Here is a 54,975-nt window from a genome sequence, read left to right as displayed (position 1 = left end):
ACCGCGACGGCGACGACGACGGCGGGCGTCCTCGTCCTCGTCGCCGAACTCGGCGCGGTCGTCGGCGTCTTCCTCGTCGCCTTCGGCTTCGCCGTCGACTTCGACGTCCGTCTCACGGTCGTCGCGACGGCCGCGACGGCGGTCGCGACGGCGGCGGCCCTTGCGGTCGCCACGGTCGTCATCGCGCGCCTGCTTGCGGGCCGAGGCCTCGTCGTCGTCGGTGTCTTCGCGCTCGATGTCTTCCTCGTCCTCGAGGATTTCCTCGTCGTCCTCGGCTTCGTCCTCGTAGGCCGCGTCGTCGAAGTCATCGTCCTCGTCGACATAGGGCGCCGGCGCGACGGCGATACGCTCGCCAAGCTCGGTGCGCTCGATCTCCTGGTCGCCGGCGCGCAGGCTGTCGTCGACCGTCACGGTCACGAACAGGCCGTGCGTCTCCAGCAGGCGCTGCAGGTAGGCGCGCTTTTCGTTCAGGATATAGAGGCCGACCGCGCGCGAGACCTTCAGGATCACGCTGCCCGACCCCTTCAGAGCCTCGGCCTCGACCGCGCGCAGAGCGGCCAGGGCGCTGGACTCGACCGAGCGGACGCGGCCGGTGCCTTCGCAGTGTTCGCACACGTGGGTGGTGCCTTCCAGCACGCCGGTGCGGCGGCGCTGACGGCTGATCTCCATCAGGCCAAAGCCCGAGATCTTGCCCATCTGGATGCGCGCGCGGTCGTCCTTCAGAGCGTCCTTCAGGACCTTCTCGACCGTGCGGTTATTCTTGGCTTCATCCATGTCGATGAAGTCGATGACGATCAGGCCGGCCAGGTCGCGCAGGCGCAGCTGGCGCGCGGCTTCCTCGGCGGCTTCGCAGTTCGTCTTGAGCGCGGTGGCCTCGATGTTGCGCTCGCGCGTGGCCTTGCCCGAGTTGACGTCGATGGCGACCAGGGCCTCGGTCTGGTTGATCACCAGATAGCCGCCGGACTTCAGCGGCACGACCGGCGAATAGATCTGGGCCAGGTGGTCCTCGATCTTGTTCTTGACGAACAGCGGGGTCGGGTCGCGGTAGTTGAAGACCTTCTTGGCCTGGCTCGGCATCAGCATGCGCATGAAGTCACGCGCTTCCTTGTAGCCGGCGTCGCCCTCGACCCAGATGCCGTCCAGGTCCTTGTCGTACATATCGCGGATGGCGCGTTTGACGAGGTCTTCTTCCTCGTAGATCAGCGCCGGCGCGACCGAGTGCAGCGTGTTGTCGCGGATGTTTTCCCACAAACGCAGCAGATATTCGTAGTCGCGCTTGATCTCGGCCTTGGTGCGCTTGGCGCCGGCCGTGCGGACAATCAGGCCCATGCCCTGCGGCACGTCCAGGCTCTGGACGACGCTCTTCAGGCGCTTGCGGTCGGTGACCGCCGTGATCTTGCGGCTGATGCCGCCGCCGCGGGCGGTGTTGGGCATCAGGACGCCGTAGCGGCCGGCTAGCGAGAGGTAGGTGGTCAGGGCCGCCCCCTTGTTGCCGCGCTCTTCCTTGACGACCTGGACCAGCATGATCTGCCGGCGGCGGATCACTTCCTGGATCTTGTACTTGCGCATCAGCCGGCGCTTGCGGCGCGCCAGCTCTTCTTCGACGTCGTCTTCGTCGTCGTCGATCGCGGTGTCTTCGCCGTTGACGTCGTCCTCGTCATCGCCGCCCGTGGCGCGACGCGAGATCGGCGTGTCGTCCTCGTCGTCACCAGAGTCGTCGCGCATCAGCGCTTCGCGGTCGGCGACGGGGATCTGGTAGTAGTCCGGGTGGATTTCGTTGAACGCCAGGAAGCCGTGACGATTGCCGCCGTACTCGACGAACGCAGCCTGCAGGCTGGGTTCGACGCGGGTCACCTTGGCGAGATAGATATTTCCACGAAGCTGTTTGCGGGTCTGGCTCTCGAAATCGAACTCTTCAACCCGGGTTCCGTCCACGACGACCACACGCGTCTCTTCGGCGTGTGCTGCGTCGATCAGCATCTTCTTCGACATTAAGGAAGTCTCCACGGCGCGCGGCGGGCGCGAGGCCCGGTCGCCGATATGAATGAAGGACGCGCGCGTCGCCGACCGTCGCCCCGCCAGCGCGGTTGCGAAGGGTCGGGTGCCAAAGGCGGTCGGGTGCGGCGCAGCCCATTGGGGTTTCGTTTTGTCCCTACCGCGCGAGGCGCGGATTGGATGTTTCGTATGTCGCGCCAGGTGGCGCGGATCGGATGGCGCGTCGTCGCCAGGAGGCGTTTGAGCCCGACGCGGGCCCCGCGATACGGCGTCTCGGTAGGCGTCTTGCCCCCACGGTCTGCCGGATCTCGAACCATGTAGTCTGCTGACCCGGCGACGGAAGGGGTTCAGGACCTCTTTCGAAACCAGAGCAGCCCGCACGCAGTCGTGACGATCACGGAACTTCGCACGCGGCGCGACTGTAGCCACATTGGCGCGGAAAAGAAAAGCTTTCCACGTCGATCAGGACTTAACCCTTTGGCTACCCCCTCGGGCCGATATTGACGATCGGTTCACCAAATCCGGCTAACGCGGGCGGGTATGCGTAAGGTTCTCATCAGTCTGGCCCGTATGGGTTGGTTCAGGGCGGCCCTGATCGTCGGCGGCATGACCGTCGCCGGCGTCGCCGTCGCGACCGCCCAGGGGCCCGCCGCGCCTTCGGGCGTGCAGAAGGTCCGCTTCGGCGGCGACCGGACTGAGACCCGCGTCGTGATCGACCTGGACCGCGCCGCCGCTGGCAAGCTGCTGTCGGACGGCGCCAGCGACCAGCGCCTCGTGCTGGCGCTGCCGAACATCACCATTTCCGGCGACCTGCAGGGCTCCGGCCAAGGTCTGGTCAAGCACTGGCTGATCGACGAGGCCGCCGGCGGCGCCCGTCTGCGCCTGGAACTGGCCGGAAAGGTCGAGGTCCGCCGCCGCTTCCTGCTGCCGCCAGGCGACGGCGCCACCGCCTATCGTTATGTCATCGACCTCAAGGCCGTCGACGGCGGGGCGGCTCCCGCCACGTCCCAGGCCGCGCCGCGCCTCTCGATGGTCAGCGCGCCGATCAAGGCCGCGCCGCTGCGTCTGAAGAAGGTGATCGTCATCGACGCCGGTCACGGCGGCAAGGACTCGGGCGCCCTGGGCGCGAACGCCTTTGAAAAGGACGTCACCCTGGCCACGGCCAAGGCTCTGAAGGCGCGTCTGGAGAAGACCGGCCGCTATCAGGTTGTCCTGACGCGCGAGACCGACACCTTCGTGCCGCTGGAAGGCCGCGTGCAGATCGCTCGTCGCGCCGACGCAGACCTCTTCATCTCGCTGCACGCCGATTCCGGGCCCGACGTCACCACGCGGGGCGCCTCGGTCTACACCCTGTCCGAGAAGGGCGCCGACCGGGTCGGCCTGGTGCTCGACAAGAACGACTGGCTGATGAAGGCCAATCTGCCGGGCCGCGATCGCGCGGTCAGCCAGATCCTGCTCGACCTGTCGCAACGCGCGACCAAGAATCGCTCGGCCACCTTCGCCCAGCTGCTGCTGGCCAATGTCGGCGAGGAGACGGCGCTGCTGCGTCGCAGCCACCGCGACGCCGGCTTCTTCGTGCTGCTGGCGCCGGATGTGCCGGCCGTGCTGCTGGAGATGGGCTTCATCACCAATCCCGAGGATGAGGCGTTCCTGACCAACAAGGCCAGCCGCGCCCGCCTGGTCGATGCTGTCGGCGACTCCATCGAGGCCTATTTCTCGTCGGACGTCCGCAAGTCCTGACCGAAAGGTCCGCTTCCCCTTTCGCGCGCCGCGCTCTAATCACTGGAGCGAACGTTCGCGCCGTGCGCCGGACGATCGAAGTCTAGGTGTGCGGCGGGCGAGGGCGTCCGCCTCGACGGAGGTCGCGTGGATCTGAAACCCAGCGAACGATGGATGGCCATCGCGGGCGTGGCGGTGCTGTCGCTCATCGCCGTCGCGGGATTCGCGATCGCGATCTACGCGGCCTGGCTGTTCCACGACATGCCCGACGCCGGCGAGCTGCAGGACTACCGTCCGCCCACCGCCACGCGCGTCTACGCCTGGGACGGCACCCTGATCGGCGAGTACTCCAAGGAACGCCGGATCTTCATCCCCTACGACCAGATTCCGCCGCAGCTGGCCCAGGCCTTCCTGGCGGCCGAGGATCGCAACTTCTTCACCCATGGCGGCGTCGATGTCGGCGGCCTGTCGCGGGCGATGATCAAGAATGTCGGCAACGCCATCCGCGGCAAGCGGTTGGAGGGCGGCTCGACCATCACCCAGCAGGTCGCCAAGAACGTCCTTCTGACCAGCGACGCCACGGTCGGGCGCAAGTTCAAGGAAGCGATCCTGGCCAGCCGGCTGGAGCAATCACTGACCAAGCAGCAGATCCTCGAGCTCTATCTGAACGAGATCTGGCTGGGCTATCGCTCGTTCGGCGTCGGCGCGGCCGCCTACAACTACTTCGGCAAGTCGCTGCCGGACCTGACCCTGGCCCAGTGCGCCTATCTGGCCTCGCTGCCCAAGGGGCCGGACAACTATCACCCGATCCGCAACAAGGCCAAGGCCATGGCCCGTCGCAACTGGGTGCTGGGCCAGATGGCCGAGCAAGGCTGGATCACGAAGGTTCAAGCCCAGCAGGCCATGGCCGAAGACCTCGTCGTCCAGGCCGCGCCCAAGCGCGCCGCCTATCGCGACGCCGACTACTTCGTCGAGGAAGTTCGCCAGCGCGGCATGGCCACGCTCGGCCCCCGCCTGAACGAGGGTGGCTACTACATGCGCACCACGCTCGATCCGCGGCTGCAGACCGCCGCGCGCGCGTCGCTGATGGACGGCCTGGAACGCTACGACCGTCGCCACGGCTGGCGCGGGGCCTGGGGTCATGTGGAATCCACCGATCTCAACTGGGAAAAGACCGCCCTGGCCAAGCCGATCCCGTCCGAGCGCAGCGCCTGGCGTCCCGCCCTGGTCACCTCGAACGGCGGCCAGGTGCGCCTGGTCAAGGGCGAGGGCGAAGGCCAGATCGTCGGCGAGGACATGACTTGGGCCAAGGCCGGCAAGGGCCTGAAGGCCGGCGACCTCGTCTTCGTCGAGAAGGCCGCCAGCGGCGGCGGCTACCGCCTGCGCCAGGTGCCGGCGGTCAACGGCGCCCTGGTGGCGATGGAGCCCTATACCGGCCGGATCGTGGCCCTGGTCGGCGGCTACAGCTATTCGCTCTCGAACTTCAACCGCGCCACCCAGGCCCAGCGCCAACCCGGCTCGTCGTTCAAGCCTTTCGTCTACGCCACGGCCCTGGAGAACGGCTATACGCCGGCCAGCGTGGTGGTCGACGCGCCGATCACCCTGAAGGGCGCCAACGGCCAGGACTGGAGCCCGGAGAACTATCACAAGGAGTTCTACGGCGCGCAGCCGCTGCGCAAGGGCCTGGAGCAGTCGATCAACGCCATGACCGTGCGGCTGGCCCAGAGCGTCGGCATGAAGAAGATCGTCGACTTCGCCAAGCGGGCCGGCGTCGTCAAGGACATGGACCCGGTGCTGGCCATGGCGCTGGGGGCGGGGGAGACCACGCCCTTCAAGCTGACCGCCGCCTACGCGCCGTTCGTCAATGGCGGCCGCCGGATCGACCCGCATCTGATCGAGCTGGTCCAGGACCGCGAGGGCAAGGTCATCTTCCGCGCCGACAAGCGCGACTGCGAGCGCTGCAACGCCGGCTTCAATGGCGACGAGAGCCCGCGCTTCGCCGCGCCGGGGGACCAGATCATGGATCCGGTCACGGCCTACCAGATCACCTCGATGCTGCAGGGCGTGGTCCAGCGCGGCACCGCCGCCGCCGTCAGCTCGTTGGGTCGCCCTCTGGCCGGCAAGACCGGCACCACCAACGAGTACCGCAGCGCCTGGTTCGTCGGCTACTCGCCCAACCTGATCGTCGGCGTGTTCTTCGGCTTCGACGACAACCGCTCGCTGGGCGAGGGCGAAACCGGCGCGGCCGGTCCCGTGCCGGTGTTCATGGACTTCATGAAGGTCGCGCTGGAAGGCCAGCCGGTCGTTGACTTCAAGCCGCCGAAGAACGCCAAGTTCGCCCTGGTGCGTGGCGTCCGCGAGGCCTTCCGCCCGGGCACCGAGCCCAAGGTGGAGGTCGCCCCCATCGGCCCGATCCCCTACAACGAGCTGACGCCCGGTTTGCCGCCGGTTCCACAGCCTCAAGCCCAACCGGGCAAGCCGCCGCAAAAGGTCGATCCCTTGAGCGGCCTCTATTGATGTCATTGCGCGCGCGGGCGACGCAGGCTATCTCCCGCGCCCTTCAACACTGTCACGGAGTAACGTGATGCGACCGGATGTCGAGGCCGCCGCGGCCGACATCGAGCAGTCCGTGGGACTGCTCAGGAGGCGTCTTTGACTGGGACGTCGCTCTCCGAAAGCTCGATGAGCTGAACGCCCGGGTCGAGGACCCGACCCTGTGGGACCGTCCGTCCGAGGCGCAAGCCGTCTCGCGCGAGCGCGCCAACCTCGCCGCCAAGGTCGAGGCCGTGCAGTCGATCGAGCGCGACCTGAAGGACGCCGTCGAGTACGCCGAGCTGGCGGACATGGAAGGCGACGAGGAGTCGCTGAACGACGCCCGCGCCCAGCTGAAGGCCCTGAAGGACCGCGCCGGTCGCGCCGAGCTCGAAGCCCTGCTGTCTGGCGAGGCCGACGGCAACGACGCCTATATCGAAATCAATTCCGGCGCCGGCGGCACCGAGTCCTGCGACTGGGCCGGCATCCTGCTGCGCATGTACACCCGCTGGGCCAACGCCCACGGCATGACGACCGAGCTGATCGAAGAGACCGACGGCGACCAGGCCGGCATCAAGTCGGCCACGCTGCTGGTCAAGGGCCCTAACGCCTATGGCTGGCTGAAGACCGAGGCGGGCGTGCACCGCCTGGTGCGCATCAGCCCCTATGACAGCAGCGCCCGTCGCCACACCTCGTTCGCCTCGGCCTGGGTCTATCCGGTCATCGACGACACCATCGAGATCGAGATCAACCCAGCCGACGTGCGCACCGACACCTACCGCGCCTCGGGCGCCGGCGGTCAGCACATCAACAAGACCGACTCGGCCGTGCGCCTGACGCACATCCCGACCGGCATCGCGGTGGCCTGCCAAGCCGGCCGCTCGCAGCACCAGAACCGCGAAGAGGCCTGGAAGATGCTGCGCGCGCGCCTCTACGAGGCCGAGCTGCAAAAGCGCGAAGCCGCTCAACAGGCGCTGGAAGACCAGAAGACCGACATTGGCTGGGGTCACCAGATCCGTAGCTACGTCCTGCAGCCCTACCAGATGGTCAAGGACCTGCGGACCAACGTGGAGACGTCCGACACCCAAGGGGTGCTGGACGGCGACCTCGACGCGTTCATGGGCGCGGCCCTGGCCCAGCGGGTCGGCGCCACGCGCGACGCGACCGAGGCCTAACGCCTAAGGCTCCCGCTGGCGTCGCCAAGGCGTCAGCGGGACATAGGTCGCCGGCTCGGTCGGGCCCTGGCGGCTCACCGAGATCAAACCTCGTCTTTTCAAGGTTTCGACGGCGTTCTGGACAGTCCGTCGCGACTGGCCCGTGCGCTCGGCCAGTTCCGCGTGGCTGAAGCTTGCGCGGCCGTCGGCATGCGCGGCGACGATCGCCAGATAGGCCAGGAAGGCCGACGGCTGATGGTCGTGACCGACCAGATCGGCCATCAGCGTATCCAGCACATAGCGGTCCAGCCTGTAGCTCTGCGCATCCATGGCTATAGCAGTAGTTGCACGTCTTCACCGGCGCAAGGTCGCCGCGCTACGCCCATCTCACCGAAGACCTAGAGGAGAGGGCGGGTCGTGAGCGTGATCAGCAAGGTGAAGTTCGTCGGCGTCCCGGTCAGCGACCAGGATCGGGCCTTGGCGTTCTGGACGGAGAAGGTCGGGCTGCGCGTGGCGACCGACCAGCCGATGGGTGCCCAGCGCTGGATCGAGCTGTCGATTCCCGGCGCGGAGACGGGTCTCGTCCTGTTTACGCCCGAAGGGCACGAGGACCGGATCGGGACCTTCTTCAACGGCTCTCTGGCCTGCGACGACGTCGAGCACGCCTATCGCAAGCTGACCGAGAAGGGCGTCGAGTTCGAAGGTCCGCCGCAGAAGCAACCCTGGGGGACCTTCGCCAAGTTCAAGGATCCGGACGGCAACACCTTCGTGCTGAGCAGCCGCTAGGATCGAAGCGGCTAGCCGACCGTTTCGGCCGCCGCCAGGGCCAGGACTTCTGGTTCCGGCGTCGGCTGGATCGGAGCGGGCGGGCGCTGGAACTTCAGGCTGCGGCCCTGGAAGTAGGCGCCGGACTCCATCGACAGCTGCTCGTGGGTGATGTCGCCATCGACATAGGCCGTGCCGTAGAGGCGGACCTGCTTGGCGGTGATCGTGCCGACGATGCGGCCGCGCACCTCGACGAGGTCGGCCTGGACCGCGCCCTCGACATGGCCGGTCTCGCCGACGCTGAGGCGCGCCACGCGGACATCGCCGCGCAAGATCCCGTCCAACTGCAGCTCGCCTTCGCCCTCGATGGAGCCCTCGATCGTGAGGTCGGCGGAGAGCAGCGAGGCCACTTTCGGCGTCGCGCGACGCGTGGGGTCGGCGGGGTTGCTGGACGGCAGGCTGGCCGGCGCCTCGGCGCGACCGGCGGCCTTGGGGCCCGACTTAGCTTGTTTGCTGAACATACTCACCAGCCCTCAAGAAGCGGTTGGGGTTCTGGGCCTTGCCATTGACCCAGACTTCGTAATGCAGGTGCGGACCGGTCGAGCGGCCGGTCGATCCCATCGCGCCGACGCGCGAGCCGATCGCCACCCGCTGGCCGACGCGGACGCCGATCGAGGACAGGTGCGCATAGCGGGTCTTGAAGCCGCCGCCGTGGTCGATCTCGACCGTGTTGCCATAGCCGGCGCGGACGCCGGTGAACGACACGACGCCGGGCGCTGTGGCCATGATCGGCGTGCGCATGGCGCCGGGGAAGTCGAGGCCCGAGTGGAAGGCCGGGCGGTGCGTGAACGGATCGAAGCGGACGCCATAGCTGGACGACAGCGCCGGATTGTCGGTCGGCCTGTAAAAGGGCAGCTTCTTCACCGCCGCGCCCAGGCTGCGCATGTCCGACATGTCGTTGGCGGCGTGCTGGATGCGGCTGGCGAACTCCTCGTCGACGTCGAGGACGGCGGCGAGGGCGCGGGGATCCTTGGCCTCGATCAGCGGGCCGCCCAGCGAGACGCCGCGGCCGGTGAACGAGCTGGCGTCGAGACCCGCCATCCGCATGGCCAGGCGCAGGCGCTCGGCGCGGCTCTTGGCGAAGCCTTCGGCGGCGTCGATCAGGCGCTCCTGGTCCATACGCGTGGCCTGGATGCGCTCGACGGGGCTGGCGGCCAGCAGGCGCGGCTTGGCGACCTTCAGCGCGTCGGCGGCGCCGGGCACGCCTCGGAAGTCGGAGACCAGCAAGGCGAGGGCGGCGTGACGCTTCTCGACCGAGGTCGCCAGCTCATCCAGAGAGCCATTGGTGGCGGAGAGCTGGGCCACGGCGCTGTTCAAACGCGCCTGGCGGTCGGCGTTCAGGCGCTCGTAATAGGCCTTCTGCTTGATCACCTGCTGGTCGGTCGAGCTGACCGACAGAGCGTTGATCAGCATGGCGGCGGTGCAGACCCCCATCCACAGGGCGCCGGCGCCGACGCAGGCCGCGCCGATCAGCTGTTTATTCGTGGACAGAACATAGCCGCGCATCTCGCCGCCGGAGCGGACGTAGACATGCCGTTCTGGGAACAGAGCTTCGAGAGATTGCCGCAGCCGCCTAAAGCGCTTGATCGCCATCGTCCCAGGAAACCCCCCGTTTCAGGTCCGGGGGATATGGAACGATAAAACGCTAACGTGCAAGACTCTTCGCGCCGCTAAACGGCGTGACTCGCGAAAAGTAATTTTGCGCTCAGATCCTTAACGTTTCCTGATCGGTCCGACTACGCGTTAACCGGATTGGGGATTCAGAAACGCCACAGGTTGCGGCAAACATACAACACGCGCGGGGCGCAAGCGTTCCCCAACTGTCGGACTTACTTAATGGCCTTGGCGGCGTTCATGACCGCTTTGATGTGGCCGGGCACCTTGACCTTGCGCCAGACCTCGCGGACGACGCCTTCGCGGTCGATCAGGAAGGTCGAGCGGTCGATGCCCATGTACTTGCGGCCGTACATGCTTTTCTCGACCCAGGCGCCGTAGGCCTCGACCACATCGCCCATCGGGTCGGCGGCCAGCTCGATGGTCAGGTCGTGCTTGGCGCGGAACTTGGCGTGCGAGGCGACGCTGTCCTTGGAGACGCCGATGATCACGGCGCCCAGCTTCTGGAACTCTTCGACTTCCGACGAGAACTGCAGCGCCTCGGAGGTGCAGCCGGCCGTGTCGTCCTTCGGATAGAAATAGAGGACGATGTTCTTGCCTTTCAGCGCCGACAGGCTGACGCGACCGGTGTCGGTCGGGAGGTCGAAATCAGGGGCCTTGTCGCCGGGTTGCAGCATCGGTCTCTTCCTCGATCACTCAAAACAGGTGAGCGGCCCGGACGGGCCGGTCAAGTCCGTCCGGGCATACGATAACTAAACGGGCTTCACCAACACGATCTTCTTCTTGCCGGCGGCCAGCTTGACCACGCCCTCGACGAGATCGGCGGCGGTGATCGTCCGGTTGGCGTCGGCCTCGGCCTTGTCGTTGACCTTCAGACCGCCGCCCTGGGCTAGGCGACGGGCCTCGCCGCGCGAACCGGCCAGGCCCGCGTCGGCGAACAGGGCCGCCAGTACGATGCCCGCTTCCAGGTCGGCCGCCGGCACCTCGAAGGTCGGCAGGTCGGCCGACAGCGCGCCTTGCTCGAAAGCCTTCTCGGCGGCGTCGCGAGCCTTGCGGGCCTCTTCCTCGCCGTGGGCCATGCGGGTGGCCTCGTCGGCCAGCACCTTCTTGGCCTCGTTGATCTGGGCGCCTTCCAGGGCTTCCAGCTCGGCGATCCTGTCCAGCGGCAGGTCGGTGAACAGCTTCAGGAAGCGGCCGACATCGGCGTCCTCGGTGTTGCGCCAGAACTGCCAGTAGTCGTATGGGCTCAGCTGCTCGGCGTTCAGCCACACCGCGCCGGCCGCCGTCTTGCCCATCTTGGCGCCCGAGGCGGTGGCCAAGAGCGGCGTCGTCAGGCCAAAGGCGCTCTTCTGATCGACGCGGCGGGTCAGCTCGACGCCGTTCAGGATGTTGCCCCACTGGTCCGAACCGCCCATCTGCAGCACGCAGCCGTGAGCGCGGTTCAGCTCCAGGAAGTCCACCGCCTGCATCAGCATGTAGTTGAACTCGAGGAATGTCATCGGCTGCTCGCGCTCCAGGCGCAGCTTGACCGAGTCGAAGGCCAGCATCCGGTTGACGGTGAAGTGGACGCCGTATTCGCGCAGGAACTGGACGTAGCCGAACTTCGACAGCCAGGCGTCATTGTCGACCATGATGGCGTCGGTCGGGCCGTCGCCGAAGGTCAGGAACTTGGCGAAGACCTGCTTGATGCCGGCGATATTGGCTTGGATGTCGGCGTCCGACAGCAGCTTGCGGCTCTCGTCCTTGCCGGTCGGATCGCCGACCTTGGTCGTGCCGCCGCCCATCAGGACGATCGGCTTGTGGCCGGCCTGCTGCAGGCGGCGCAGCAGCATGATCTGGATAAGGCTGCCCACGTGCAGGGACGGCGCGGTGGCGTCGAAACCGATGTAGGCGGTGACGATCCCGCCAGCCGCCGCCGCATCCAGCTCCTCCGGATGGGTGATCTGGTGGATATAGCCGCGCGCCTCCAGGGTTCGCAGGAACTCTGACTTGAAGGACGACGCGGCGGACATGGATCGACTCTCTATTTGACTTGGCGGGCCGTCTAGCACGGCTTGGTCGGTGTGTGAGGGGTTCATTTCGGACTCCGGGAAGGATGCCGGAGCGCATGATCGACTAGCAAGAAAGCGACCCCGGCGAGGCGGGGGCTAAGCGACGTGTCTGGTCGGCCTCCCGCTATGGCAGCGGGCGGTAATAGGGACGGGCCAGGACGAAAGCGTCGATCATGGGGCCTAGCTACCGTTTCGCGGGCGTGGCAGTCAACGATCCCATGAAAATCCTGGGATTCATGACCGGCACCTCGCTGGACGCGGTCGACATGGCGGTGCTGGAGACGGACGGCCACGACATCCAAGCCTTTGGCCCCGCCGGCGAGCGCAAGCTGCGCGAGGAGACCCGCGACCTGCTGCTGGTCGCCACCGAGGTCGCCCGCGGCTGGCCGCGCGACAAGCCCGCGCCTGACATCTTCGCCGAGGCCGCCCAGGCCGTCGCCGACGAACACCTCCACGCGGCGGAAAGCTTTCTGGCCGAGCACGGCCTGTCCTGGAGCGCTTTCGACCTGTTGGGCGTGCACGGCCAGACCGTGCTGCACGAGCGCCCGACGCCCGAGCGGATCGGTCGGACGGTCCAGTTGCTGGACGCGGAGCGCCTCGCCAAGGCCTGCGGCCGCCCGGTGGCCTTCGACTTCCGCACCGCCGACGTCGCGGCGGGCGGGCAGGGCGCGCCGCTGGCGCCGATCTATCACGCCGCCCGCGCCCGGGCCTCGGGCCTAGCCGCGCCAGTGGCGGCGCTGAACATCGGCGGGGTGGCGAACATCACGCTGATCAACGGCGAAGAAGACCTGCTGGCCTTCGACACCGGCCCGGGCAACGGCATGATCGACCTGATGCTGCAGGCGCGGGGCCTGGGGCGCTTCGACGAGAACGGCCGCCTGGCCGCCGCCGGCAAGGTCGACCAGGCGATCCTCGACGCCTTCCTGGCCAGCGACTACTTCGCCGGTCCCGCGCCCAAGTCGCTGGACCGCTACGACTTCCCGCTGGACCTGGTCGAGCCTCTGTCGGCCGAGGACGCCGCCGCCACGCTGGTCGCCTTCACGGCCGAGGCGGTGATCAAGGCCTTCGACCACGGCGCGCGACCCAGCGCCCTGATCGTCTGCGGCGGTGGGCGCCACAACCCGCAGATCATGAAGGCGCTCATCGAGCGCGCCCCCGTGCCGGTCAAGACCGCCGAGGCCTTCGGCTGGCGCGGCGACAGCATCGAGGCCGAAGCCTTCGCCTATCTCGCCGCCCGCGCGGCCAAGGGGTTGCCGATCAGCTTCCCGGGCACCACGGGCGTTCCGGCGCCGATGACCGGCGGGCGAATCGTCGAGCCCTGAAACCAAAAAGGCCTCCCCGGAGGGAGGCCTTTGAAGCGTTCGGACCTGACGTCCTAGATCGGATTTTCCGCCAGGCGCTTGTCGAGATAGTCGCTGACGCTCTTCTCGACGCTGGGCAGGTGCTCGGTCCAGAAGTGGCTGGCCTTGTCGATGACCTCGTAGTCGATCGTGATGCCCTTCTGGGTGCGCAGCTTGGTGACCACGCGCTCCACCTCGACCGGCGGGGTGATGGTGTCGGCCGAGCCCGTCAGGAACAGGCCCGAGGCCGGGCAGGGGGCCAGGAAGCTGAAGTCGTACATGTTGGTCGGCGGCGAGACCGAGATGAAGCCGTCCGTCTCGGGGCGGCGCATCAGGAGCTGCATGCCGATATAGGCGCCGAAGTCGAAGCCGGCGACCCAGGTCTGGCTGGCGGCGGGGTTGGACGTTTGCAGCCAGTCCAGCGCCGTCGCGGCGTCGGCCAGCTCGCCGATGCCGGCGTCGAACTCGCCCTGGCTGCGGCCCACGCCGCGGAAGTTGAAGCGCAGGGTCGCGAAACCACGCTTCATGAACAGGTGGTACAGCTGCACCGAGACCGGATGGTTCATGTGACCGCCGGCCTTGGGGTGCGGGTGCAGGATCAGGGCGATCGGCGCCGTCTCGGTCTTGCCGGGAGAATAGCGACCCTCGATTCGTCCAGACGCGCCGGTCAAAATCACATCAGGCATGTCATCCCCTTCAGCTCGACAGCGGTCCGATTTCCGACGATTGGCCCGCCAGAATACTTGACCACTGCGCTTGGTCTTCCTAAATCGCAGCCAGCAAGCGGACCGACGGCCCGCGCGCGAAGTCGCGGCTTGTAGCACACGCAAAAGCCGATGCGCGCGGAATCTGCAAGGGGTAAGGCTGATGCGCCTGAGCACCAAAGGGCGATACGCGGTCATGGCGATGACCGACCTGGCCAAGCGCCAGGACGAAGGCGAGGGCCGCGCGGTGGCCCTGGCCGAGATCGCCGCGCGCCAACAGATCTCGCTTTCTTATCTGGAGCAGCTCTTCGCGCGCCTGCGCCGCAAGGGTCTGGTGATCAGCGCTCGCGGCCCTGGCGGCGGTTATCGCCTGGCCAAGGCCTCGGCCGAGACCTTCATCGCCGACATCGTGCTGGCGGTCGACGAGCCGCTGCGCGCCACCCGCTGCAACTTCACCAAAGGCCAGGCCAAGGGCTGCATGGCCGGCGGCGAGCGCTGCATGACGCATGATCTCTGGGAAGAGATGGGCCGCCAGATCCACGGCTACCTGGCCAGCGTCTCGGTCGCCGACGTGCTGAAGGGCGAACTGCGTCCCGCCCGTCCGCTGGAGATCGCGGCCGAGTGAACGCCTCCCGACCCTCCGTCTATCTCGACTACAACGCCACCGCCCCGCTGAGGCCGGAAGCGCGTGAGGCGCTGCTGCGCGCCTTGGAAAGCCCAGCCAATCCCTCGTCGGTCCACGCCGCCGGCCGCGCCGCCCGTGACGTGGTCGAGCGCGCCCGCGCCCAGGTCGGGGCTCTGGTCGGCGTGCCGGCCGGCTCGGTGACCTTCGTTAGCGGGGGCACCGAGGCCAACGCCCTGGCCATCGAGAGCGCCAAGGTCGCCGGCGTCGAACGCATCATCATTTCCGCGATCGAGCATGACGCCGTCGCCGAGACCGCCAAGGTCTCCGGCCTGCCGGTCGAAGTCATGCCTGTGGATAACAACGGCGTCGCCGATCTTGGCTGGCTAGCGAAAGCGCTTGAAAAGCCGGGTAAGGCCCTGGTGTGCCTGATGCTGGCCAACAATGAAACCGGCGTCATCCAGCCTGTGGATAAGGCCTCCTCCCTGGTCCGCGCCCACGACGGCTGGCTGCACGTCGACGCCGTCCAGGCCGCCGGCAAGATCGCGATCGACTTCTCCGGCCTCGGCGCCGACACCATGGCGCTGTCCGCTCACAAGCTGGGCGGGCCGCAAGGCGTCGGCGCGCTCGTGGCTGGGACCCGAGCCACCGTCACCCGTCGTCTGCACGGCGGCGGCCAGGAGCGCGGCCGCCGGGCCGGCACCGAGAACGTCGCCGGGATCGCCGCCTTCGGCGCGGCGGCCCAGGCGGCCCAGGAAGGCCTTGCCTCGATGGCCGAACAGGCCCAATGGCGCGACGCCTTGGCCGACCGGCTCAAGGCGAATGGCGCTGTGGTCCTGGGCGAAGGCGCGGACCGGCTGCCGCAAACCCTGTGTTTCGCCGGCGAAGGCTTCGGCTCCGAGGTCCAGGTCATGAACATGGACCTGGCCGGCGTGATGGTCAGCGCCGGCAGCGCCTGCTCTTCGGGCAAGGTCAAGGCCAGCCGCGTGGTGGAAGCCATGGGCCGCGCTGATCTCGCCCCGTTCGCCCTGCGTATCAGTGGCGGCTGGGCGAGTACGGAAGACGATTGGAACAAATGCGGCGACGCCTGGCTCGCCGCCTGGAAGCGTATCGGCGCCCGGCGCCGGGAGGTGGCTTAGTGGCCGCGGTTAAAGAGACTGTTGAAACCGTCGCCGCGCTCGAGAAGTACGAGCACGGCTTCACGACCGAAATCGATCAGGAGTTCGCCCCCAAAGGCCTCTCCGAGGACATCGTGCGCTTCATCTCGGCCAAGAAGGACGAGCCGGAATGGATGCTGGAGTGGCGGCTTGACGCCTATCGCCGCTGGCTGGCGATGGACGAGCCCGACTGGGCCAAGGTCAGCTATCCGCCGATCGACTACCAGGACACCTATTACTACGCCGCGCCCAAGACCAAGGAAGGCCCCAAGAGCCTGGACGAGGTCGATCCGGAGCTGCTGGCCGTCTACGAAAAGCTCGGCATCCCCTTGAAGGAGCAAGCGGTTCTAGCCGGCGTAGAAGGCGCGCCGCGCTACGCCGTGGACGCGGTGTTCGACAGCGTCAGCGTCGTGACCACCTTCAAAAAGGAGCTGGCCCAGGCCGGCGTCATCTTCTGCTCGATGAGCGAGGCGATCCGCGAGCATCCGGAGCTGGTCCGCCAGTACCTGGGTAGCGTGGTGCCGACCTCGGACAACTATTTCGCCTGCCTCAACAGCGCAGTCTTCTCGGACGGCTCCTTCGTCTACGTGCCGCCGGGCGTGCGCTGCCCGATGGAGTTGTCGACCTATTTCCGGATCAACGCCAAGGATTCCGGCCAGTTCGAGCGCACCCTGATCATCGCCGACAAGGGCGCCTACGTCTCGTACCTGGAAGGCTGCACGGCCCCGATGCGCGACGAGAACCAGCTGCACGCGGCGGTGGTCGAGCTCGTCCTGCTGGACGACGCCGAGATCAAATATTCGACCGTCCAGAACTGGTACCCGGGCGATCCCGAGACCGGGAAGGGCGGCATCTACAACTTCGTGACCAAGCGCGCCGACTGCCGCGGCGACCGCTCCAAGGTCTCCTGGACCCAGGTCGAGACCGGCTCGGCCATCACCTGGAAGTACCCGTCCTGCGTGCTGCGCGGCGAGGGGAGCTCGGGCGAGTTCTATTCGATCGCGGTGACCAACGGCCACCAGCAGGCCGACACCGGCACCAAGATGATCCACTTGGGCGCCAACACCCGCTCGCGGATCGTCGCCAAGGGCATCAGCGCCGGCAAGTCGACCTCGACCTATCGCGGCCTCGTCTCGGCCCATCCCAAGGCCAAGGGGGCGCGCAACTTCACCCAATGCGACAGCCTGCTGATCGGCAAGGACTGCGCGGCCCACACCGTGCCCTATATCGAGGCCCGCAACGGCCAGTCGGTGTTTGAGCACGAGGCCACCACCACCCGGCTGTCGGACGACCAGCTGTTCTACTGCCAGCAGCGCGGCCTGAACCAAGAGGAGGCCGTGGCCCTGCTGGTCAACGGCTTCGTCAAGGACGTGCTGCAGCAACTGCCCATGGAATTCGCCGTCGAGGCCCAGAAGCTCGTGGCGATTTCTCTCGAAGGATCCGTCGGTTAAATGCTCTCCATCAAGAACCTTCACGCCCGCGTCGAGGACAAGCCGATCCTGAAGGGCGTCACGCTGGACGTGCCGGCAGGCGAGGTCCACGCGATCATGGGCCCCAACGGCGCCGGCAAGTCGACCCTGTCCTACGTGCTGACTGGCCGCGACGGCTATGAGGTCACCGAGGGCTCGGCGACGCTCAATGGCGAAGACCTCCTGGCGCTGGAGCCCAACGAGCGGGCGGCCAAGGGCCTGTTCCTGTCGTTCCAATATCCGCTGGAAATTCCGGGCGTTCCAGCCCTGACCTTCATCCGCACCGCCCTCAACGCCCAGCGCCGCGCGCGGGGCGAGGACGAGATCGCCGCCCCGGCCTTCCTGAAGCTGGCCAAGGAGAAGGCCGCCTCGCTGAAGATCGACTTCGAGATGCTCAAGCGCGGCCTGAACGTCGGCTTCTCGGGCGGTGAGAAGAAGCGGATGGAAATCTTCCAAATGTCCATGCTTTCGCCGAAGTTCCTCATCCTCGACGAGACCGACAGCGGCCTGGATATCGACGCTCTGAAGATCGTCTCCGAGGGCGTCAACGCCCTGCGTAGCCCTGAGCGCGGCATGCTGGTCATCACCCACTACCAGCGCCTGCTGGACCACATCAAACCCGACAAGGTCCATGTGCTGGCCGCCGGCCGTATCGTCGCCTCGGGCGGTCCGGAACTGGCGCTGCAGCTGGAAGCCGAGGGCTATGACCGCATCGTGGGAGCGGCGGCTTGACCCTTTCGACCGCCCTCAAGACCGGCGACCTCTCGGCGCTGCCGTCGCGGCGTGACGAGGACTGGCGCTGGACGGACCTGCGGGGCCTCTTGAAGGTCCTGCCGCCGGTCGCGCCGGCGCACGGCGGCGAGGTTCCGGCCGGCCCGTTCGCGGGCCTGGCCGACGCGGAAACCGTGTTCGTCAACGGCCGCCGCGTGGCCCCGTCCGACGTCGCTTCGGGTGTCGTCGCCCTGCGCTTCGTCGCCCTTGCCGACAAGGCCGCGCAAGGCGCGAGCCACGCTCTGGTCGTGAAGCCCGGCGAGCACCTCGTCCTGCTGGAAAGCCACGAAGGCCGCGCCGCGGCTTACGTCTCCGACGTCGTGCTCGACATCGCCGTGGGTGAGGGCGCTTCGGTGGAGCGCATCGTGCTGGTCGAGGACGAGGCCGAGGCGGTTAATGTCGTCACCGCCGAGGTCGCCCTAGCCCCCGGCGCCAAGTTCGCCCAGACCGTCCTGACCTGCGGCGCGCGTCGCCAGCGGATCGAGACCCGCGTCCGTCACCCCGGCGCCCATGCCGAGGTTCGCCTCGACGGCGCCTATCTGCTGGACGCCCAGCGCCACGCCGACCTGACCAGCGTCGTCACCCATGGCGGCCTCGACGGCGTCACCAGCCAGCTGACCAAGGGCATGGTGACCGACCAGGCGCGCGGCGTCTTCCAGGGGCGGATCGTCGTGGAGAAGGGCGCCGACCAGACCGACGCGCGGATGGGCCACCACGCCCTGATCCTGTCGGACAAGGCCGAGATCGACGCCAAGCCGGAACTGCTGATCTTCGCCGACGACGTCTCCTGCGCCCACGGCAACACGATCGGCGCCCTGGACGACGAGGTGCTGTTCTACGCCGAGCAGCGCGGTATCCCCGAGGCCGAGGCCAAGGCCATGCTGACCGTCGCCTTCGTCGGCGAGGTCGTCGAGCGGATCGAGCACGAGGGCGCGCGCGCGGTCGCCGCCGCCTGGGTCGCCCGCAAGCTGGGGAGCGAAGCATGACCAGCGCCGTGCTGACACCCCCATCCCCAACCCCTTCCCCGCAAGGGGGAAGGGGCTTTGACGTGCAGGCGATCCGCGCCCAGTTCCCGATCCTGGCGCGAGAAGTTCACGGCAAGCCATTGATTTACCTCGACAGCGCCGCCAGCGCGCAGAAGCCCGACGCGGTGCTGGACGCGATGGTGGGCCTGGCGCGGACCTCCTACGCCAACGTCCATCGCGGCCTGCATACCCTCGCGAACGAAACCACAGAAGCCTATGAAAAGGCGCGGGAAACCGTCGCGCGCTTCATCAACGCCGATCGCGACGAGGTCGTCTGGACCAAGAGCGCGACCGAGGCGGTGAACCTCGTCGCGTCGTCGTTCGGCCTGTCGCTGAACGCCGGCGACGAGATCGTGCTCTCGGAGATGGAGCACCACGCCAACATCGTGCCCTGGCACTTCCTGCGCGAGCGCAAGGGCGTGGTTTTGAAGTTCATCCCGGTGCTGGATGACGGGCGCCTGGACATGGAGGCCTACAAGGGCCTGCTGTCGGACAAGACCAAGATGGTCGCCGTCACCCACATGTCGAACGTGCTGGGCACGGTCAACGACGTGGCCGAGATCGTCCGTCTTGCCCACGCGGCCGGCGCGCCGGTGCTGCTGGACGGCTGCCAGGGCGTGGTCCACACCAAGGTCGACGTGAAGGCTCTGGACGTCGATTTCTACGTCTTCTCCGGCCACAAGCTGTACGGCCCGACCGGGATTGGCGTGCTTTACGGCAAGGCCGACCGCCTGGCGGCCCTGCCGCCTTACCAAGGCGGCGGCGAGATGATCGCTTCGGTGGCGCTGGACAAGATCACCTATGCCGACCCGCCGCACCGTTTCGAGGCGGGCACCCCCGCGATCCTGGAGGCCGTCGGCCTGGGCGCGGCGATCGAGTGGCTGAACGGCCTGGACCGCGACGCGATCTTCGCCCACGAGCACGCCCTCTACGAACGCGTCGCCGAGCGTCTGCGCGGCGTCAACGGCGTGCGGATCCTGGGCGAGGCTCCCGGCAAGGGCGCGGTGCTGTCGTTCACGGTCGAGGGCGCCCACGCCCACGACATCGCCCAGGTGCTGGATCGCTATGGCGTCGCCGTGCGCGCAGGCACCCACTGCGCCGAGCCCTTGATGCGCCGTTTCGGGGTGACGTCGAGCGCGCGCGCGTCCTTCGCCCTATATAACACCGAGGCCGAGGCCGACGCGTTCGTCGACGCGCTGGCCAAGGCCCGCAGTTTCTTCAGTTGAGCCGCTTCATGACCGACGCCGCCGCCGCTCCCGAACCCGCTTCCGCTCTCTCGCAAGACGAGCTGAACCGGCTGACCGACCAGCTGATCGAGAAGCTGAAGACGGTCTATGACCCGGAAATTCCGGTCGACATCTATGAGCTGGGCTTGATCTACAAGGTCGACGTTTCCGACGACAAGGACGTGGCCATCGAGATGACCCTGACCGCTCCGGGCTGCCCGGTGGCCGGCGAGATGCCGGGCTGGGTCAAGGACGCGGTCATGGAGATCCCGGGCCTGAAGTCGTGCGCGGTCGACCTCGTCTTCGATCCGCCGTGGGACTCCTCGCGCATGAGCGACGAGGCCAAGCTGCAACTGAACATGTTCTGATCGGTTCGAACGCCATGGAAACCGCGATCACCGCACGTCCCCGCCGCCCGCGCCCCAAGGTCGTCACCCTGACCGACGCCGCGGCCGCGCGCGTGAAGGAGATCATGGACAAGGCCGACAAGCCGTATGTCGGCTTGCGGGTGGGCGTGAAGAACGGCGGCTGCGCCGGCCAGGAATACGTCTTCGAATACGCCGAGACGAAGGGCCCGATCGACGAGGTCGTCGAGGACAAGGGTGTTACGATCCTGATCGAGCCCAAGGCGGTGCTCTTTTTGATTGGCACCGAGATCGACTACGAGGTCAGCAAGCTGTCCTCGAAGTTCGTGTTCCATAACCCGAACGAGACCGACGCCTGCGGCTGCGGCGAGAGCGTCACGATCCAGCCCGCCGCCGAGGTTCAGGACTGATGCTGGCCAAGACCCCGTCCTGCGTCGAATGCGGCCTGCCGTGGGGCGCGCCCAGCTTCAAGCACGAGGACGAGGCGCCGCTCTACTGGTCGGACACCGGCCTCCTGTGCTCGGGCGGCTGCGCCCAGAAGCATTTCGAGAAGCGCCGCGCCGAGGGGACGTTCGTGGCGATCCCGGCGGAGTGTCCGGTCGCGGTTTGATCGCGCATTGACCACGGCGCGCTAGGCGGCCTAAGCCCGGCTATGGTCCAGACGGTTCTGATCTATTCGATGGGCGAGGTGATCGGCGACGGGCTGATCAAGCTGCCCTTCATCGCCGGCCTGCGCGCGGCGTTTCCCGACGCGCGGATCAGCTGGTGCGCGGCCAAGGGCGAGACCGTCTACACGGGGCCGCTGAAGGCCGTGGTCGCGGGCTATATCGACGAGGTGATCCTCGACGGTGCGAACGGCGCCAAGGCGCTGGACAGTTTGCCGTGGTCCAAGCCGTTCGGCGGTCGGACGTTCGACCTCGTCATCGACACCCAGGAAAATCTGCGCCGCAGCGGCGTCGCCCGGCGCGGGGCGGCGGGACGTTTCGTATCAGCCGCTCGGCAGGCGCGGAGCCAGGATTGGCCGGTGGCCGTCACCGACCGCCTGGCGCGGCTGCTGGACCTGGCGACGGACGGGCAGGGCGCGCCGAAGCCCTTGGCTCTCACCAATCCCGACGCGCTCAAGGCCGCCGAGATCCTACTGCCGTCCGGCCCGACCTATGTGGGCCTCGCGCCCGGCGCGGGCGGGCAGGACAAGCGCTGGCCGCTGGAGAACTATCTCGACCTGGCCCGCCGGGTCGCCGCCAAGGGCTGGACGCCGGTGTTCTTCTTCGGGCCCGACGAGGCCGAGGACGCCGCGATCGCCGCGCGCGAGGTCCCACAGGCTCCGCAGCCCGAGCGCAACCGGACCGACGGCCTTCCCGTGAAGGGCCCGCTGCTGGTCATCGCCCTGGCCGGACGGCTCGCCGCGGGCGTCGCCAACGACGCCGGCCCCGGCCACATGCTGGCGGCCGGCGGCGCGCCCTTGCTCTCGCTGCAGCAGGACCGCCGCAAGGCCGTGAAGTTCCGCCCCGCCGCCGCGCGGCTTGAGATGCTGGTCGCGGAGGACTACGGAAGCGGCATGGACGCCCTGCCGGTCGACGCGGTCTGGGCGGCCCTCGAGAAGCTGGTGTCCGGAGTTTCCTGAATGTCCATCCTCGCGCCGATCTCGGCGGGCGAACTGGTCGACAAGATCACCATCCTGCGGGTCAAGGCCGAGCGGATCGGCGATCCGGCCAAGGAAGCCAATGTCCGCAAGGAGCTGGCCCTGCTGGAGGCCACCGCGCGCGACCATCTGCCGGACACCGCCGAGATCGCTCGCCTGACCGACGAGCTGACCGCCGTCAACGCCGCCCTCTGGGACATCGAGGACGGCAAGCGCGATTGCGAGCGCCGCCAGGACTTCGGCGAGGGCTTCGTGGCCCTGGCCCGCCGCGTCTATATCGACAACGATCGCCGCGCCGCCATCAAGCGAGCGATCAACGAGGCGGCCGGCTCGGAGATCGTCGAGGAGAAGAGCTACAAGCCTTATCTGGCTGGCTAGCGTCCCTTGAACGCCGCCGCGCGCTTCTGGAGGAAGGCGGTGACGCCTTCGATGAAGTCCTCGGTCTTGCCGGCGACCCTCTGGGCTTTCCGCTCGGCGTGCAGCTGGCCGGTCCAGTCGGCGTCGAGGCTGTCCCACACGAGCTTGCGGATCGCGCCCAGCGCCGCCGGGCCCCGCGCCAGCTCCTGGGCGATCGCGGTGGCCGCGCCGATCAGCTCGTCGTCCGGCACGCAGCGATTGACCAGGCCCCACTGGAGCGCGGTCGCGGCCGAGATCTTGTCGCCCAGCAGCATCATCTCCATGGCCCGGGCCTTGCCGACCAGGCGCGGCAGCAGGTAGGTCGAGCCGCCGTCGGGCACCAGGCCGATGCGGCGGAAGGCCTGCAGGAAATAGGCGCTCTCGGCCGCCACGATGATGTCGCCCATCAGGGCGATCGAGCAGCCGACCCCAGCCGCCGGACCGTTCACCGCCGTCACGATCGGCAGCGGGAAATCCTTCAGCAGGGTCATCAGCGGGTTGTAGATCGTTTCCAGCGCCGAGCCGGCGTCCGGCTTGCCGTCGACGTCCAGCTCGCGTCCCGCGGCGCCGCCGCCGGACAGGTTGGCGCCCGAGCAGAAGCCGCGCCCTTCGCCGGTCAGGATCACCGCCCGCGCCTCCACCTTGCCCGCCGCGATCGACGAGAAGGCGTGGGTCAGCTCGCGGGCGACTTCCAGGCTGGCGGCGTTCAGCGAGGCCGGATCGGCGATCGTGACGGTGGCGACGCCGTCCTGCGTCGAGACACGGATCTTCTGATAGTCCACGACCTTGAACCTCCCTTGATCTCTTTGGCGGGAGTCTAGGCGCCTTTGCCCCTTGGGAAGGCTAGCGGAATCTTCAACGAAAAACGCCGCCGATGCGGGATCGGCGGCGTGTTCGTCGGATCGGACTTCGAAGTCTAGGCCGCGTTGGCCGAGGCGGCCATGCCTTCAGCCGCCGTCACGCGGTTGCGGCCGCCGCGCTTGGAGGCGTAAAGCGCCGCGTCGGCGCGCTCCATGATCGAGTGACCGCTTTCGCCCGGACGGCGCTCGGCGAAGCCCGACGAGATGGTGATCGCGCCCAGATCCTCGTTGGTCGAGCGGCGCTTGAGCATGCGCGAAGACACCTCGACGCGGATCTCCTCCAGCGACTCGGCGATGACCGCCGAGCTCTCGCGCGGGAAGATCATGGCGAATTCCTCGCCGCCGTAGCGGGCGGCGAAGCGCGGCGGAGCGGCGACGCGGCCGATCACCGAGGCGACGTAGCGGATGACCTGGTCGCCGGTCTGGTGGCCCCAGGTGTCGTTGAAACCCTTGAAGTGGTCGATGTCGAGCACGGCCAGGCACAGCGGCGTGCCTTGGCGGTCGGCTTCGGCGCAGGCGCGATCCAGCTCTTCGTCGAAGGCCTTGCGGTTGGCCAGGTTGGTGAGGCCGTCGGTGGTGGCTTCGCGGCGGACCTGCTCCAGGTGCTCGCGCAGACGCTCGACCTCGGAGGTCGATTCCGCCAGACGCGATTCCAGCGACTGGTTCTCGCGATGCACGCGGCGGGTGGCGTCGGCCAGGTTCGAGACGACGACCTTGATGGCTTCGACGTCGGTGGACTTGTCGAGGTTCTTGGTCGCGCCGGCCAGTTCCTTGCCGAAGGCGGCGTTCGACTTCTGGGCGTTCTGGATGGCCTTGGCGACGGCCTCCAGTTCCTTGGACAGGATGTCGCCGGCGTCGCGGATTTGGTCGTTCAGGCGCGCCTTGGGCAGGTAGGTGGCGGCCAGCTCTTCGCTGACCAGTTCGGTCATCGGCTCGCCGATCGAGATCAGACGAGTCAGTTCGCGAGCGAGGGCGCCGTCCGGATCGGCGACATAGTGCGTCCAAAGCTCGAAATTCAGCGCGGTCGGCCACACCTGGTGGCGTTCCATCAGCTCCAGCGCGCGCGTCGCGATCTTATAGGCTTCAGGGCCCCGCAGCGTGGTCTCGACGTCCGACATCTCTCATCCCCCGTCCGGCGCTTCCGTTGGGGAAAGGCCGATCGCATGGACCGAGAGACTAGACGGCAGAGTTCTTACGACCCGTTAAGAACGAACAACGTTCGCTTGCGCGCGAACGCACGCTCGCGCATGGTGATCGATGATAAGATGAGCGACGGGCCACGGGCGCCGCGCCAGCCACGGGAGGCGAGACATGAACGCTCCAATGAATTCCCTGGACGCTCACAAGGCGACCATGAACGACGTGCTCAGCCGCCAGAAGGCCGCGCATCTGCGTGACGGGCCGCCCAGCGCCGAGAAGCGGATCGATTGGCTGAACCGCTCGATCGACCTGCTGATCGGCCACCAGGCCGAGATCGCCAAGGCGGTGAACGCGGACTTCGGCTCTCGCTCGCCCGAGGCCACGGCGCTGACCGATGTCGCCGGCTCCATTGGTCCCTTGAAGTTCGCCCGCGAGCATGTCGCCAAGTGGATGCGCCCGCAGAAGCGCAAGACCACCCCCGCGATCCTGGGCCTGTTCGGTGCCAAGGCCACGGTGCAGTACCAGCCCAAGGGGGTGGTCGGGGTGATCAGCCCCTGGAACTTCCCCGTCAACCTGACCTTCGCGCCGCTGGCCGGGATCTTCGCCGCCGGTAACCGCGCGATGATCAAGCCGTCGGAATATACGCCCGCCACCTCCGACCTCTTGAAGGCTATGTTCGCCAAGGCCTTCGACGAGGAGGAGGTCGCCGTGTTCGTGGGCGGCCCTGAAGTCGGGCAGGCGTTCTCAGGGCTGGCCTTCGATCACCTGGTCTTCACCGGAGCGACCTCGGTGGCGCGACACGTGATGCGCGCCGCGGCCGAGAACCTGGTTCCGGTCACCCTGGAGCTGGGCGGCAAGAGCCCGGTGATCCTGTCGCGCGGCGCCGACATCGCCACCGCCGCCGCCCGGATCATGAATGGCAAGACGCTGAACGCCGGCCAGATCTGCCTGGCGCCCGACTATGTCCTGGCGCCGCAGGAGGACGTCGAGACCTTCGTCGCCGAGGCGAAGGCGGCCGTCGGTCGCTATTTCCCGACGCTGAAGGACAATCCTGATTACACGGCGCTGGTGGCTCAACGCCACTACGACCGTGTGAAGGGCTATGTCGACGACGCCAAGGCCAAGGGCGCGCGGGTGGTCGAGATCAATCCGGGCGGCGAGGACCTGTCGCAGCAGGAGCACCGCAAGATCGCTCCGACCCTGATCATCGACCCCAGCGACGACATGAAGGTGATGCAGGAGGAGATCTTTGGTCCGGTCCTGCCGGTGAAGAGCTATCGCACGATCGACGAGGCCGTGGACTATGTGAACGCCCACGACCGGCCGCTGGCGCTCTACTGGTTCGGGACCGACGAGGCCGAGAAGGACCACGTGCTGGCCCGCACCACCAGCGGCGGGGTCACGGTCAACGACGTGATCTTCCACGTCGCCCAGGAGGAACTGCCGTTCGGCGGCGTCGGCCCCGCCGGCATGGGCGCCTATCACGGCCATGACGGCTTCCTGGAGTTCAGTCACAAGAAGGCGGTGTTCCAGCAGCTGAAGAAGGACATCGCGCCGATGCTGGGCCTGCGGCCGCCCTACGGCGAAGGCATCCGCAAGTACCTGGCGAGCCAGATCAAGAAGTGATCGCCTCGGCCGTGTGAGCGGGAAGGGTTTTCACTGGGCGCGCGTCATGCTCCAAGCGGGGCATGACCGCGTCGCTGCCCGTGCGCCCCATTGTCGAAGCCCAGGACATGCCGCGCCTGCTGTCCTTCGACCTGGCGAAGCGGTTGGCGCGCGGCGAGCCTGGCGTCGCCTGGGCGCCCGAGCATGACGCGTCCGCCGGCGCGCCGATGGGGCAGGTGGGCGGGCCTCAAGCGGCCGCTTGGCCCTATGCGATCGAGACGTCGCCTCCGGTCAATGTCCCGGCGCTGTGCGTAGTCGGCGAGGCCTGGTGGGCGCCGCGCTTTGGGGCTCTGATCGGAACCGACGGCGCCGTCTACAACGCCACGATCGGCGAAGCGCGGCACGGCTCGCCGGACCTGTCGGCCATTCCGGGGCTGAGCGACAACGCCGCCCGCTTCACGCCGCCGTCCTCCGCGCCGGTGCTTGAGGGGGGCGCGGTGTTCCTGCCCTGGGGCGCGACGTTCAACTACGGCCACTTCGTCATCGACGCCCTGCCGTCGCTGTTGGCGCTGGAACAGGCGGGCTTGCTCGAGACCTTGCCGATCCTGGCCCCCAAGCTGGCCGTCTGGCAGCGCGACCTGATCGCCCTAGCGTCGCCCGGTCGCGCGGTGACCGAGATCGACGCGCCCCTGGTTCGGCTGAAGCGCGCGGCCTTCGCCACCAGCATGGACCACTTCCTGCATCATCCGAACGGGCTGCTGTCGGATCTGGCGGCCCGGGTCCTGGCGCGCGCGCCAGCCGGCGCGGGGCATCGGCGCGTCTATCTTTCACGTCGCGGCCAGTCGATGCGGGTCATGGTGGGAGAGGCGGCGTTCGAGAAGGCGCTCGCGGCGCGCGGCTTCACGATCGTGCGGCCCGAGACGCTCGACGCGGCGCAGCAGGTCGCCTTGATGCGCGACGCCGAGGTGGTGGTCGGCGCCAGCGGCGCGGCCCTCGCCAACGCCGTCTTCCTGTCGCGGGGCGCGCGGGTCGTTGAGATCCAGCCGCTGAACTTCACCAGCCAGTGGGTGAGGGCGGCTTGCCGCCAAGTGGGCGTGGACTGGCGCGGCTATGTCTGCGCCTCGCCCTGTTCGACGCGCGAGGCGCCGCTGATCGCCCGCCTTCGACGGGGCTTCAAGTTCGCGTTCAAGCCGCCGCTGGACGACCTGCTGCGCTTCGTCGACGCGGCGCTATAGAATACCCTTGCGGCCCTCGACCCACAGGTCAAGCGGCTGCTTCTCCTCACGGCGGACCATGCCGTAGTAGCCGGCGACAAAGACGAGGATGCCGGTGGCGAGGCCGCCGAAGAAGCCGGCTGGCGTAGCGAACCACACCGTCAGGGCGCTGATCACCACAGCCGTGTGCAACATGGCCCATCGCACAAGGACGGCGAAGGCGTGGTAGGTTCGCTCGTGGGCGATTAGGATCGCCTCGCGTTCGGCGTCGTGTTCGAAGGCGTCAGGCTGGGTGGCGGCCATGGCGCGGTCCTCCCTTTTCTCGTGCGGGCGTCACGCGCCGCGCATCGAAAACGTCCGCCAGGATAACCGCGTTCCGCGACGACCGCTATCGAAGCCGATCACGCTTGAGCTTACGATCACGTGATTCCTCGGCCGCCTCGGAGCAGGGACGATGCGCAATCCGCTGCAGTTGCTGCTGCCGGCCCTGATCCCGTCCTGGAACTTCTTCGACGTCATCGCGCCGTCGCCGCGCATCGAGTACGCCGTGACGGGGTCGGCTGACGCCACGCCCGAGGCTTGGCGGGAGTTCCGGCCTCGGCCGCAGGACGTCTCTCCCGGAACCATGGCGGCGCGGATGCTCTGGAACCCGCGCTGGAACGAGAGCCTGTTCCTGGTCAGCTGCGCCGAACGGCTGATCGACAATCCGACGCGGCATAGCGAGGACGAGATCTTCAAGCGCATCGCCGCCGATCTGGCGCGGGGGCCCGACGCGGTCGAAGGCTGGCTGGCGTTCCGGCTGGTGTTTGTCGCTCGCGAGGACGAGGCGATCATGCGGGAGGTGCTGTTCGAGGCTTCGCCGCGCGCTGTGGCCGAGATCGACGTCCGATGACCCTGCCCGACGCCATGCGCCTGACGCAGACGCTGCTGGCCCTGGCGCTGCTGCAGCAGAGCCTGGAGCACCTGCGCGGCTTTCGCGACGAGCGCGCCCTGTTCCTGGCGCGCGCGGCGCTCTGCGTCCTGGTTCTGCTGGGCGTGGCCTCGCCCTGGCCGCTGGTCGCCATGGCGGCGCTGTCGCTGCTGATCCTTCACCGGTTCCAGGGCCCCTATAACGGCGGCAGCGACCGGATGGGCCTGCTGTCGCTGTGGTGCCTGACCCTGGCGAGTCTGGCGCCCAGCCAGCCGCTGAAGGAGCTGTTCTTCGGCTATCTCGGCGCGCAGCTGGTCCTGTCCTACTTCATTTCGGGCTGGGTGAAGGTCGTGAACCCGGAGTGGCGGTCGGGCAGGGCGCTGCGCGACGTTTTCCAGTTCTCCGCCTATCCGGTCGCGGAGTCTCTGCGCGCCTTGGCGGACAGGCAAAGGCTGCTGACGGCGATGTCGTGGGCGGTGATGGGGTTCGAGCTGGCGTTTCCGCTGGCGATGCTGACCCAGCCGACCCTGATCGCGGCCCTGGTCGTGGCCGGGACCTTCCACCTCGCCAACGCCTGCCTGTTCGGCCTGAACCGGTTCTTCTGGACCTGGCTGTCGGTCTATCCCGCGATCCTGTGGCTGCAGGCGCGGCTGATCCATTAGCCCAAGCAAAAAAGGGCGCCGGACGATGCCGTCCGACGCCCTCTGACTGTCTAGTCTTACCCTAAAGCGCTATTTGCGCGGCGGCTTGGCCAGGAAGGCGGGGATGTCGGCGCCGAAGCCGACAACGCGACGGTCGTCGTCGTCGCGGTCGCGGACGGGCTGGACGCCGCGCACCGGGCGCTCGGGGCGCTCCGGACGTTCGGCGCGCGCGGGGCGTTCGGCCTCGACCACCGGGGCGGCGGCCGCCTTGGGTTCGCGCGGTTCGCGTTCGCGGCGCGGCTTGCGTTCGCGGGCGGGACGTTCTTCGGCCACGGCTTCCGGCGCGTCGGCGACGATCTCGGCCGGCGCCTCGGCGGCGGTTTCTTCCGAACGGCCACGGCCGCGGCCGCGAGCCGGACGGTCGCCGCGATCACGGTCGCGGTCACGGCCGCCGCGCTTGCGGTCGCGGTCGCCCTCGCGCTTGACGGTGACGGCGTTCGAGTAGTCGAGCTCGAGCTTCTCTTCGTCGGGCGTCGAGCCGATCAGCTTGATGACCTTGTCGAAGCCCTTGTCGTCGGCCGGGGTCACCAGCATGTAGGTGATGCCCGAGCGCCCGGCGCGGCCGGTGCGGCCGATGCGGTGGACGTAGTCGTCGGCGTGGTGCGGGACGTCGTAGTTGAAGACGTGGCTGACGGCCGGGATATCCAGGCCGCGCGCGGCGACGTCCGAGGCCACCAGGATTTTCAGCGCGCCCGAGCGGAAGTCCGCCAGGGTCTTCATCCGCTGGGTCTGGTCGAGGTCGCCGTGGATCGGGGCGGCGTCGTAGCCGTGCACCTTCAGCGACTTGGCGACGATGTCGACCTCGGTCTTGCGGTTGCAGAAGACGATGCCGGTCTCGATCTGAGCCTTCTCGATCAGCGCGCGGAGCGCCAGGCGCTTGGCCTTGGGATCGGAGGTGGGGACCTTGACCAGCAGCTGGGTGATGTTGGCGTTGGTCGTCGCCGGACGCGCCACCTCGATCCGAACCGGATCGCGCAGGAACTGCTTGGTCAGGCGGGTGATTTCCGGCGGCATGGTCGCCGAGAAGAACAGGGTCTGCTTCTTGGGCGGCGTCATCTTGAAGATGCGCTCGATGTCCGGGATGAAGCCCATGTCCAGCATGCGGTCGGCTTCGTCGACGACCAGGAACTGGACGCCGGTCATCAGAAGCTTGCCGCGCTCGAAGTGGTCCAGCAGGCGGCCGGGCGTGGCGATCAGGACGTCGACGCCGCGATCCAGCTTCTTTTCCTGGTCGCCGAACGAAACGCCGCCGATCAAGAGCGCCCACGAGAGCTTGGTGCCCTTGGCGTACTTCTCGAAGCTGGCGGCCACCTGGTCGGCCAGCTCGCGGGTCGGGGCGATGACCAGGGCGCGCGGCATGCGGGCCTTGGCGCGACCCGACTGCAGCCGGTCGATCAGCGGCAGGGTGAAGGCGGCGGTCTTGCCGGTGCCTGTCTGGGCGATGCCGAGGACGTCCTGGCCGGCGAGGGCCACCGGAATGGCCTGGGCCTGGATGGGCGTCGCGGTGGTATAGCCGGTGTCGGCGACCGCCTGCAGGGTCGTGGGCGAGAGCCCGAGGTCGGAGAATTCAGTCATTACACGCTGGTCTGCTCGGAGCCGCCCGTGCTTGGGCGAGCGGGCGGCGCGGATTCGCCAGACCTGCTCCGAAGGTGGGGATAAATAGGCCGAACGTCGCCAAAGTCAATCGCCACAAGGCGCGAGTGGGTATTGCCGGGGCGGGCGGAGGCCATGCCGCTGGCGTCCGGGCGACCGCCGCTCTATATCCGGCGGCGCATGACCATCGACCAAGACTCCCGCCTTCGCCGCCTTCGTTTCCGCGCCTGGCATCGCGGTTTCCGGGAAGCGGACCTGATCCTGGGCCCGTTCGCGGACATCCATGGCCCGAACCTGACGCCAGAGCAGTTCGACACGCTGGAAACCCTGCTCGAACAGTCCGACCGCGAGATCTACGCCTGGATCGTCGGCCAGGAGCCGACGCCGGAAAGGTTCGAGACGGACGTCATGGCGATGATCCGCGCGTTCAGGTTCGAGGCGCACGCATCGCGCCCCGCCGGCGACGGCGCCTGACCCTTTAGATCAAGAGACCCGATGGCCTACGACGCCAAACAGATCGCCAAGGCCGCCGGCGGCCTGACCCTGGCCGGCGCGCCCGAAGGCTTCGACGCGCTGGTGATGGCCGACATCGCCCGGGCGCGCGGCGGCCTGACGGCCTTTGTCGCCCGCGACACCGCCCGCGCGGGCGCCTTCGTCGACAGCCTGAAGTTCTTCGCCCCCGAGATCGAGGCGGTGATCCTGCCCTCGTGGGATTGCTTGCCCTACGACCGTATCGGTCCCTCGGCCGGCGTTTCAGCCACGCGGATGTCGACGCTGTCGCGCCTGGCCCGGGGGCTGGGCGAGAGCAAGTCGGCCATCCTGGTCATCGCCGCGCACGCCCTCCTGCAGCGCGTACCGGCCAAGGACGTCCTGCTGCGCGCCAGCTACAGCGCCAAGGTTGGCGGCGTCGTCGACATCAAGGACCTCGAGACCTATTTCGCGGTCAACGGCTACGCCCGCGCCTCCACCGTGTCCGAGCGCGGCGAGTTCGCGATCCGCGGCGGCGTCATCGACGTCTATCCGCCCGCCGCCGAGGAGCCGGTGCGCCTCGACCTGTTCGGCGACACCCTGGAGAGCATCCGCGCCTTCGATCCCGAGACCCAGCGCTCGACGAAGCAGCTGAAGGAGATCGACCTGCTGCCGGTCAGCGAGGCTCTGCTGGACGCCGACGCCATCTCGCGCTTCCGCAAGGGCTATGTCGCCGAGTTCGGCGCGCCGGGCGATGATCCGCTGTACGCCACGGTCAGCGAGGGCGGTCGTCGCGCCGGCCTCGAGCACTGGCTGCCGCTGCTGTACGAGCGCATGGCGACGCTGTTCGACTACCTGCCGGCGGGCGCCCTGATCGGCGTCGATCATCAGGCGGCCGAGGCCCGCGACGAGCGCCTGTCCATGATCCAGGACGCCTACGAGTCCCGCGCCAGCGCCGACCGCAAGTCGGCCTATCGCCCGCTGCCGCCGCAGGCTCTGTACCTGACCGCCGACGAGTGGGATCGTGAGCTGTCGGACCGCACGCACCGCCAGTTCACGCCGTTCCAGCCGCAGGGCCTGGACGTCGTCGATCTGGGCGCGAAGCTTGGCCGCACCTTCGCCGCCGAGCGCGCCCAGGACAGCGTCAACCTGTTCGAGGCCACCGCCGACCACGCCAAGAAACTGGCGGCCGAGGGCAAGCGAGTCCTGTTCGCCTCGTGGTCCGAGGGCTCGTCCGAGCGCCTGGGGACCATGCTGGCCGATCATGGCCTCAAGAAGATCCCGTTCGCCGGCTACTGGCAGGCGGCGAAAGCCAATGACCCCAAGGTCCCGCAGCGCGTCGTGCTGCCGCTGGACCATGGCTTCGAGACCGAGGCCCTGGCGGTCATCTCCGAGACCGACATCCTGGGCGACCGCTTGGCCCGTCCGCGCAAGAAGCGCCGCGCCGCCAACTTCCTGGCCGAGGCCAGCGCCCTGACGCCGGGCGACCTCGTCGTGCACATCGACCACGGTATCGGCCGCTACGAGGGCCTGAAGACCCTCGACGTCCAGGGCGCGCCGCACGATTGCCTGGACCTGCTCTACGGGGGCGAGGCCAAGCTCTATCTGCCGGTCGAGAACATCGACCTGCTCACCCGCTACGGCGCGGCGGACGCCGACAATGTCCAGCTGGACAAGCTGGGCGGCGCGGCGTGGCAAGGCCGTAAGGCGAAAGCCAAGGAGCGCTTGCGGGTCATGGCCGAGGGCCTGATCCAGATCGCCGCCGCCCGCCAGCTCAAGCACGTCGAAGAGACCGACCCGCCGCACGGCGTGTTCGACGAGTTCTGCGCCCGCTTCCCGTATGAAGAGACGGACGACCAGCTCAGCGCCATCCACGACGTCCTGGAGGACCTGTCCTCCGGCAAGCCGATGGACCGCCTGATCTGCGGTGACGTCGGCTTTGGCAAGACCGAGGTCGCCCTGCGCGCGGCCTTCGTTGTGGCGATGAGCGGCAAGCAGGTGGCGATCGTCTGCCCGACGACGCTCTTGGCCCGCCAGCACTACAAGACCTTCAAGGACCGCTTCCAGGGTTGGCCGGTCAAGGTCACGCGCCTGTCGCGCCTGGTCACCGGCAAGGAAGCCGCCGAGACCCGCGAGGGCCTGGCCAACGGCCAGTTCGAGATCGTGGTCGGCACGCACGCCATCCTGTCCAAGCAGGTGTCGTTCAAGGACCTGGGCCTCGTGATCGTCGACGAGGAGCAGCACTTTGGGGTCAAGCACAAGGAGAAGCTGAAAGAGCTTCGCGCCGACGTACACATGCTGACCCTGACCGCCACGCCGATCCCGCGCACGCTGCAGATGGCGCTGTCGGGCATCCGGGAGATGTCGATCATCGCCACCCCGCCGGTCGATCGCCTGGCGGTGCGCACCTACATCAGCCCGTTCGATCCGGTGACCCTGCGCGAGGCCCTGCTGCGCGAGAAGTATCGCGGCGGCCAGTCCTATTACGTCGTGCCGCGCATCAAGGACCTTGAGGACATCGAGAAGTTCCTCCGCACCCAGGTCCCCGAGGTGAAGTACGTCGTCGGCCACGGTCAGATGTCGGCCACCCAGCTGGAAGACGTGATGACGGCCTTCTACGAGGGCCAGTACGACGTGCTCCTGGCCACGACGATCGTGGAAAGCGGTCTCGACATTCCGTCCGCCAACACCCTGATCGTCCACCGCGCCGACATGTTCGGCCTGGCTCAGCTCTATCAGATCCGGGGCCGCGTCGGCCGCTCCAAGGCCCGCGCCTACGCCTATCTGACCACGCCGGTCGAGAAGTCCCTGACCCTGTCGGCCGAGAAGCGCCTGCAGGTGCTGCAGTCGCTGGACAGCCTGGGCGCCGGCTTCCAGCTGGCCAGCCACGACCTCGACCAGCGCGGGGGCGGCAACCTGCTCGGCGACGAGCAGAGCGGCCACATCAAGGAAATCGGCGTCGAGCTCTACCAGCAGATGCTGGAGGACGCCGTCGCCGAGCTGAAGCAGCGCCAAGGCCAGGAGGCGCTTCTGGAAGACCGGGGGTGGTCGCCGCAGATCAACACCGGCGCGGCCGTGATGATCCCGGACGACTATGTGCCGGACCTGAACGTGCGCCTGTCGCTGTACCGGCGCCTGTCCGAGGCCGAGAAGGCCAACGACCGCGAGGCCCTGGCCGCCGAGATGATCGACCGCTTCGGCCCGCTGCCGCCCGAGACCGACAGCTTGCTCAAGGTCGTCGCGATCAAGGGGCTGTGCCGCGAGGCCAATGTCGCCAAGATCGACGTCGGCCCCAAGGGCGCGGTCGCCAGCTTCCGCAACGACGAGTTCGCCAACCCGCTGGGGCTGATGCAGTACGTCGCCAAGAACAACCTGATCTGGAAGGTGCGCCCCGACCAGAAGGTGGTGGTGAAGGGCGAGTGGGAGACGCCTGCCCAGCGCCTCGACGCGGCGGAGAAGATCCTGACCCAGCTGGCCAAGCTGGCGAAGGGGTAGGGGATTTAGAATCCCTCTCTCTTAGAGAGAGGGAGGGGCCCGCCGCCGTAGGCGGTGGGAGGGTGAGTGGTTACGAAGCGTGCCGTCGTCGCCTCCACCCTTCAGCGGCTTTTGGTCACTGCGTTGTCCGGGGAGGGCGTACGCACTCACCCTCCCACGCTGCGCGTGGGCCCCTCCCTCTCTCCACGAGAGAGGGAATTGGCGTGGCTGGACGCTCGGCGTATCCGGAATTGACCTCAACGATTCCAACCGCTTCCCACTTTTGCACGCCGCTGCATCATCCGCGTTGAAACCGCCCTTATGCTTGACCCACCTCGTCGCGAGGAAAGGGCGCATGGCCAGCGACCATTTGCGGCGGCGGGGGGCGATCGAGCGGGGACAGGTTCGAGGGGGATACTCGGACGGTCCGGGGCTGAGCTTGCTGGGCTCACCCGCCCGCCGTTGGCGTGGTTGAAGGCAAAAGGGCGTGTCTGGCTGGAAGCCCGTCCTCTTCGACCGCTGGGTCTTCTGGAAACGGAAGCGCCCAGGTCCCGGTAAGGCCTGAACAGGGCCACCTGACGGGACGCTGGCGGATAACGGTCGCGCGGAGCGTCGGGCTTCGTCGAAACGGTATTTATCAACTTCTTCCGGACGGATGTCCGGCGCTCCGCGTCCCTTTCCATTCCTTCAGCGGCTCGCCGCGTGAAGCGGCGGAGTCGTGAGCCTAGGCGGCCAGCGCCTGGTCGATCGCCTCGGCGATCCGCTCAGGCGTCTCGGCGCCGACCACGGCGACCTTGCCGGCGAAGATGGCGAACGGCACGCCGGTCACGCCGCCCTGGACGGCCATGGCGTGTTCGCGGGCCACGGCTTCCTTGTCGGCGCCTTCGGAGAGCAGTTGCAGCACCACCAGACGCTCCATGCCCGCGGCCTCGGCGATGTCGGCCAGGACGACCGGGTCGCCGATATCGAGGCCCTGCTCGAAATAGGCCTTGAACAGGGCTTCGACGACCTGGTCCTGCACGCCGGCCGTCAGGGCCCAGCGGATCAGGCGATGGGCGGCGTTGGTGTTGGGCGAGAGCTGGATGGCGTCGAAGTCGAACGTGATGCCTTCCTCGGCGCCGCCTTCCATCAGGGCGGCGTGGACGGCCTTCAATCGCTCGGAGTCCTTGAACTTCTGGGCCATGTAGGCCTTACGGTCGACGCCTTCCTCGGGAAGCGACGGGTCCAGCTGATAGGGCCGCCAGACCAATTGGGCGTCCAGGGCGGGCCGCAGAGCCAGGGCGGACTTCAGGCGTCGCCAGCCGAGAAAGCACCAGGGGCAGACGACGTCGGCGACGACATCGATGATCATGGGCTGGGACTGGGCCACGGCGTGCTCCTGGAGAAACTCTGTCCGAGACAGGACGGACTCCATATAGGCCGGCGACGCTACGCGCCCAAGCGCCGCCGGTCAGCCGACCTCGCGCTTCATGGCGGCGGCGGCCGCGCGCTCCAGGGCCTTGACCGCGCCTTCGCCGGGCTGGACCTCGGCCACGCCGATGTCGAACTCGCAGACGAACGGCGCTCGGTCCTCGCCGGCGTCGAAGGCGGTGCAGCCGATCACGGCGGCGATCCGCTCGGCCGCGGCGCGGGCGGCGTTCTGGTTGGTCGCCGGCAAGGCGAGGGCGAAAACCTCGGTCGAGAGGCGGGCGGGCGTGTCCTCCACGCGGACCAGGCGGCCGATCATCGAGCCGATCTGCGGAATGGCCCGGTCCAGCCAGCCGTTCTGTCGCGCCCACGCTGTGTCGGGCTTGTCGGCCACGCGCAACACGCAGATCGACAGCGGCCGGGCCCGCTCGCGGGCCGCCGTGGCCAGCCGCGCCAGGTGGGCGGCGAACAGGTCGCGGGTGAAGAGGCCGGTGGCGGCGTCCATCAGACCGGAGCTGCGGGCCTTCTCCAGAGCGCCTCGGATCGCCTCGCCGCGCCGGAAGTTGCGGGCCAGCTCCATCACGCGCAGGGCGGTTTCGGTCTCGGGCGTCTCGGGCGAGGCCACGTCCGACACGCCGCGATGGAAGGCGTCGGACATGGTCACATAGCTCTCGGCCTTCAGATAGAGCAGGGCCGGGATGTGATAGAGGCGCGTGTTGCGGCGCATGCCCGCCGCGATCGACAGCGCCTCCTGCTGACTGTCGCCGGCCCACAGCACCACCGCGTCGAACGGGCGCTCGTGCAGATAGTCGAAGGCCGTATAGGCGGTGAAGGCGCCAACCACCTCGGCCCCGCTGCGCTGCAGGGCGTTCGACAGGGCCAGGAACTGCGGCGCGGGCTCGCCAACCGCCAGCACGCGGAACGGCGCGTCCGACTGCTCGGGCAGATCCAGGCGGCGGCCGCGATCGCCGAAGGTCTCGAGCCGCAGCTCGAACTCCTCCTCGGCGATGGCCGTGCGGACCAGGGTCTCCAGACGCAGGGCCGCCTGGGACGGATGCAGCGGCGGCGACAGGGTCAGGTCGAAAGTCTGGTCGCGATAGTCGGCCTCCGGGTCGCCTATGGCGATCACCGGCAGGCGGCGCGGCGCGACGGCGGCCTTCAGGCGCTTGGAAAGCGTCTGGACGTCCGGGCCGGCCGTGGCCAAGTCGACGATCACCGCCTCGATCGGCAGGTCGCCCAGGGCGGCGACGGCCGCGTAGGGACCGCGGGCGGTGATGGTGCGCCAGCCAAGCCGATCCAGCCCCTCGGCCAGCGGTCCGGCGCGAACATCGTCGCGCGCCACGATCAGGATCCGGGCGTCTGCCGCCAAACCAACCTCCGCCCGAATGCTCGCCAGGCCGACCGGGCGGCGCGCTTCGAGATTCGTCGCCGCAACATAGCAGACCAAGGGGCTGGTCAAAGCCGCGCAACGCCGCAGGCTGGGGGTGAATCGAAGATCGTCGGGGGCGTGAGCGCGAGGGCTTGCCTGACCGAACGTCAGGCCCGCTCTAGTATGGCTGACCGGCCGCTGGGTGAGAGCCGGAAGGGAGACGACGTCATGGGCCAGGGGCCGCTTTCGGGACTGAAGATTGTCGAGTTCGCCGGCATCGGTCCGGGGCCGTTCTGCGGCATGCTGTTGTCGGATCTGGGCGCCGACGTCGTCCGGATCGACCGCAAGGGGCAGGGGCGCGGCTCACCGGCCGACGTCACGGCGCGGGGGCGGCGCTCGGTGGCGCTGGACCTGAAGAATCCTGAATCGATCGAGACTTGCCTGAAACTCCTGGAGCAGGCCGATGGTCTGATCGAGGGGTTCCGACCGGGGGTCATGGAGCGCCTGGGCCTTGGGCCCGACGTGGCCCTGGCCCGCAATCCCAAGCTCGTCTACGGCCGCATGACCGGCTGGGGCCAGACGGGGCCGTACGCCAAGGCGGCCGGCCACGACATGAACTATATCGCCATCACCGGCGCGCTGCACGCGATCGGGACGCAGGACAAGCCGGTTCCGCCGCTGAACCTGGTGGGCGACTTCGGGGGCGGCGCGCTCTATCTGGCGTTCGGCCTTCTGGCCGGCGTGATCCACGCCCGCGCCACGGGGCAGGGGCAGGTGATCGACTGCGCCATGAGCGACGGCGCGGCCTCGCTGATGGCGATGTTCTACGGTTTCAAGGCTGGCGGCATGTGGAACGAGGGGCGGCGGACGAACCTGCTCGACGGCGGCGCGCACTTCTACGACACCTACGAATGCGCTGACGGCAAGTGGATCTCGATCGGCTCGATCGAACCGCAGTTCTATCTGCTTCTGCTGGAAAAGACGGGGATTTCCGACCCGCAGTTCCAGCACCAGATGAGCCGCGAGGAGTGGCCGGAGCTGCGCGACAAGCTCGCCGCCGTGATCAAGACCAAGACGCGCGACGACTGGTGCGCGATCATGGACGCCACCGACGTCTGCTTCGCGCCGGTGCTGACCATGGACGAGGCGCCCAAGCACGCCCACAACGCCGCCCGCCAGACCTTCGTCGAGGTCGAGGGCGTGACCCAGCCGGCGCCCGCGCCGCGGTTCTCGGCGACGCCTGGCGTGATCCAGGGGCCGCCGCCCAAGATTGGCGCCCACAACGACCAGGCCCTGGCCGACTGGGGTTTCTCGGCCGACGCGATCGCCGGACTGAAGGCGTCCGGAGCGCTCTGATTCCGTTCAGCTCCGGTTCAGCCGGGCGGTCCTAGCGTGCGTATGTCGATCGGTCTCCGCGCCATCCGTCCCTCGATGCGGCGATCGGTTCCAGGCAAGGCCTTGAAAGACGCGTCGTCCTTTATGGCGGCGCGTCTTTGACTTCCGGGGGCCGCGCCGCCATGGTCCGGCGGATGAAAGATCCGCTCCACCAGATCCGCTGGCGCGACCTCGACCTCGATCCAATCCACTGGGCCCGTGAAATCCTGCGCGTGCTGGGGCTGGCGCTCTCCAGACTCTGGGGGCGCGATGTCATGCTCTATGTCGGCGGGGTGTCGTTCTTCGCCCTGCTGGCGGTGTTTCCGGGGCTGGCGATTCTGATCGGGCTCTACAGCCTGTTCCTGACCCCCGAGACAGCGGCTCGCCAGGCGGTCAAGCTGGCCGAGCTGATGCCGCCTGGGGCGCGGGGCATCTTCCAGGACGAGTTCGGGCAGCTGGCCCATGCGCCCGGCGGCGCGGTCTCGCTGCAGAGCGGCGTCGTGCTGATCGTCGGCGCCTACGCCGCCCATCGCGGCTTCAAGGCCCTGCTGGCCGGCCTGTCCTTCATCCACGACGAGGAAAACCAGCGCGGCTTTTTCGGGTTCAACCTGATGGCCCTGCTCGTGCTGATCGCCGCCTTCGGGCTACTTTTCTTCATGTCGGGCATTTTCCTGATCCTGCGGCTGCTGGGTTCGGCCCTCAATCTCCGTCCCCTGGCTGGCGTCTCGTGGATCCAGAGCGAGTGGACCTGGGCCAGCTTTGGCATCGTGGTCGGCATGACGCTGGTCTATCGCTACGCCATGTCCCGCGAGCCGGTCGGCTGGCGCGCTTCGACCTCCGGCGGCGTCGCGGCGGCGGCGCTGTGCGTCTTCATGTCCTGGGCCAGCGCCTTCTACGTCGAGAAGATCGTCCACCTGGGCGCGACCTACGGCTCGATCTCTGCCGTGATCATCTTCCTGATCTGGCTGTCGTGGAGCGTGAACGCCATCTTCTTCGGCGGGGCCTTGGCCACCGAGGTCGAGATCGCGCTGGACGAGCGGCCCCGAGCCTTGCTCGAGGGACCGAAGGCGATCCCGCTCAAGCCGCCTTCAGAATACGAAACCTGATCACGCCGCCGTCCTGCTCGGCGATCTCAAGCACCGTGGCGCCGATCTGCCCCGCGAAGTGCGGCACGTCGATCCGGGCCATCGGATCGGTGGCCAGCAGGATCAGTTCCGCACCGGGGGCGGCGGCTTCGTGCGCCTTGCGCAGCTTGAGGGTCGGCACCGGGCAGTGGTGGCCTCGAGCGTCGACGAGGATCGGCTCAGCCATCCGCGAACACCGTCTCGGCCTCCGCGGCCGGCAGGATGCGATGCTGGCCGGGCGCCAAGTCCTCGGGCAGCACGATGCCGCCAATGCGTTCACGATGCAGGTCGACCACGTGATTGCCGACAGCGGCGAACATCCGTCGGACCTGGTGGTAGCGGCCCTCGGTGATCGTCAGCCGCGCCGTGATCTGGTCGACGACCTCCAGCTTAGCCGGCAGCAGCGGCTTCTCTTCGCCCTCCAGCATGAGCGTCCCGGCGGCGAAGGTCTCGGCTTCGGAACCGTCCAGCGGACGGTCGAGCTTGGCCAGATAGGTCTTGGGCACGTGGCGCTTGGGCGAGATCACCCGGTGCAGGAAGTCGCCATCGTCGGTGATCAGGATCAGACCGCTGGTGTCCTTGTCGAGCCGGCCGACGGTCGACAGGGCCGGATCCCGCAAGCGCCAGCGGCGCGGCAGCAGATCGTAGATCTTCTCGCCGTCCTCCTTGTGCGAGCAGACCACGCCGAGCGGCTTGTGCATCATCAGCACCAACGGCGCCGGCGGATCGACCGGAACGCCGCGGATGGTCATGCGCTCGGGCAGGGCGGCGTCCACGGCGATCCGGACGCCGGAGTCCTTCAGCGGCTTGCCGTCCAGCACGACCTTGCCGGCGGCGACGAGGGCCTGGACCTCCTTGCGGCTGCCGTAGCCCAGGTTGGCGAGCAGCCGGTCCAGACGGGCCATCAGCGCCTTGCTCATTTGCGCGCCTCGAAGACCTTGTAGCCGCCGCCCTCGGCGACCAGCCGGACCTTGGCGAAGCTTTCGGCCAGGATCGCCTCGTAGGGCAGGTGGCGGTTGGCGACCATCCACAGCGCGCCGCCCTTGCGCAGCGCGCTGGCTGCAGAGCGGATGAAAGCTTGGCCCAGCGCCTTGTCCTCGCCGCCGCCCTCGTGGAACGGCGGGTTGCTGACGATGAAGTCGAGATCCTTGAGACCGTCGGCGTCGTGACGGACGTCGCCCCAGACGAAAGTGGCGCGCGGATCGGAGACGTTGCGCTTGGCGACCTCGACCGCGCGGCGATCCAGTTCGACCAGGGTCAGTTTGGTGACCTTGTTCGAGGCCAAAACATTGAGCGCCAGCAGGCCGATGCCCGCGCCGAGGTCGGCGCCGGCGCCCGAGAACTCCGGCAGCACCTGCAGGAGGGCGTTTGTGCCGGCGTCCAGGCGATCCCAGCTGAACACGCCGGGCTGGGTCCAGAGCCCATTCTCGGCGATCTGGCGCGGCGCGCCGGCGGCAATCGCCTCGTCCAGACCCTTCGGCGCCTTGGGGCGCACGACCACGCAGATGCGATTGTGCCGCCGGGCGCTCTCGCCGACCTCGCAGCCGAACGCCTCAAGCTCCTTTTTGAGGCGAAGACCGCCGCGATCTTTCGGGGCGAAGGCGGTCAAGCGGGCGCCCGGCGCCAGGGCGCGCAGAGCATGGGCCAGGACAAAGCGACGCTCGATCGCGCCGGCGGGCGCCCGGACGGTGACGGCGTTAAGAGATTCGGTCTCGATCCCGGCGATGTCGCTGGATCCGACGATGACCGGCGATAGCTGGACCGCGTCCGGCGCGGATGGGGCCAGATCGTGATCGGGCTGACCATAGAGCGCGGTGCGGTTCGCCGACATGCTTGTCCTGAAAGGGTTTTCCGCCCCGTGGGGCTGTGGCGGACAGGGTGGGATTCGAACCCACGGTAGGCTTCCACCTACGGCGGTTTTCAAGACCGCTGCCTTAAACCACTCGGCCACCTGTCCGGAGCAGGCGGCTATATCAGCGCGTCACCGCCTTAACCAGACGGCAATCGCCTTAACCAGACTTCAAAACAATTCACTCACCATGATCGGCCAAAGGGGCGCGCCCCTTCGTCTGGACGGCATGCGCATGGACCAGCACATCGATCGCTTGTGGCGGATGATCCGCCTGCATGGGGCCTTCGTCATCGTGGCGCTCAGCCTGGCCGCCTGCGCGACGCCGAAATACGATGTCGGTCGTCCGATGATCGGCGTCCGCAACGCCGCGCCGCGGCCCAGCGACATGGTCGGACCGAACGGCAGGCCGCTGCGCGGCACCGAAAAGCCCTATCAGGTCAACGGCGTCTGGTACTATCCGAAGGAAGATCGCGACTACAACGTCGTCGGGATCGGCTCGTGGTACGGCGAGCAGTTCCATAATCGCCGCACCGCCAACGGCGAGATCTTCGACATGGACATCCCGTCGGCGGCGCATAAGACCCTGCCGCTGCCGAGCCTGGTCGAGGTCACGAACCTCGATAACGGGCGGAAGATGATCGTGCGGGTCAATGATCGGGGGCCGTTCGTCGGCGACCGGGTCATCGACCTGTCCAAAGCCGCGGCCGAGGAGCTTGGCTATCGTCGGGCGGGCGTGGCCAAGGTCCGGGTCAAATATATCGGGCCGGCGCCCAAGAACGTCTTCGATCCGCCGCGTCAGTACGCCCAGACGCGGGCCGAAGCGCCGACGTCGCGCAGCTTCGCCGAAATCCAGGAGCCGCCGCAGCGCGTACAGGTCCTGGCGGCCAAGCCGGAGCCGGAATGGTCGCCTTCGCCGACCCTCTCGGCGCCGCCGATCAATCCGCCGGATCCCGTCAGGCCTGCGCCGCCCGCGCCGCCGGTGGCGGCCGTCTCCAAGGCGGGCTTCCGCATCCAGGCCGGCGCCTTCTCCAGCCGTGAGAACGCCGAAAAGGCCGTGCAGCAGCTTGCGCTGGCTGGAAGCGCCAGAATCGAGCCGCTGGAACGTCCCACCGGCACGCTATACCGCGTCGTCGTGGCCGCCGGGGACGATGAAGGCGAAGCCTGGAGCCTGCGTCAGCGGGTCGAAGCGCTGGGCTATTCCGGCGCGACGGTGCTTCGTCCCTAGACCCTCTGGACAAGCCTCGGAATCCGGTCGAATGGAGGCCGGTGACCCAAGGTTTCTTCATCAGTTTCGAAGGCGGCGAGGGGGCTGGGAAGTCCACTCAGATCCGCCGTTTGGCCGAGCGGCTTCAGACCGCTGGCCATGACGTGGTCGTCACCCGCGAACCCGGCGGCAGCCCCGGCGCCGAGGCGATCCGCGAGCTTCTGGTCAACGGCGCGGCCGACCGCTGGTCGCCGGTCACCGAAACCCTGTTGATGTACGCCGCGCGCCGCGACCATGTGGAGCGCGTGATCCGGCCGGCCTTGGCGAAGGGCGCGATCGTCCTCTGCGACCGCTTCGCCGACTCGACCCGCGCCTATCAGGGCGCCGGCGGCGATGCGCCCGCTAGCTTGATCGCGTCGCTGGAGGATCATGTCCTGGGCGGAACCGTTCCGGACCTGACCCTGATCCTTGACCTGCCGGCCGAAGTCGGGCTGCAGCGGGCCGAGGCGCGAGGCGGCGCCGCGCGCTTCGAGTCCAAGGGCCTGGCGTTCCACGAACGCCTTCGCGCCGGCTATCTGGAGATCGCGCGCCGCGAGCCCGAACGTTGCGTGGTCATCGAGGCCAATGCCGACATAGATGCAGTGACGGCCTCGATCACGCACGCGGTCGATCAAAGGCTCAAGCGCTGATGGCCGCGCCGGCGCACCCTCGCGACGTCTACACGCTGGAAGGCCAGTCGGCCGCCGAAGCCGCGTTCCTGGACGCGCTCGATCGGGGCCGTCTGCACCACGCTTGGCTGCTGACCGGCCCAGAGGGCGTCGGCAAGGCGACCCTGGCCTATCGCATGGCGCGACGCCTGCTGGGCGCGCGGCCCGAGCCGTCGCTGGGTCTGCTGGGCGCCGCGCCGTCGGACGTCGTTAGCCGTCAGGTCGCCGCTCGCTCGCATCCCGATATGATGGTCTTGGAGCGCCTCACCGACGACGGCAAGGCGCGTAAGGCCATCCCCGTCGACGAGGCGCGCAAGCTGCCTGAGTTCTTCGCCAACTCGCCCGCGGTCTCGCCCTACCGCGTGGCGATCATCGACGCCGCCGACGACCTCAACGTCAATGCCGCCAATGCGGTGCTGAAGACGCTGGAGGAGCCGCCGCCGCGTGGGGTGATCCTGCTCATCAGCCATGCTCCGGGCAAGCTGCTGCCCACGATCCGTTCGCGCTGTCGCCGCCTGCCGGCGCCCGCGCCCGGCGTGCCCGCCGCCGCGGACATGGTCGAGCGGATGGCCGACCTGCCGCACAGAGACGCCGAGCGTCTGGCGCGGATGGCCCATGGCGCGCCCGGCAAGGCGCTGCAGCTGGCGGCCGCCGGCGCCATCGCCATGGACGACGCGGCGAACGAGATCCTGCGCGGCCTGCCCAAGATCGACGAGGGCGCGTTGCTGGCCATGGCCGACACTTTCCGAGGCGCGGAAGGCGCGGCGCGCTTCGAGCTTCTGATGGATCGAATGGCCGACCAGGTGCGGATCTTCGCCACGCAGGTCGCCGCCGACGGCAAGAACTCGCCGGGCCTAGATCGCTGGGCGGCCGCCTGGGAGCGCCTCTCCAGCGTGCCCGGCGAGGCCGAGGCCGTGAACCTAGACCGAGGCGATGTGTTCTGGAGCGTCATCTCGGACTTGCGCGCGGCGGCCAAGGCGGCGATGTGAGCCGCATGCTCATCGACAGCCACGTGAATCTCCACGCGCCCCAGTTCGCCGAGGACAAGGACGCCGTGATCGCCCGGGCCCGCGAGGCGGGGATCGGCCTGATGGTCACCATCTGCGACAAGGTCTCGTCCTTCGAGGCGGTGCACGAGATCGCCATGGCCGAGCCCGACATCTGGTGCACGGTCGGCACCCATCCGCACGAGGCCAAGGAAGATCCCGGCCTGACCGCCGCCCGCCTGGTCGAGCTGGCCAGCCGTCCGCGCGTGATCGGCATCGGCGAGTGCGGTCTCGACTTCCACTACGACCTGTCGCCGCGCGAGGTTCAGGCCGAGGTCTTCCGCCAGCATTGCATCGCCGCGCGTGAGAGCGGCCTGCCGCTGGTCGTGCATACCCGCGAAGCCGACGAGGTGATGGGGGAGATCCTGGAGACCGAACATGCGGCGGGCCCCTTTAAGATCCTGATGCACTGCTACACCAGCGGACCGGAGCTGGCCCGTCGCGCCGCCGATCTGGGCGCCTGGTTCTCGGTGTCCGGCATCGCCACCTTCAAGGCGGCCGAGGAGGTGAGGGCGGTGATCCGCGACATGCCGGCCGACCGGATCATCGTCGAGACCGACTGTCCGTACCTGGCGCCGGTTCCGATGCGCGGACGCCGCAACGAGCCGGCCTATCTGCCGCACATCTACGACAAGCTGGCCGAGATCCGAGGGTGGAGCCGGTCCGAGACCGAGCAACGCACCGAGGACGCCTTCTTCGCCCTGTTCGATCGGATTCCCCGCCCATGACCGCGACGCTGGAGTTCACCATCCTGGGCTCCGGCTCATCCGGCGGCGTGCCCCGCGCCGACGGAAACTGGGGCGACTGCGATCCGGCGGAGCCTAAGAACCATCGCTCGCGCTGTTCGCTTCTGGTGAGACGCCTGGGCGAGGGCGGCCGAAGCCACCAGACGACGGTCATCATCGACACCGCGCCTGATCTGCGCCTTCAGACGGCCGCGGCCAGCGTTCGGCGCGTGGACGCGGCGCTTTTCACGCATGACCATGCGGACCAAGCCCACGGCATAGACGACCTTCGCCCGTTCTTCCTGAACCAGCGCGTCCGGATTCCGACCTATATGGACCAGGCGACGCACGACGGCCTGCTGAAGCGCTTTGAGTACATCTTCCACACCCACGGCGGTTATCCGGCGATCTGCGAGCCCCGCCTGCTGCCGCCTCTGGGCCATGATTTCGAGATCTCGGGACCCAGCGGCGATATCTCCGTTCATACCTTCGATGTCGATCACGGCGAGGTGCGCGCCGTCGGCTATCGGATTGGCGACGTCGCCTATACGCCCGACGTGAGAGCCATTCCGGACGGCAGCTGGGGCGATCTGGCCGATCTTGAGGTCTGGATTGTCGACGCCTTGCGCTGGACGCCGCACCCGACCCACGCCCACGTCGAGCTGGCGCTCGAATGGATCGCCCGGGCCAAGCCCAAACGCGCGATCCTGACGAACCTGCACATCGATCTGGACTACAACGCCTTGGCCGCGCGACTGCCGTCCGGTGTTGAACCAGGTTATGACGGCATGCGTTTCCAGTTGCGAGCGCCCCGAACATAACCGCTGATTGCCGCCGACGCCGATTTCGTCCGAAACTTGGCCCTGCGTAACAGCGCTGAAATATCACCGACCAACAAGACCGTCATAGGGACGCGGTAGAGACACCTTCTCGTGCGTAACTGCTCCACGCTCTCCCATGGCTGAAACCGTCACTGCTTCCCGAGAAATCTTCCAGCGCTTGCGCGCGCGGCTGCCCGCCGTCACGCGTGAGCATCTGTTCGCGTGCTACGCCATCAGCGAAACCACCTGGACCAAGCTGCGCGATGGCAAGCCGGTCAAGCGCTCGACGCTGGATCGGATTCTCGTCCGGCTAGAGGCCCTGGACGCGCGCGTCGCGGCTTAGTTCTCGTCGACAACCCGGCCGTCCAGCATCCGAATGCGCCGGTCCGCCGCTTCGGCGAAGCCCTCGTCATGGGTCACGCAGATGACGGCGCGCCCTTCGACATGGGCCAGGCGTTGGAATTCCTCGATCACGAGGCGCGTGTTGACGCTGTCGAGATTGCCGGTCGGTTCGTCGCCCAGCAGGATCGCCGGGTCGTTGGCGAGCGCCCGCGCGATCGCCACCCGCTGCCGCTGGCCGCCCGACAGGCGGTCGGGTCGTCGATCGCCCTGGGCCGCGACACCGAGTTTCTCAAGCAAAGTCTGCACTGTTCCGTCTATTTCGGCGGCGGACTTATGACCAAGCCGTCGCATCGGCAGCGCCACATTGGCGCGGGCGGTCAGTTCCGGCAGCAGGAAGTGGAACTGGAAGACGTATCCGATCCGCTCCAGGCGCAGGCGCGTGCGCGCCGCGTCGCTTAGGCCTCCGGTTGGGCGCCCATCGATCAGCACCTCTCCGCTGCTTGGCCGATCGAGCAAGCCCAGCAGATACAGCAGCGACGACTTCCCACAGCCAGACGGACCGACGATCGCGACCATCTGGCCGGCTTCCACCGCGAGGTTTACGCCCTCAACCAGCGTGAAGGGTTCGGGGTCCGACAACATCTTGGTCGCCGCGCGGGACTCGATCAGGGCGCTCATGCCGCGCCTCGCAGGATGGCGACGGGATCGACGCTCGCGGCCTTGCGGGCGGGCAACCAAGCCGCGACGATCGCCGCGCCCAGCGAGGCGCCGCCGGCGAGCAGGTACTGCGGCAAGCTGCGGTCCAAGGGCAGCACCAGCGGCTTTCCGCCCATCGACAACGGCAGGCTGGCCAGCACCTGCAGCAGGCCTGTGCCGATCGCGAAACCGACCACCGCGCCCATCACGCCGACCAGTAGCCCCTCGAGAAGGAAGATCGCCTGCACATCGCCCGTGGTGAAGCCCATGGCGCGCAGGATGGCGATGTCGCGCCGCTTGTCGGCGACGCTATTGGACACCGCCGTATAGATGCCAAAGCTGGCCACGATCAGGATGGCCAGGATCACCGCGTACATGATGATGTTGCGCACCACGAGCAGGTTCAGGATGTCGACCGAGCGCTCCTGCCAGGACTCCCACTTGTAGCCCCAGCGCGCTTCCAGCCGTTTGGCTTGGGCGTCGGCGTCGGCCGAGTCCGCCAGCCGGATGTGGATCTGATTGACGATGCTGGGCCGCGCGAAGACGACCTGCGCCGTCCGCAGAAGCCCATAGGCTACCGTGTCGCCGGCATAGAAGCCCGCGCGGGCGTCGGGCTCGATCAGGGCCAGGATGCGCATGCGCTGCAGCGTTCCGGTCGGCGCGGTGACCACCAGGGTGTCGCCCAGCTTGGCCCCTAAACGGTCCGCGAGGGGGCGGCTGATGATGATGCCGTCGGGGCGCGCCTCCAGATCGGTCAAGGCGCCGCCGGTCAGGCTCTCGTTGATCTTCGCCAGCCGCCCTTCGAGGCGCGGGTCGACGCCGTTCAAGGCGACCGCCGCGTTGCGGCCGGCATAGGCGATGGTCACCGCGCCGGTCAGGGAGGGGGCCGCGAGGCTGCCGGGGATGGCGCGGGCGTCGGCGAGCATGGCTGGCCAGTCCTTGAGGCCACGCACTTCTTCCTGGGGCCGCAATCCTCGAATGGCGACCGCCGCGGCGGGAAATGCGTCCAGAGCGGGCTGGCGGACCGGGCGGCGCTGCTCGTCGCGGACGATGATGTGCGGCGCGGAGTCGACGAGCGTCCGGATGAAGTCCTTTTGGGATCCGACCATCATACCGGACACGGCGAGGAAGAAGCCGACGCCGATCGCGACGCCCAAGGTCGCGACCAAGGTTTGCCGGGCGCGGACCCTCAGATGCGCCAGGGCGATGTTGGCCAGGACCGACGGCAGGCTCATGGGCCCTTCGCGACCCGCACGCGCTGGCCGTCCCTGAGGGCCTCGGGCGGCTTTGCGATCACGCTTTCACCCGCCGAGAGGCCGGATCGGATTTCCGTGAGGTCGCCACCCACCGCGCCGATGCGAACCGGAACGCGGTGAGCGCGCCCATCCCGCACCGCCCAGAGCGCGCCGTCGCGCACCGCGCTGGACGGCGCCAGCACCGCATTCGAGCGGCGATCGGTCACCAGGTTCGTCTCCACGGTCATGCCGGGCGGAAGCCCGCTGTCGGCCGGAAGCGCGATGCGGACGCGGAACACCCGGCCCTTGGCGTCGCCGGCCGGCGTGATCTGCGAGACGCGGCCTTCGAAGGTGCGGCCAGGGAAGGCGTCCGAGCGGATCAGCGCCTGGACGCCAGGCTGCAGCCGGGCGATGTCGCGCTCGTCGACGTCGGCGGTGATGCGTAGCGTGCGCGGGTCGGCGATCACGAACAGCGCCGTTCCGACCGCGCCCAGATCGCCGGGCTCGGCCTCGCGCCGCAACACCTGGCCGGCGAACGGCGCCGACAGCCGATAGTCCCTGAGGCGAGCCGCGGCGCTGTCGGCGGCGGCCGTCGCGGCGCGGGCCTGGGCCTGGGCGTCGTCGTCGGCCGCCTTCGCCGCGAAGCCGGCCGTGTAGAGGCGTCGGACGCGGCCCGCCGCGATCCGCGCCTGCGAAGCCTGCGCCGCCAACTGCAGCGCCGTGCCCTGGGCCGGGCCGTCCTCTAGTTGCGCCAGGGACTGGCCGGGCTTGACCCAGTCGCCTTCGGCGACATCGACGTGGCGAATGGGCGCGGTGACGATCGGCGCGACGTGCGCCTGGCGGACATAATCAACCACGCCCGAAGCGTAGATCACGTCCACGGCTTCGCCTGTCCTCGTCTTGGCGACCTGCACGGCGGGAGGCCGCAGCAGAAAGGCCGCCGCCGTCACGGCCGCCAAAAGCAGAACCCCGCCGAGAACCAATGCCCAGAGCCGTCTAGCCGAGCGGGGTGCGGACGCGTCCATCATCACCGAAGAACCATGAAACGCCGCCTGCGGCGACCTTCGCCTCATGCCACGCGGAGAGGGTCGACAGATTGATCGGGATCATATCCGCTACGCGTGGTGGAGTCGCGGTCGGCCGCGCCATCGCCTCGCTGGGACAGTTGGAGTACGCGCGCCATGACCCGAATTCTCCTGAGCGCAGCCTGTCTGGCGAGCTTCGCCGCACTCTCCGCGCAGGCTCAGTCGCGTCCCGAGGACACCGAAGTCTGGAGCCCAAAGCCGGCGATCGTCACGCCCGCAGCCGCTGTGGGCGCTCCGCCGTCCGATGCGATCGTTCTGTTTGACGGCAAGAACCTTGACCAGTGGGTGTCGAGTGAGGACAGGTCGCCAGCCGCCTGGACGGTGGCCGACGGCGTGATCACGGTCGACAAGGCCAAGGGCAATATCGAGACCAGGCGCGCCTTCCAGGACTACCAGCTGCACCTGGAATGGCGGATCCCGGCCGATATCGACGGAAGCGGGCAGGGGCGCGGCAACAGCGGCGTCTTCCTGGCCTCCACGGGGCCGCGCGACGCGGGTTACGAGGTGCAGATCCTCGACTCCTTCGAGAACCAGACCTACGTCAACGGCCAAGCCGGCGGCGTCTACAAACAGCATCCGCCCCTGGTGAACGCCAGCCGCAAACCCGGCGAATGGCAGACCTACGACATCGTCTGGCGGGCGCCGCGTTTCACCGCGGCCGGGGCGTTGGCTTCGCCCGCGACCGTCACGGTGCTGCACAACGGCGTGCTGGTACAGGACAACGCCGTCCTGGCCGGCGAGACGGTCTATATCGGCAAGCCGTCCTACAAGGCGCACGGCCCCGCGCCGATCAAGCTGCAGGCCCATGGCGATCCCAGCAAGCCGATCAGCTTCCGCAACATCTGGGTGCGGGAGTTGCCGCCCCGGCTTTAGGTCGCCGGCGGCGCGGTGCTCGCCCGGACGACCAGTTCGTGCGGCAGGGTCACGTTCTGAAGCGTCGTCGCTCGGCCCGCCAGGATGTCGAGCAACAGGCGCACGACCTCGTGGCCGATCTCCTCCATCGGCTGGCTGACCGTGGTCAGCTGCGGATCGAGGTGACGGGAAAAGCGGATGTCGTCGAAGCCGACCAGCGACACGTCGCGGGGGCAGACAAGGCCGCGCCGCCGGATCGCCTCCAGCGCGCCCATCGCCATCTCGTCGCTGAAACAGAAGATCGCCGTTGGACGGCCCGGCTCGTCCAGCAACTCCCCCGCCTGGCGAACGCCCGACTCGATCGAGAAGTCGCCGATCGAGATGCGCAGGGCGCTGGCGCGACCGTGCCGCTGGGCGGCAGCCAGAACGCCGGAGAGGCGGTCACTGCTGATCGGGCTGGCTAGCGGTCCGGTCACCACGCCGATCCGGGTGTGTCCCAAGCCGTAGAGATGCTCCATGACCTCGGCGGCGGCGCCTTCGTTGTCGATGTGAGCGCTGGAGACGGCCAGGCCTGGCCGGAACTCGCAGCCGTTGACGATCGGGGTTTTCACGCCCTTGGCGGCGACCATATCGGCCAACACGTCGGGCAGCCGGTGGCCAAGGAAAATCAGGCCGTCAGCCTCCTTGCGCCGGAACATGGCCGCGTACTGCTCCTCGCGCGCCTCTTCGTGACGCGTGTCGCCCAGCAGCACCGAATAGCCGGCGGCGAGGGCGGCTTCCTCGACGCCCCGGATGACCTGCGAGAAGAACGGGTTGGAGATGTCGGGCACCGTGACCAGGATTTTCTCGGTCCGCAGAGTGCGCAGGCTCTTGGCGGCGAAGTTGGGCTCGTAACCAAGCTGGGCCACCGCCGCCATGACCTTCTGGCGCGTCGGTTCGATCACCAACTCGGGGGCGCTGAACACCCGCGAAACCGTCGCCGTCGACACGCCCGCGGCCCGCGCAACATCTTGAATGGTCGCCATTGCGGCGACACTGGCGACTGCTCCCAGCCTTGGCAAGGCGAAGCTGGAGCTCGGCAGCCGGTTGCCGGTTCGCCCGACCCCTGTTATCGATGATTTCGATTACATCGGAGCGCGCGTGGCCGGAATGGTCAAAAGCCGCCCAAGCTGGTCGGGGAGGACCAGGACCATGAAGACGAGCTTCCGGCTCTTCCTGATGATGGTGCTGCAACTGGCGATCTGGGGCGCCTGGGCGCCGAAGATCTTTCCGTACATGGGCATGCTGGGCTTCGCGCCCTGGCAGCAGTCGCTGGTCGGCAGCGCCTGGGGCGTCGCGGCCTTGGTCGGCATCTTCTTTTCCAACCAATTCGCCGATCGCAACTTTTCCGCCGAGCGGTTCCTGGCCGCCAGCCACCTGATCGGCGGCCTCGCCCTGGTCGGCACGGCGTTCTCGACCAGCTTCTGGCCGTTCTTCGCCTGCTACCTGATCTTCAGCCTGGTCTATGTGCCCACCTTGTCGGTCACCAACTCGATCGCCTTCGCCAATCTGCGCGATCCCGCCGGCGAGTTCGGCGCGGTGCGGATGGGCGGGACGGTCGGCTGGGTGCTGGTCAGCTGGCCCTTCGTTTTTCTGCTGGGCGCGCACGCCACGGCCGAGCAGACGCGGTGGATCTTCCTGGTCGCGGCGATCCTGTCCTTCGCCTTCGCCGCCTATTCCCTGACCCTACCGCACACCCCGCCGCGCAAGGATGAAGCCGGCGTCGACAAGCTGGCCTGGCGACGGGCGTTCAAGCTGCTCGGCGCGCCGTTCGTGCTGGTGCTGTTCATCGTCACCTTCATCGATTCCGTGATCCACAACGGCTACTTCGTGATGGCCGACGCCTTCCTGACCAACCGGGTCGGAATCGCCGGCAACCTGTCGATGGTGGTGCTGAGCCTGGGCCAGGTGGCCGAGATCCTGACCATGTTCTTCCTGGGCCGCGTCCTGGCGCGGCTGGGATGGAAGATCACCATGATCATCGGCGTGCTGGGCCATGCCGCCCGCTTCGCCGTCTTCGCCTTCTTCGCCGACAGCGTACCGGTGATCGTCGCCGTCCAGCTGCTGCACGGGATCTGCTACGCGTTCTTTTTCGCGACGGTGTACATCTTCGTCGACGCGGTGTTCCCCAAGGACGTGCGCTCCAGCGCCCAGGGCCTGTTCAACCTGCTGATCCTGGGCGTCGGCAATGTCGCCGCCAGCTTCCTGTTCCCGGAACTGATCAGCCGTCTCAGCGCGAACGGTCAGGTCGACTATACCCGTCTGTTCATGGTCCCGACCGGTCTGGCGCTGGCGGCCACCGTGTTGCTGGCCGTCTTCTTCCGTCCGCCCTCGCGCGGGCCGATCACTGAAACCCAAGCCGAAGACCCCGTGGGCGCCGCCAGCCCGGCGCAGCCTTAAAGTCCGAAAGGAAAGCCTCGTGCGCACGATTTCCAACGAAACCCGAGCCGCCGCCCTTTCTCGACGGGGCTTCCTCGTCGCCGGCGCGGCCGCCATGGCCGCCGCCGGGGTCGCTCGCGCGGCTGAAGCGAACTTCTTCCAGCGCCGCAAGTTGCCGCTGGGCATTCAGCTCTACAGCCTGGGTCCGGATCTCGCGAAGGAGCTCGACGCCCAACTCGCGACGGTGTCCAAGATCGGCTTCAAGACGGTGGAACTGGCGGGCTATCTCGGCCGCACGCCGGCCGAGCTGCGCGTCGCCTTCGACCGCGCGGGCCTGGCCTGCACCAGCGCCCACGTCCAGCCCAAGGGCGCCGGCGCGACCTTCAGCGGCGATCTTTCCAAGCTGGCCGACGACTTGCATGTGATCGGCGCGAAGACCGCGATCATGCCGATCCTCTACATCCCGGACCGCTTCACGGGCGCGGACCTGCGCCAGGCCGGCGGCCAGATGACCGCCGACGACTGGAAGTGGAACGCCGACTTCCTCAACCAGAAGGCCGCCGTCCTGAAGAAGGCCGGCATCGGCACGGGCTATCACAACCACAATTTCGAGCTCGCCCCGCTGGGCGACACCACGGGCATGGACATCTTGCTCAAGGGCACGGACCCGAGCCTGGTCTCCTTCGAGATGGACGCCGGCTGGGTGACGGCCGCCGGCCATGATCCGTTCGCGATGCTGAAGGCGCATCCGAGCCGTTTCACCCACATGCACGTCAAGGACATCAAGCCGACGACGAAGGCCAATTTCGAGCTGCGCCAGGATCCGACCGAGGTCGGCTCGGGCATGATCAATTGGCCGAAGCTCCTGCCGGCCGCCTATGACGCCGGCGTGCGCGGGTTCTTCTATGAGCAGGAGCCGCCGTTCCCGGGGACTCGCCTGGAGTCGGCCAAGATCAGCTTCGATTATCTGGCCAAGGTGGTCGCCTGATGAGCTTGCGGATGGCCATGGTCGGGGGCGGCCCCGGCTCGTTCATCGGCCCGGTGCACCGCATGGCCGCCGAGCTGGATGGGCGTATCCGTCTGGTCGCCGGGGTGTTCAGTCGCGATCCGGCCAAGAACGCCCAAGCGGCCGCGGCCTGGGGCGTCGCGTCGGACCGCGTCTATCCCGACCATCACGCGATGATCACCGCCGAACGTGCTCGCGCCGATGGCGTCCAGCTGGTGTCGGTCGTGACGCCCAATCATTTGCACTTCGACGTCTCGGCCGCCGCGCTGCACGGGGGGCTGAACGTCATCAGCGACAAGCCGGCGACCTTGAACCTGGCGGAAGCCAGGGAACTGGCCGCGATCGTCGCCGCGTCGGGCAAGCGCTATGGCCTGACCTATACCTACACGGGCTATCCCATGGTCCGCGAGGCGCGCGAGATCGTGGCGCGTGGCGACCTTGGCGCTGTCCGCAAGGTGATCGTCGAGTATTCGCAGGGCTGGCTCTCCGAGCCTCTGGAGCGCGAGGCCGACAACAAGCAGGCCACCTGGCGGGCTGATCCCAAGCAGTCCGGCGTGGGCGGCTGCATCGGCGACATCGGTGTCCACGCCTTCAACATCGCCGAATTCGTGACCGGCCATCGGGTCGAGCGCCTGTGCGCCGACGTCGCCACCGTGGTGCCCGGCCGTCCGCTGGACGACGACTGCAATGTGCTGCTGCGCTTTGCCGGCGGCGCGCGGGGCGTGCTGATCGCCTCGCAGATCAGCGCTGGGGCTCGTAACGGGCTTAAGCTCTGCGTCTATGGCGAAAAGGGCGGCCTGACCTGGTCGCACGAGGACCCGAACGTCCTGACCCTGGACTGGCTGGACGGCCCAAGCCAGGTGCTGCATGCCGGCTCGGGCTATCTGAGCCCGGCGGCCCGCGCGGTCACCCGCCTGCCGACCGGCCATCCCGAAGGTTTCATCGAGGCCTTCGCCAATATCTACCGCGACTTCGCTGACGCCATCGAAGGCGGGGAGGGCGCGCTGGTCCCGGACATCGCCGAGGGCGTGCGCGGCATGGCTTTCGTCGAGCGGGCCGTGGCCGCCAGCCGGCAGGACGCGGGCTGGGTGACGCTGGAAGGAGACGCGCGATGAAGACGCTCAAGGGCCCCGGCATCTT

The 54,975-nt window shown here is 68.1% G+C and carries 57 protein-coding genes, 1 tRNA gene and 1 pseudogene (2 of these 59 cut by a window edge); 36 read left to right on the top strand and 23 right to left on the bottom strand.

Annotated features, from left to right (window positions below):
• Positions 1 to 1,992, bottom strand: the 5' portion of a protein-coding gene (locus CSW60_RS01955) for a ribonuclease E/G (protein WP_099535668.1). Its footprint begins 744 nt before the window's first position; 1,992 of the gene's 2,736 nt are visible here — the first part of the coding sequence; it begins with the start codon at positions 1,990 to 1,992; its stop codon lies off the left edge, out of view.
• Positions 1,916 to 2,134, bottom strand: a complete 219-nt coding sequence (locus CSW60_RS01950) for a hypothetical protein (RefSeq protein ID WP_099535667.1) — start codon at positions 2,132 to 2,134, stop codon at positions 1,916 to 1,918. Before CSW60_RS01950 ends, CSW60_RS01955 begins: the two co-directional genes overlap by 77 nt.
• A gap of 401 nt (positions 2,135 to 2,535) precedes the next feature.
• On the opposite strand from CSW60_RS01950, the gene CSW60_RS01945 reads away from it, so the two are divergent.
• The 3 genes from CSW60_RS01945 (at position 2,536) to prfB (ending at position 7,421) form a co-directional block, all read left to right on the top strand.
• Complete coding sequence (locus CSW60_RS01945; RefSeq protein WP_099535666.1) at positions 2,536 to 3,735, top strand: N-acetylmuramoyl-L-alanine amidase; 1,200 nt, start codon at positions 2,536 to 2,538, stop codon at positions 3,733 to 3,735.
• Between the two features lie 126 nt (positions 3,736 to 3,861).
• Positions 3,862 to 6,231, top strand: coding sequence for a penicillin-binding protein 1A (locus CSW60_RS01940; protein ID WP_201722947.1), 2,370 nt, complete (start codon positions 3,862 to 3,864; stop codon positions 6,229 to 6,231).
• 67 nt (positions 6,232 to 6,298) lie between these two features.
• Positions 6,299 to 7,421, top strand: a protein-coding gene (gene prfB, locus CSW60_RS01935) for a peptide chain release factor 2 (RefSeq protein ID WP_099535664.1) whose coding sequence is annotated in 2 segments (ribosomal slippage) — positions 6,299 to 6,367 and positions 6,369 to 7,421 — 1,122 coding nt in all. Because the reading frame shifts where the segments join, the coding sequence is not laid out codon by codon here.
• Between the two features lie 3 nt (positions 7,422 to 7,424).
• On the opposite strand, the gene CSW60_RS01930 is transcribed toward prfB, so the two are convergent.
• On the bottom strand, positions 7,425 to 7,730 hold the full coding sequence (locus CSW60_RS01930) for a helix-turn-helix domain-containing protein (RefSeq protein ID WP_099535663.1): 306 nt from the start codon (positions 7,728 to 7,730) through the stop codon (positions 7,425 to 7,427).
• A gap of 87 nt (positions 7,731 to 7,817) precedes the next feature.
• Here CSW60_RS01930 and CSW60_RS01925 point away from each other — a divergent pair, with 87 nt between their 5' ends.
• Positions 7,818 to 8,186, top strand: a complete 369-nt coding sequence (locus CSW60_RS01925; protein ID WP_099535662.1) for a VOC family protein — start codon at positions 7,818 to 7,820, stop codon at positions 8,184 to 8,186.
• 11 nt (positions 8,187 to 8,197) lie between these two features.
• On the opposite strand, the gene CSW60_RS01920 is transcribed toward CSW60_RS01925, so the two are convergent.
• The 5 genes from CSW60_RS01920 to CSW60_RS22945 all read right to left on the bottom strand — a co-directional run bounded on the left by CSW60_RS01920 (position 8,198) and on the right by CSW60_RS22945 (position 12,065).
• A complete protein-coding gene (locus CSW60_RS01920) occupies positions 8,198 to 8,686 on the bottom strand; it encodes a polymer-forming cytoskeletal protein (RefSeq protein WP_099535661.1) in 489 nt (162 codons plus the stop codon).
• Complete coding sequence (locus tag CSW60_RS01915) at positions 8,667 to 9,818, bottom strand: peptidoglycan DD-metalloendopeptidase family protein (protein ID WP_099535660.1); 1,152 nt, start codon at positions 9,816 to 9,818, stop codon at positions 8,667 to 8,669. Before CSW60_RS01915 ends, CSW60_RS01920 begins: the two co-directional genes overlap by 20 nt.
• A gap of 236 nt (positions 9,819 to 10,054) precedes the next feature.
• Complete coding sequence (locus CSW60_RS01910; RefSeq protein ID WP_099535659.1) at positions 10,055 to 10,516, bottom strand: peroxiredoxin; 462 nt, start codon at positions 10,514 to 10,516, stop codon at positions 10,055 to 10,057.
• Between the two features lie 75 nt (positions 10,517 to 10,591).
• Positions 10,592 to 11,917, bottom strand: coding sequence for a tyrosine--tRNA ligase (tyrS, locus tag CSW60_RS01905; RefSeq protein ID WP_201722946.1), 1,326 nt, complete (start codon positions 11,915 to 11,917; stop codon positions 10,592 to 10,594).
• Between the two features lie 97 nt (positions 11,918 to 12,014).
• Positions 12,015 to 12,065: a hypothetical protein gene (locus CSW60_RS22945; RefSeq protein WP_024265744.1), complete on the bottom strand. Its 51-nt coding sequence runs from the start codon at positions 12,063 to 12,065 to the stop codon at positions 12,015 to 12,017.
• Between the two features lie 43 nt (positions 12,066 to 12,108).
• On the opposite strand from CSW60_RS22945, the gene CSW60_RS01900 reads away from it, so the two are divergent.
• Positions 12,109 to 13,212: an anhydro-N-acetylmuramic acid kinase gene (locus CSW60_RS01900; protein ID WP_201722945.1), complete on the top strand. Its 1,104-nt coding sequence runs from the start codon at positions 12,109 to 12,111 to the stop codon at positions 13,210 to 13,212.
• A 53-nt stretch (positions 13,213 to 13,265) separates the two neighbouring features.
• On the opposite strand, the gene CSW60_RS01895 is transcribed toward CSW60_RS01900, so the two are convergent.
• Complete coding sequence (locus tag CSW60_RS01895) at positions 13,266 to 13,916, bottom strand: alpha/beta hydrolase (protein ID WP_013079273.1); 651 nt, start codon at positions 13,914 to 13,916, stop codon at positions 13,266 to 13,268.
• A gap of 181 nt (positions 13,917 to 14,097) precedes the next feature.
• Between CSW60_RS01895 and CSW60_RS01890 the strand changes: the two genes are divergently transcribed.
• From CSW60_RS01890 to CSW60_RS01840, 11 genes are read left to right on the top strand one after another with little or no spacing between them, the layout of a single operon-like run.
• Positions 14,098 to 14,559, top strand: coding sequence for an Rrf2 family transcriptional regulator (locus CSW60_RS01890; protein ID WP_099535656.1), 462 nt, complete (start codon positions 14,098 to 14,100; stop codon positions 14,557 to 14,559).
• Positions 14,556 to 15,695, top strand: a complete 1,140-nt coding sequence (locus tag CSW60_RS01885; RefSeq protein ID WP_099535655.1) for a cysteine desulfurase family protein — start codon at positions 14,556 to 14,558, stop codon at positions 15,693 to 15,695. The genes CSW60_RS01890 and CSW60_RS01885 overlap by 4 nt, the downstream gene beginning before the upstream one ends.
• Positions 15,695 to 17,164, top strand: coding sequence for a Fe-S cluster assembly protein SufB (gene sufB, locus CSW60_RS01880; RefSeq protein ID WP_099535654.1), 1,470 nt, complete (start codon positions 15,695 to 15,697; stop codon positions 17,162 to 17,164). Before CSW60_RS01885 ends, sufB begins: the two co-directional genes overlap by 1 nt.
• On the top strand, positions 17,165 to 17,914 hold the full coding sequence (sufC, locus tag CSW60_RS01875; RefSeq protein WP_099535653.1) for a Fe-S cluster assembly ATPase SufC: 750 nt from the start codon (positions 17,165 to 17,167) through the stop codon (positions 17,912 to 17,914).
• Entirely contained in the window at positions 17,911 to 18,939 is a 1,029-nt protein-coding gene (gene sufD / locus CSW60_RS01870) for a Fe-S cluster assembly protein SufD (RefSeq protein WP_099535652.1), read from the top strand. The genes sufC and sufD overlap by 4 nt, the downstream gene beginning before the upstream one ends.
• The gene (locus tag CSW60_RS01865; RefSeq protein WP_099535651.1) at positions 18,936 to 20,204 is read left to right on the top strand and encodes an aminotransferase class V-fold PLP-dependent enzyme; all 1,269 of its coding nucleotides are present in this window, start codon (positions 18,936 to 18,938) and stop codon (positions 20,202 to 20,204) included. Before sufD ends, CSW60_RS01865 begins: the two co-directional genes overlap by 4 nt.
• A gap of 8 nt (positions 20,205 to 20,212) precedes the next feature.
• Positions 20,213 to 20,572 carry an SUF system Fe-S cluster assembly protein gene (locus tag CSW60_RS01860; RefSeq protein ID WP_099535650.1) on the top strand — a complete coding sequence of 120 codons (360 nt, stop codon included), beginning with the start codon at positions 20,213 to 20,215 and terminating at the stop codon, positions 20,570 to 20,572.
• A 14-nt stretch (positions 20,573 to 20,586) separates the two neighbouring features.
• Positions 20,587 to 20,979 carry an iron-sulfur cluster assembly accessory protein gene (locus tag CSW60_RS01855; protein ID WP_099535649.1) on the top strand — a complete coding sequence of 131 codons (393 nt, stop codon included), beginning with the start codon at positions 20,587 to 20,589 and terminating at the stop codon, positions 20,977 to 20,979.
• Positions 20,979 to 21,179 carry a hypothetical protein gene (locus CSW60_RS01850; protein ID WP_099535648.1) on the top strand — a complete coding sequence of 67 codons (201 nt, stop codon included), beginning with the start codon at positions 20,979 to 20,981 and terminating at the stop codon, positions 21,177 to 21,179. Before CSW60_RS01855 ends, CSW60_RS01850 begins: the two co-directional genes overlap by 1 nt.
• Before the next feature lie 42 nt (positions 21,180 to 21,221).
• A complete protein-coding gene (locus CSW60_RS01845; protein ID WP_099535647.1) occupies positions 21,222 to 22,193 on the top strand; it encodes a glycosyltransferase family 9 protein in 972 nt (323 codons plus the stop codon).
• Positions 22,194 to 22,589: a DUF6165 family protein gene (locus CSW60_RS01840; protein WP_099535646.1), complete on the top strand. Its 396-nt coding sequence runs from the start codon at positions 22,194 to 22,196 to the stop codon at positions 22,587 to 22,589.
• Here CSW60_RS01840 and CSW60_RS01835 read toward each other — a convergent pair.
• Positions 22,586 to 23,389 carry an enoyl-CoA hydratase/isomerase gene (locus tag CSW60_RS01835; RefSeq protein WP_099535645.1) on the bottom strand — a complete coding sequence of 268 codons (804 nt, stop codon included), beginning with the start codon at positions 23,387 to 23,389 and terminating at the stop codon, positions 22,586 to 22,588. The genes CSW60_RS01840 and CSW60_RS01835 overlap by 4 nt on opposite strands.
• Before the next feature lie 134 nt (positions 23,390 to 23,523).
• A complete protein-coding gene (locus CSW60_RS01830) occupies positions 23,524 to 24,585 on the bottom strand; it encodes a GGDEF domain-containing protein (RefSeq protein WP_099535644.1) in 1,062 nt (353 codons plus the stop codon).
• Between the two features lie 193 nt (positions 24,586 to 24,778).
• On the opposite strand from CSW60_RS01830, the gene CSW60_RS01825 reads away from it, so the two are divergent.
• Entirely contained in the window at positions 24,779 to 26,233 is a 1,455-nt protein-coding gene (locus tag CSW60_RS01825) for a coniferyl aldehyde dehydrogenase (protein WP_099535643.1), read from the top strand.
• A 62-nt stretch (positions 26,234 to 26,295) separates the two neighbouring features.
• Complete coding sequence (locus CSW60_RS01820; RefSeq protein ID WP_099535642.1) at positions 26,296 to 27,447, top strand: DUF563 domain-containing protein; 1,152 nt, start codon at positions 26,296 to 26,298, stop codon at positions 27,445 to 27,447.
• Here the strand turns inward: CSW60_RS01820 and CSW60_RS01815 are convergent.
• Entirely contained in the window at positions 27,442 to 27,729 is a 288-nt protein-coding gene (locus tag CSW60_RS01815; protein WP_099535641.1) for an aa3-type cytochrome c oxidase subunit IV, read from the bottom strand. The two genes, CSW60_RS01820 and CSW60_RS01815, sit on opposite strands and share 6 nt — an antisense overlap.
• Positions 27,730 to 27,880: 151 nt before the next feature.
• On the opposite strand from CSW60_RS01815, the gene CSW60_RS01810 reads away from it, so the two are divergent.
• Positions 27,881 to 28,318: a hypothetical protein gene (locus CSW60_RS01810; RefSeq protein ID WP_099535639.1), complete on the top strand. Its 438-nt coding sequence runs from the start codon at positions 27,881 to 27,883 to the stop codon at positions 28,316 to 28,318.
• Entirely contained in the window at positions 28,315 to 28,998 is a 684-nt protein-coding gene (locus CSW60_RS01805) for an HTTM domain-containing protein (protein ID WP_099535637.1), read from the top strand. The genes CSW60_RS01810 and CSW60_RS01805 overlap by 4 nt, the downstream gene beginning before the upstream one ends.
• A 69-nt stretch (positions 28,999 to 29,067) precedes the next feature.
• On the opposite strand, the gene CSW60_RS01800 is transcribed toward CSW60_RS01805, so the two are convergent.
• On the bottom strand, positions 29,068 to 30,612 hold the full coding sequence (locus CSW60_RS01800; RefSeq protein ID WP_099535635.1) for a DEAD/DEAH box helicase: 1,545 nt from the start codon (positions 30,610 to 30,612) through the stop codon (positions 29,068 to 29,070).
• Positions 30,613 to 30,810: 198 nt separating this feature from the next.
• Between CSW60_RS01800 and CSW60_RS01795 the strand changes: the two genes are divergently transcribed.
• The 3 genes and pseudogenes from CSW60_RS01795 to CSW60_RS23780 form a co-directional block, all read left to right on the top strand.
• Positions 30,811 to 31,104 carry a succinate dehydrogenase assembly factor 2 gene (locus CSW60_RS01795; protein WP_099537523.1) on the top strand — a complete coding sequence of 98 codons (294 nt, stop codon included), beginning with the start codon at positions 30,811 to 30,813 and terminating at the stop codon, positions 31,102 to 31,104.
• A 21-nt stretch (positions 31,105 to 31,125) separates the two neighbouring features.
• Positions 31,126 to 34,593, top strand: a complete 3,468-nt coding sequence (mfd, locus tag CSW60_RS01790) for a transcription-repair coupling factor (RefSeq protein WP_099535633.1) — start codon at positions 31,126 to 31,128, stop codon at positions 34,591 to 34,593.
• Positions 34,594 to 35,078: 485 nt separating this feature from the next.
• A pseudogene (locus CSW60_RS23780) lies at positions 35,079 to 35,159 on the top strand (hypothetical protein); the annotation flags it as partial.
• Positions 35,160 to 35,296: 137 nt separating this feature from the next.
• Here CSW60_RS23780 and CSW60_RS01780 read toward each other — a convergent pair.
• Positions 35,297 to 35,941 (bottom strand): DsbA family oxidoreductase, encoded by a 645-nt coding sequence (locus CSW60_RS01780; protein ID WP_099535631.1) that lies wholly within the window; start codon positions 35,939 to 35,941, stop codon positions 35,297 to 35,299.
• An 81-nt stretch (positions 35,942 to 36,022) separates the two neighbouring features.
• Positions 36,023 to 37,348: a diguanylate cyclase domain-containing protein gene (locus tag CSW60_RS01775; protein ID WP_099535629.1), complete on the bottom strand. Its 1,326-nt coding sequence runs from the start codon at positions 37,346 to 37,348 to the stop codon at positions 36,023 to 36,025.
• 228 nt (positions 37,349 to 37,576) lie between these two features.
• Here CSW60_RS01775 and CSW60_RS01770 point away from each other — a divergent pair, with 228 nt between their 5' ends.
• A complete protein-coding gene (locus CSW60_RS01770) occupies positions 37,577 to 38,704 on the top strand; it encodes a CaiB/BaiF CoA-transferase family protein (RefSeq protein ID WP_099535627.1) in 1,128 nt (375 codons plus the stop codon).
• A gap of 137 nt (positions 38,705 to 38,841) precedes the next feature.
• The gene (locus CSW60_RS01765) at positions 38,842 to 39,828 is read left to right on the top strand and encodes a YihY/virulence factor BrkB family protein (protein ID WP_099535625.1); all 987 of its coding nucleotides are present in this window, start codon (positions 38,842 to 38,844) and stop codon (positions 39,826 to 39,828) included.
• On the opposite strand, the gene CSW60_RS01760 is transcribed toward CSW60_RS01765, so the two are convergent.
• The 4 genes from CSW60_RS01760 to CSW60_RS01745 form a co-directional block, all read right to left on the bottom strand.
• Entirely contained in the window at positions 39,800 to 40,033 is a 234-nt protein-coding gene (locus tag CSW60_RS01760) for a sulfurtransferase TusA family protein (RefSeq protein ID WP_099535623.1), read from the bottom strand. The genes CSW60_RS01765 and CSW60_RS01760 overlap by 29 nt on opposite strands.
• Complete coding sequence (locus CSW60_RS01755) at positions 40,026 to 40,766, bottom strand: pseudouridine synthase (protein ID WP_099535621.1); 741 nt, start codon at positions 40,764 to 40,766, stop codon at positions 40,026 to 40,028. The genes CSW60_RS01760 and CSW60_RS01755 overlap by 8 nt, the downstream gene beginning before the upstream one ends.
• A complete protein-coding gene (locus CSW60_RS01750) occupies positions 40,763 to 41,677 on the bottom strand; it encodes a class I SAM-dependent methyltransferase (protein ID WP_099535619.1) in 915 nt (304 codons plus the stop codon). The genes CSW60_RS01755 and CSW60_RS01750 overlap by 4 nt, the downstream gene beginning before the upstream one ends.
• Before the next feature lie 36 nt (positions 41,678 to 41,713).
• Positions 41,714 to 41,803: transfer RNA gene (locus CSW60_RS01745), tRNA-Ser, on the bottom strand.
• A gap of 127 nt (positions 41,804 to 41,930) precedes the next feature.
• Between CSW60_RS01745 and CSW60_RS01740 the strand changes: the two genes are divergently transcribed.
• From CSW60_RS01740 to CSW60_RS01715, 6 genes are all read left to right on the top strand, one after another.
• A complete protein-coding gene (locus CSW60_RS01740; RefSeq protein ID WP_099537522.1) occupies positions 41,931 to 42,923 on the top strand; it encodes a septal ring lytic transglycosylase RlpA family protein in 993 nt (330 codons plus the stop codon).
• 41 nt (positions 42,924 to 42,964) lie between these two features.
• Entirely contained in the window at positions 42,965 to 43,591 is a 627-nt protein-coding gene (gene tmk / locus CSW60_RS01735) for a dTMP kinase (RefSeq protein ID WP_099535617.1), read from the top strand.
• Positions 43,588 to 44,598 (top strand): DNA polymerase III subunit delta', encoded by a 1,011-nt coding sequence (locus tag CSW60_RS01730; protein WP_099537521.1) that lies wholly within the window; start codon positions 43,588 to 43,590, stop codon positions 44,596 to 44,598. The genes tmk and CSW60_RS01730 overlap by 4 nt, the downstream gene beginning before the upstream one ends.
• The gene (locus CSW60_RS01725) at positions 44,595 to 45,383 is read left to right on the top strand and encodes a TatD family hydrolase (protein WP_099535615.1); all 789 of its coding nucleotides are present in this window, start codon (positions 44,595 to 44,597) and stop codon (positions 45,381 to 45,383) included. Before CSW60_RS01730 ends, CSW60_RS01725 begins: the two co-directional genes overlap by 4 nt.
• Complete coding sequence (locus CSW60_RS01720) at positions 45,380 to 46,201, top strand: MBL fold metallo-hydrolase (protein WP_099535613.1); 822 nt, start codon at positions 45,380 to 45,382, stop codon at positions 46,199 to 46,201. Before CSW60_RS01725 ends, CSW60_RS01720 begins: the two co-directional genes overlap by 4 nt.
• Positions 46,202 to 46,337: 136 nt before the next feature.
• Complete coding sequence (locus CSW60_RS01715) at positions 46,338 to 46,544, top strand: hypothetical protein (RefSeq protein ID WP_066687704.1); 207 nt, start codon at positions 46,338 to 46,340, stop codon at positions 46,542 to 46,544.
• Here the strand turns inward: CSW60_RS01715 and CSW60_RS01710 are convergent.
• Genes CSW60_RS01710 through CSW60_RS01700 form a run of 3 tightly spaced genes read right to left on the bottom strand, consistent with a single transcriptional unit; the run spans position 46,541 to position 49,424 of the window.
• Positions 46,541 to 47,221 carry an ABC transporter ATP-binding protein gene (locus CSW60_RS01710; RefSeq protein WP_099535611.1) on the bottom strand — a complete coding sequence of 227 codons (681 nt, stop codon included), beginning with the start codon at positions 47,219 to 47,221 and terminating at the stop codon, positions 46,541 to 46,543. The genes CSW60_RS01715 and CSW60_RS01710 overlap by 4 nt on opposite strands.
• Positions 47,218 to 48,474, bottom strand: coding sequence for an FtsX-like permease family protein (locus CSW60_RS01705; RefSeq protein WP_099535609.1), 1,257 nt, complete (start codon positions 48,472 to 48,474; stop codon positions 47,218 to 47,220). The genes CSW60_RS01710 and CSW60_RS01705 overlap by 4 nt, the downstream gene beginning before the upstream one ends.
• Positions 48,471 to 49,424 (bottom strand): efflux RND transporter periplasmic adaptor subunit, encoded by a 954-nt coding sequence (locus CSW60_RS01700; RefSeq protein ID WP_236634249.1) that lies wholly within the window; start codon positions 49,422 to 49,424, stop codon positions 48,471 to 48,473. The genes CSW60_RS01705 and CSW60_RS01700 overlap by 4 nt, the downstream gene beginning before the upstream one ends.
• Before the next feature lie 231 nt (positions 49,425 to 49,655).
• Here CSW60_RS01700 and CSW60_RS01695 point away from each other — a divergent pair, with 231 nt between their 5' ends.
• Positions 49,656 to 50,432, top strand: a complete 777-nt coding sequence (locus CSW60_RS01695; protein WP_099535605.1) for a DUF1080 domain-containing protein — start codon at positions 49,656 to 49,658, stop codon at positions 50,430 to 50,432.
• On the opposite strand, the gene CSW60_RS01690 is transcribed toward CSW60_RS01695, so the two are convergent.
• On the bottom strand, positions 50,429 to 51,436 hold the full coding sequence (locus CSW60_RS01690; protein WP_099535603.1) for a LacI family DNA-binding transcriptional regulator: 1,008 nt from the start codon (positions 51,434 to 51,436) through the stop codon (positions 50,429 to 50,431). The two genes, CSW60_RS01695 and CSW60_RS01690, sit on opposite strands and share 4 nt — an antisense overlap.
• 166 nt (positions 51,437 to 51,602) lie before the next feature.
• Here CSW60_RS01690 and CSW60_RS01685 point away from each other — a divergent pair, with 166 nt between their 5' ends.
• From CSW60_RS01685 to CSW60_RS01670, 4 genes are all read left to right on the top strand, one after another.
• A complete protein-coding gene (locus CSW60_RS01685; RefSeq protein ID WP_099535601.1) occupies positions 51,603 to 52,850 on the top strand; it encodes an MFS transporter in 1,248 nt (415 codons plus the stop codon).
• Positions 52,851 to 52,944: 94 nt separating this feature from the next.
• Positions 52,945 to 53,817, top strand: coding sequence for a sugar phosphate isomerase/epimerase family protein (locus CSW60_RS01680; protein ID WP_369801018.1), 873 nt, complete (start codon positions 52,945 to 52,947; stop codon positions 53,815 to 53,817).
• Positions 53,817 to 54,950 carry a Gfo/Idh/MocA family protein gene (locus CSW60_RS01675; RefSeq protein ID WP_099535597.1) on the top strand — a complete coding sequence of 378 codons (1,134 nt, stop codon included), beginning with the start codon at positions 53,817 to 53,819 and terminating at the stop codon, positions 54,948 to 54,950. Before CSW60_RS01680 ends, CSW60_RS01675 begins: the two co-directional genes overlap by 1 nt.
• Positions 54,947 to 54,975, top strand: the start of a protein-coding gene (locus tag CSW60_RS01670; protein ID WP_099535595.1) for a sugar phosphate isomerase/epimerase. The gene runs 1,027 nt beyond the window's last position; 29 of the gene's 1,056 nt are visible here — the first part of the coding sequence; its start codon is at positions 54,947 to 54,949; the stop codon falls past the right edge of the window. Before CSW60_RS01675 ends, CSW60_RS01670 begins: the two co-directional genes overlap by 4 nt.

Origin of the sequence: Caulobacter sp. X (assembly GCF_002742635.1) — a bacterium.
Taxonomy (GTDB): Bacteria; Pseudomonadota; Alphaproteobacteria; order Caulobacterales; family Caulobacteraceae; genus Caulobacter.
Note: the sequence above shows the minus strand (reverse complement) of the source record. Positions and strands in the feature narration are given on the sequence as shown.

Bases quoted from the DNA above. Each gene is read 5' to 3' on its own strand.
- CSW60_RS01930 (WP_099535663.1), bottom strand. From the start codon at position 7,730: ATGGATGCGCAGAGCTACAGGCTGGACCGCTATGTGCTGGATACGCTG.
- CSW60_RS01815 (WP_099535641.1), bottom strand. From the start codon at position 27,729: ATGGCCGCCACCCAGCCTGACGCCTTCGAACACGACGCCGAACGCGAG.
- CSW60_RS01805 (WP_099535637.1), top strand. From the start codon at position 28,315: ATGACCCTGCCCGACGCCATGCGCCTGACGCAGACGCTGCTGGCCCTG.
- CSW60_RS01705 (WP_099535609.1), bottom strand. From the start codon at position 48,474: ATGAGCCTGCCGTCGGTCCTGGCCAACATCGCCCTGGCGCATCTGAGG.
- CSW60_RS01720 (WP_099535613.1), top strand. From the start codon at position 45,380: ATGACCGCGACGCTGGAGTTCACCATCCTGGGCTCCGGCTCATCCGGC.
- CSW60_RS01900 (WP_201722945.1), top strand. From the start codon at position 12,109: ATGAAAATCCTGGGATTCATGACCGGCACCTCGCTGGACGCGGTCGAC.
- CSW60_RS01715 (WP_066687704.1), top strand. From the start codon at position 46,338: ATGGCTGAAACCGTCACTGCTTCCCGAGAAATCTTCCAGCGCTTGCGC.
- CSW60_RS01950 (WP_099535667.1), bottom strand. From the start codon at position 2,134: ATGGGCTGCGCCGCACCCGACCGCCTTTGGCACCCGACCCTTCGCAAC.
- CSW60_RS01710 (WP_099535611.1), bottom strand. From the start codon at position 47,221: ATGAGCGCCCTGATCGAGTCCCGCGCGGCGACCAAGATGTTGTCGGAC.
- CSW60_RS01910 (WP_099535659.1), bottom strand. From the start codon at position 10,516: ATGCTGCAACCCGGCGACAAGGCCCCTGATTTCGACCTCCCGACCGAC.
- CSW60_RS01770 (WP_099535627.1), top strand. From the start codon at position 37,577: ATGGGCCAGGGGCCGCTTTCGGGACTGAAGATTGTCGAGTTCGCCGGC.
- mfd (WP_099535633.1), top strand. From the start codon at position 31,126: ATGGCCTACGACGCCAAACAGATCGCCAAGGCCGCCGGCGGCCTGACC.
- CSW60_RS01760 (WP_099535623.1), bottom strand. From the start codon at position 40,033: ATGGCTGAGCCGATCCTCGTCGACGCTCGAGGCCACCACTGCCCGGTG.
- CSW60_RS01685 (WP_099535601.1), top strand. From the start codon at position 51,603: ATGAAGACGAGCTTCCGGCTCTTCCTGATGATGGTGCTGCAACTGGCG.
- CSW60_RS01800 (WP_099535635.1), bottom strand. From the start codon at position 30,612: ATGACTGAATTCTCCGACCTCGGGCTCTCGCCCACGACCCTGCAGGCG.
- CSW60_RS01915 (WP_099535660.1), bottom strand. From the start codon at position 9,818: ATGGCGATCAAGCGCTTTAGGCGGCTGCGGCAATCTCTCGAAGCTCTG.
- CSW60_RS01825 (WP_099535643.1), top strand. From the start codon at position 24,779: ATGAACGCTCCAATGAATTCCCTGGACGCTCACAAGGCGACCATGAAC.
- CSW60_RS01675 (WP_099535597.1), top strand. From the start codon at position 53,817: ATGAGCTTGCGGATGGCCATGGTCGGGGGCGGCCCCGGCTCGTTCATC.
- CSW60_RS01680 (WP_369801018.1), top strand. From the start codon at position 52,945: ATGGCCGCCGCCGGGGTCGCTCGCGCGGCTGAAGCGAACTTCTTCCAG.
- CSW60_RS01820 (WP_099535642.1), top strand. From the start codon at position 26,296: ATGACCGCGTCGCTGCCCGTGCGCCCCATTGTCGAAGCCCAGGACATG.
- CSW60_RS01795 (WP_099537523.1), top strand. From the start codon at position 30,811: ATGACCATCGACCAAGACTCCCGCCTTCGCCGCCTTCGTTTCCGCGCC.
- tyrS (WP_201722946.1), bottom strand. From the start codon at position 11,917: ATGAACCCCTCACACACCGACCAAGCCGTGCTAGACGGCCCGCCAAGT.
- CSW60_RS01740 (WP_099537522.1), top strand. From the start codon at position 41,931: ATGGACCAGCACATCGATCGCTTGTGGCGGATGATCCGCCTGCATGGG.
- CSW60_RS01695 (WP_099535605.1), top strand. From the start codon at position 49,656: ATGACCCGAATTCTCCTGAGCGCAGCCTGTCTGGCGAGCTTCGCCGCA.
- CSW60_RS01945 (WP_099535666.1), top strand. From the start codon at position 2,536: ATGCGTAAGGTTCTCATCAGTCTGGCCCGTATGGGTTGGTTCAGGGCG.
- CSW60_RS01830 (WP_099535644.1), bottom strand. From the start codon at position 24,585: ATGTCGGACGTCGAGACCACGCTGCGGGGCCCTGAAGCCTATAAGATC.
- CSW60_RS01755 (WP_099535621.1), bottom strand. From the start codon at position 40,766: ATGAGCAAGGCGCTGATGGCCCGTCTGGACCGGCTGCTCGCCAACCTG.
- sufC (WP_099535653.1), top strand. From the start codon at position 17,165: ATGCTCTCCATCAAGAACCTTCACGCCCGCGTCGAGGACAAGCCGATC.
- CSW60_RS01750 (WP_099535619.1), bottom strand. From the start codon at position 41,677: ATGTCGGCGAACCGCACCGCGCTCTATGGTCAGCCCGATCACGATCTG.
- CSW60_RS01690 (WP_099535603.1), bottom strand. From the start codon at position 51,436: ATGGCGACCATTCAAGATGTTGCGCGGGCCGCGGGCGTGTCGACGGCG.
- CSW60_RS01860 (WP_099535650.1), top strand. From the start codon at position 20,213: ATGACCGACGCCGCCGCCGCTCCCGAACCCGCTTCCGCTCTCTCGCAA.
- CSW60_RS01920 (WP_099535661.1), bottom strand. From the start codon at position 8,686: ATGTTCAGCAAACAAGCTAAGTCGGGCCCCAAGGCCGCCGGTCGCGCC.
- CSW60_RS01845 (WP_099535647.1), top strand. From the start codon at position 21,222: ATGGTCCAGACGGTTCTGATCTATTCGATGGGCGAGGTGATCGGCGAC.
- CSW60_RS01840 (WP_099535646.1), top strand. From the start codon at position 22,194: ATGTCCATCCTCGCGCCGATCTCGGCGGGCGAACTGGTCGACAAGATC.
- CSW60_RS01895 (WP_013079273.1), bottom strand. From the start codon at position 13,916: ATGCCTGATGTGATTTTGACCGGCGCGTCTGGACGAATCGAGGGTCGC.
- CSW60_RS01810 (WP_099535639.1), top strand. From the start codon at position 27,881: ATGCGCAATCCGCTGCAGTTGCTGCTGCCGGCCCTGATCCCGTCCTGG.
- CSW60_RS01865 (WP_099535651.1), top strand. From the start codon at position 18,936: ATGACCAGCGCCGTGCTGACACCCCCATCCCCAACCCCTTCCCCGCAA.
- CSW60_RS01850 (WP_099535648.1), top strand. From the start codon at position 20,979: ATGCTGGCCAAGACCCCGTCCTGCGTCGAATGCGGCCTGCCGTGGGGC.
- CSW60_RS01855 (WP_099535649.1), top strand. From the start codon at position 20,587: ATGGAAACCGCGATCACCGCACGTCCCCGCCGCCCGCGCCCCAAGGTC.
- CSW60_RS01890 (WP_099535656.1), top strand. From the start codon at position 14,098: ATGCGCCTGAGCACCAAAGGGCGATACGCGGTCATGGCGATGACCGAC.